The sequence below is a fragment of the Paracoccus halophilus genome (genome assembly GCF_000763905.1).
In the GTDB taxonomy this organism is placed as follows: Bacteria; Pseudomonadota; Alphaproteobacteria; order Rhodobacterales; family Rhodobacteraceae; genus Paracoccus; species Paracoccus halophilus.
The window spans coordinates 111,514-167,510 of the sequence record NZ_JRKN01000003.1 but is presented as its reverse complement, the minus strand read 5'-3'; the positions used below and the strand labels follow the sequence as shown (position 1 = coordinate 167,510).

General features: G+C 65.8%; 54 protein-coding genes, 1 tRNA gene and 1 pseudogene (2 of these 56 only partly in view). 38 read left to right on the top strand and 18 right to left on the bottom strand.

Going from position 1 to position 55,997, the window contains the following annotated elements; genetic code table 11:
* Positions 1-92, bottom strand: the 5' end (the start) of a protein-coding gene (proS, locus tag IT41_RS03320; protein WP_036738845.1) for a proline--tRNA ligase. The gene continues 1,261 nt to the left of window position 1, outside the view; 92 of the gene's 1,353 nt are visible here — the first part of the coding sequence; it begins with the start codon at positions 90-92; its stop codon lies off the left edge, out of view.
* Positions 93-215: 123 nt separating this feature from the next.
* Here proS and IT41_RS03315 point away from each other — a divergent pair, with 123 nt between their 5' ends.
* The 4 genes from IT41_RS03315 (at position 216) to IT41_RS03300 (ending at position 6,010) form a co-directional block, all read left to right on the top strand.
* Positions 216-1,520 carry an AI-2E family transporter gene (locus IT41_RS03315; protein WP_036738754.1) on the top strand — a complete coding sequence of 435 codons (1,305 nt, stop codon included), beginning with the start codon at positions 216-218 and terminating at the stop codon, positions 1,518-1,520.
* A gap of 3 nt (positions 1,521-1,523) precedes the next feature.
* A complete protein-coding gene (locus IT41_RS03310; protein ID WP_081967446.1) occupies positions 1,524-2,213 on the top strand; it encodes a P-loop NTPase family protein in 690 nt (229 codons plus the stop codon).
* A gap of 28 nt (positions 2,214-2,241) precedes the next feature.
* The gene (locus tag IT41_RS03305) at positions 2,242-4,407 is read left to right on the top strand and encodes an RNA degradosome polyphosphate kinase (RefSeq protein WP_036738752.1); all 2,166 of its coding nucleotides are present in this window, start codon (positions 2,242-2,244) and stop codon (positions 4,405-4,407) included.
* 64 nt (positions 4,408-4,471) lie between these two features.
* Positions 4,472-6,010, top strand: a complete 1,539-nt coding sequence (locus IT41_RS03300; RefSeq protein WP_036738751.1) for a Ppx/GppA family phosphatase — start codon at positions 4,472-4,474, stop codon at positions 6,008-6,010.
* 436 nt (positions 6,011-6,446) lie between these two features.
* On the opposite strand, the gene IT41_RS03295 is transcribed toward IT41_RS03300, so the two are convergent.
* Positions 6,447-7,496, bottom strand: coding sequence for a dipeptidase (locus IT41_RS03295; RefSeq protein WP_036738750.1), 1,050 nt, complete (start codon positions 7,494-7,496; stop codon positions 6,447-6,449).
* Positions 7,497-7,611: 115 nt separating this feature from the next.
* Here IT41_RS03295 and IT41_RS03290 point away from each other — a divergent pair, with 115 nt between their 5' ends.
* Entirely contained in the window at positions 7,612-7,935 is a 324-nt protein-coding gene (locus tag IT41_RS03290) for an antibiotic biosynthesis monooxygenase family protein (protein ID WP_036738749.1), read from the top strand.
* Between the two features lie 96 nt (positions 7,936-8,031).
* Entirely contained in the window at positions 8,032-8,667 is a 636-nt protein-coding gene (gene parA, locus IT41_RS03285; protein WP_036738748.1) for a ParA family partition ATPase, read from the top strand.
* Positions 8,668-8,759: 92 nt separating this feature from the next.
* Here parA and IT41_RS03280 read toward each other — a convergent pair whose 3' ends face one another.
* Both IT41_RS03280 and uvrB read right to left on the bottom strand, forming a co-directional pair.
* The gene (locus tag IT41_RS03280; RefSeq protein ID WP_036738747.1) at positions 8,760-9,593 is read right to left on the bottom strand and encodes a 2OG-Fe(II) oxygenase; all 834 of its coding nucleotides are present in this window, start codon (positions 9,591-9,593) and stop codon (positions 8,760-8,762) included.
* Positions 9,594-9,709: 116 nt separating this feature from the next.
* Entirely contained in the window at positions 9,710-11,896 is a 2,187-nt protein-coding gene (gene uvrB, locus IT41_RS03275) for an excinuclease ABC subunit UvrB (RefSeq protein ID WP_036738844.1), read from the bottom strand.
* A 132-nt stretch (positions 11,897-12,028) separates the two neighbouring features.
* Here uvrB and IT41_RS03270 point away from each other — a divergent pair, with 132 nt between their 5' ends.
* Entirely contained in the window at positions 12,029-12,340 is a 312-nt protein-coding gene (locus IT41_RS03270; protein WP_036738746.1) for an ETC complex I subunit, read from the top strand.
* Between the two features lie 19 nt (positions 12,341-12,359).
* Here IT41_RS03270 and IT41_RS03265 read toward each other — a convergent pair whose 3' ends face one another.
* A complete protein-coding gene (locus IT41_RS03265) occupies positions 12,360-13,142 on the bottom strand; it encodes a helix-turn-helix transcriptional regulator (RefSeq protein ID WP_231564682.1) in 783 nt (260 codons plus the stop codon).
* Here IT41_RS03265 and IT41_RS21455 point away from each other — a divergent pair, their 5' ends adjacent.
* Positions 13,143-13,523, top strand: coding sequence for a hypothetical protein (locus IT41_RS21455; RefSeq protein WP_231564681.1), 381 nt, complete (start codon positions 13,143-13,145; stop codon positions 13,521-13,523).
* 100 nt (positions 13,524-13,623) lie between these two features.
* Here IT41_RS21455 and miaA read toward each other — a convergent pair whose 3' ends face one another.
* Complete coding sequence (miaA, locus tag IT41_RS03260) at positions 13,624-14,508, bottom strand: tRNA (adenosine(37)-N6)-dimethylallyltransferase MiaA (protein WP_036738842.1); 885 nt, start codon at positions 14,506-14,508, stop codon at positions 13,624-13,626.
* 86 nt (positions 14,509-14,594) lie between these two features.
* Between miaA and pyrH the strand changes: the two genes are divergently transcribed.
* The 8 genes from pyrH (at position 14,595) to IT41_RS03220 (ending at position 23,181) form a co-directional block, all read left to right on the top strand.
* Positions 14,595-15,329: a UMP kinase gene (gene pyrH / locus IT41_RS03255; RefSeq protein ID WP_036738745.1), complete on the top strand. Its 735-nt coding sequence runs from the start codon at positions 14,595-14,597 to the stop codon at positions 15,327-15,329.
* 79 nt (positions 15,330-15,408) lie between these two features.
* Positions 15,409-15,972, top strand: a complete 564-nt coding sequence (gene frr, locus IT41_RS03250) for a ribosome recycling factor (RefSeq protein ID WP_036738744.1) — start codon at positions 15,409-15,411, stop codon at positions 15,970-15,972.
* Positions 15,973-15,977: 5 nt separating this feature from the next.
* Positions 15,978-16,712, top strand: a complete 735-nt coding sequence (gene uppS / locus IT41_RS03245; RefSeq protein ID WP_036738743.1) for a polyprenyl diphosphate synthase — start codon at positions 15,978-15,980, stop codon at positions 16,710-16,712.
* Positions 16,709-17,557 (top strand): phosphatidate cytidylyltransferase, encoded by an 849-nt coding sequence (locus IT41_RS03240; protein ID WP_052081248.1) that lies wholly within the window; start codon positions 16,709-16,711, stop codon positions 17,555-17,557. The genes uppS and IT41_RS03240 overlap by 4 nt, the downstream gene beginning before the upstream one ends.
* A 6-nt stretch (positions 17,558-17,563) precedes the next feature.
* Positions 17,564-18,736 (top strand): 1-deoxy-D-xylulose-5-phosphate reductoisomerase, encoded by a 1,173-nt coding sequence (gene dxr, locus IT41_RS03235; protein WP_036738742.1) that lies wholly within the window; start codon positions 17,564-17,566, stop codon positions 18,734-18,736.
* Positions 18,733-20,061: an RIP metalloprotease RseP gene (gene rseP, locus IT41_RS03230; RefSeq protein WP_036738840.1), complete on the top strand. Its 1,329-nt coding sequence runs from the start codon at positions 18,733-18,735 to the stop codon at positions 20,059-20,061. Before dxr ends, rseP begins: the two co-directional genes overlap by 4 nt.
* 103 nt (positions 20,062-20,164) lie before the next feature.
* Positions 20,165-22,498, top strand: coding sequence for an outer membrane protein assembly factor BamA (gene bamA, locus IT41_RS03225; protein ID WP_081967444.1), 2,334 nt, complete (start codon positions 20,165-20,167; stop codon positions 22,496-22,498).
* A complete protein-coding gene (locus IT41_RS03220; RefSeq protein ID WP_036738741.1) occupies positions 22,498-23,181 on the top strand; it encodes an OmpH/Skp family outer membrane protein in 684 nt (227 codons plus the stop codon). Before bamA ends, IT41_RS03220 begins: the two co-directional genes overlap by 1 nt.
* A gap of 24 nt (positions 23,182-23,205) precedes the next feature.
* On the opposite strand, the gene IT41_RS03215 is transcribed toward IT41_RS03220, so the two are convergent.
* Entirely contained in the window at positions 23,206-24,153 is a 948-nt protein-coding gene (locus IT41_RS03215) for a nucleoside hydrolase (RefSeq protein ID WP_036738740.1), read from the bottom strand.
* Between the two features lie 42 nt (positions 24,154-24,195).
* Entirely contained in the window at positions 24,196-26,649 is a 2,454-nt protein-coding gene (locus IT41_RS03210) for a penicillin acylase family protein (RefSeq protein ID WP_036738739.1), read from the bottom strand.
* A gap of 131 nt (positions 26,650-26,780) precedes the next feature.
* On the opposite strand from IT41_RS03210, the gene IT41_RS03205 reads away from it, so the two are divergent.
* The 5 genes and pseudogenes from IT41_RS03205 (at position 26,781) to IT41_RS03185 (ending at position 29,481) form a co-directional block, all read left to right on the top strand.
* Positions 26,781-27,647 carry an NAD(P)-dependent oxidoreductase gene (locus IT41_RS03205; protein ID WP_036738738.1) on the top strand — a complete coding sequence of 289 codons (867 nt, stop codon included), beginning with the start codon at positions 26,781-26,783 and terminating at the stop codon, positions 27,645-27,647.
* Positions 27,648-27,692: 45 nt separating this feature from the next.
* Positions 27,693-27,768 (top strand) — tRNA-Val (locus IT41_RS03200).
* Between the two features lie 353 nt (positions 27,769-28,121).
* Positions 28,122-28,535, top strand: a pseudogene (gene rplU, locus IT41_RS03195) (50S ribosomal protein L21); the annotation flags it as partial.
* A gap of 15 nt (positions 28,536-28,550) precedes the next feature.
* The gene (gene rpmA / locus IT41_RS03190) at positions 28,551-28,823 is read left to right on the top strand and encodes a 50S ribosomal protein L27 (RefSeq protein ID WP_036738736.1); all 273 of its coding nucleotides are present in this window, start codon (positions 28,551-28,553) and stop codon (positions 28,821-28,823) included.
* A gap of 109 nt (positions 28,824-28,932) precedes the next feature.
* Positions 28,933-29,481: a GNAT family N-acetyltransferase gene (locus IT41_RS03185; protein WP_052081247.1), complete on the top strand. Its 549-nt coding sequence runs from the start codon at positions 28,933-28,935 to the stop codon at positions 29,479-29,481.
* A gap of 51 nt (positions 29,482-29,532) precedes the next feature.
* On the opposite strand, the gene IT41_RS03180 is transcribed toward IT41_RS03185, so the two are convergent.
* Positions 29,533-30,039, bottom strand: a complete 507-nt coding sequence (locus IT41_RS03180) for a hypothetical protein (protein ID WP_036738735.1) — start codon at positions 30,037-30,039, stop codon at positions 29,533-29,535.
* Between the two features lie 138 nt (positions 30,040-30,177).
* Here IT41_RS03180 and IT41_RS03175 point away from each other — a divergent pair, with 138 nt between their 5' ends.
* Positions 30,178-30,585, top strand: a complete 408-nt coding sequence (locus IT41_RS03175) for a SufE family protein (protein ID WP_036738837.1) — start codon at positions 30,178-30,180, stop codon at positions 30,583-30,585.
* 2 nt (positions 30,586-30,587) lie between these two features.
* Here the strand turns inward: IT41_RS03175 and mnmA are convergent, their stop codons facing one another.
* Positions 30,588-31,757 (bottom strand): tRNA 2-thiouridine(34) synthase MnmA, encoded by a 1,170-nt coding sequence (mnmA, locus tag IT41_RS03170; RefSeq protein WP_036738734.1) that lies wholly within the window; start codon positions 31,755-31,757, stop codon positions 30,588-30,590.
* Between the two features lie 161 nt (positions 31,758-31,918).
* Here mnmA and sciP point away from each other — a divergent pair, with 161 nt between their 5' ends.
* From sciP to recG, 4 genes are all read left to right on the top strand, one after another.
* On the top strand, positions 31,919-32,194 hold the full coding sequence (gene sciP, locus IT41_RS03165; protein ID WP_036738836.1) for a CtrA inhibitor SciP: 276 nt from the start codon (positions 31,919-31,921) through the stop codon (positions 32,192-32,194).
* 90 nt (positions 32,195-32,284) lie between these two features.
* On the top strand, positions 32,285-33,001 hold the full coding sequence (gene ctrA / locus IT41_RS03160) for a response regulator transcription factor CtrA (RefSeq protein WP_036738733.1): 717 nt from the start codon (positions 32,285-32,287) through the stop codon (positions 32,999-33,001).
* Between the two features lie 112 nt (positions 33,002-33,113).
* Complete coding sequence (gene ligA, locus IT41_RS03155) at positions 33,114-35,570, top strand: NAD-dependent DNA ligase LigA (RefSeq protein ID WP_081967443.1); 2,457 nt, start codon at positions 33,114-33,116, stop codon at positions 35,568-35,570.
* A complete protein-coding gene (recG, locus tag IT41_RS03150; RefSeq protein ID WP_036738732.1) occupies positions 35,546-37,660 on the top strand; it encodes an ATP-dependent DNA helicase RecG in 2,115 nt (704 codons plus the stop codon). The genes ligA and recG overlap by 25 nt, the downstream gene beginning before the upstream one ends.
* A gap of 295 nt (positions 37,661-37,955) precedes the next feature.
* Here the strand turns inward: recG and IT41_RS03145 are convergent, their stop codons facing one another.
* Positions 37,956-38,393 (bottom strand): iron-sulfur cluster assembly scaffold protein, encoded by a 438-nt coding sequence (locus IT41_RS03145; protein WP_036738731.1) that lies wholly within the window; start codon positions 38,391-38,393, stop codon positions 37,956-37,958.
* Positions 38,394-38,452: 59 nt separating this feature from the next.
* Here IT41_RS03145 and hisI point away from each other — a divergent pair, with 59 nt between their 5' ends.
* The gene (gene hisI, locus IT41_RS03140) at positions 38,453-38,818 is read left to right on the top strand and encodes a phosphoribosyl-AMP cyclohydrolase (protein WP_036738834.1); all 366 of its coding nucleotides are present in this window, start codon (positions 38,453-38,455) and stop codon (positions 38,816-38,818) included.
* On the opposite strand, the gene gluQRS is transcribed toward hisI, so the two are convergent.
* The 3 genes from gluQRS to IT41_RS03125 all read right to left on the bottom strand — a co-directional run bounded on the left by gluQRS (position 38,800) and on the right by IT41_RS03125 (position 41,766).
* Entirely contained in the window at positions 38,800-39,663 is an 864-nt protein-coding gene (gene gluQRS / locus IT41_RS03135; protein WP_036738730.1) for a tRNA glutamyl-Q(34) synthetase GluQRS, read from the bottom strand. The two genes, hisI and gluQRS, sit on opposite strands and share 19 nt — an antisense overlap.
* Positions 39,642-40,985 carry a methylenetetrahydrofolate--tRNA-(uracil(54)-C(5))-methyltransferase (FADH(2)-oxidizing) TrmFO gene (gene trmFO, locus IT41_RS03130; protein WP_036738833.1) on the bottom strand — a complete coding sequence of 448 codons (1,344 nt, stop codon included), beginning with the start codon at positions 40,983-40,985 and terminating at the stop codon, positions 39,642-39,644. Before trmFO ends, gluQRS begins: the two co-directional genes overlap by 22 nt.
* A 139-nt stretch (positions 40,986-41,124) precedes the next feature.
* Entirely contained in the window at positions 41,125-41,766 is a 642-nt protein-coding gene (locus IT41_RS03125; protein ID WP_036738729.1) for a 50S ribosomal protein L25/general stress protein Ctc, read from the bottom strand.
* Positions 41,767-41,943: 177 nt separating this feature from the next.
* Between IT41_RS03125 and IT41_RS03120 the strand changes: the two genes are divergently transcribed.
* Positions 41,944-42,999: an acyltransferase family protein gene (locus IT41_RS03120; protein ID WP_175496386.1), complete on the top strand. Its 1,056-nt coding sequence runs from the start codon at positions 41,944-41,946 to the stop codon at positions 42,997-42,999.
* A 9-nt stretch (positions 43,000-43,008) separates the two neighbouring features.
* On the opposite strand, the gene IT41_RS03115 is transcribed toward IT41_RS03120, so the two are convergent.
* Positions 43,009-44,172, bottom strand: coding sequence for an alpha-hydroxy acid oxidase (locus tag IT41_RS03115; RefSeq protein WP_036738728.1), 1,164 nt, complete (start codon positions 44,170-44,172; stop codon positions 43,009-43,011).
* Positions 44,173-44,187: 15 nt separating this feature from the next.
* Positions 44,188-44,538 carry a hypothetical protein gene (locus tag IT41_RS03110; protein ID WP_036738727.1) on the bottom strand — a complete coding sequence of 117 codons (351 nt, stop codon included), beginning with the start codon at positions 44,536-44,538 and terminating at the stop codon, positions 44,188-44,190.
* Positions 44,539-44,639: 101 nt separating this feature from the next.
* Here IT41_RS03110 and IT41_RS03105 point away from each other — a divergent pair, with 101 nt between their 5' ends.
* From IT41_RS03105 to rpoD, 3 genes are all read left to right on the top strand, one after another.
* Positions 44,640-45,224, top strand: a complete 585-nt coding sequence (locus tag IT41_RS03105; protein ID WP_036738726.1) for a TetR/AcrR family transcriptional regulator — start codon at positions 44,640-44,642, stop codon at positions 45,222-45,224.
* Between the two features lie 42 nt (positions 45,225-45,266).
* On the top strand, positions 45,267-47,207 hold the full coding sequence (gene dnaG, locus IT41_RS03100) for a DNA primase (RefSeq protein ID WP_036738725.1): 1,941 nt from the start codon (positions 45,267-45,269) through the stop codon (positions 47,205-47,207).
* Positions 47,208-47,349: 142 nt separating this feature from the next.
* Positions 47,350-49,362: an RNA polymerase sigma factor RpoD gene (gene rpoD, locus IT41_RS03095; RefSeq protein ID WP_036738724.1), complete on the top strand. Its 2,013-nt coding sequence runs from the start codon at positions 47,350-47,352 to the stop codon at positions 49,360-49,362.
* A gap of 71 nt (positions 49,363-49,433) precedes the next feature.
* On the opposite strand, the gene IT41_RS03090 is transcribed toward rpoD, so the two are convergent.
* A complete protein-coding gene (locus IT41_RS03090) occupies positions 49,434-49,982 on the bottom strand; it encodes an NADPH-dependent FMN reductase (RefSeq protein WP_036738723.1) in 549 nt (182 codons plus the stop codon).
* Positions 49,983-50,112: 130 nt separating this feature from the next.
* Between IT41_RS03090 and IT41_RS03085 the strand changes: the two genes are divergently transcribed.
* From IT41_RS03085 to IT41_RS03060, 6 genes are all read left to right on the top strand, one after another.
* On the top strand, positions 50,113-51,579 hold the full coding sequence (locus tag IT41_RS03085; protein WP_036738831.1) for a DNA recombination protein RmuC: 1,467 nt from the start codon (positions 50,113-50,115) through the stop codon (positions 51,577-51,579).
* A gap of 27 nt (positions 51,580-51,606) precedes the next feature.
* Entirely contained in the window at positions 51,607-52,029 is a 423-nt protein-coding gene (locus IT41_RS03080) for a secondary thiamine-phosphate synthase enzyme YjbQ (protein WP_036738722.1), read from the top strand.
* Positions 52,030-52,126: 97 nt separating this feature from the next.
* A complete protein-coding gene (locus IT41_RS03075) occupies positions 52,127-52,996 on the top strand; it encodes an ABC transporter permease (protein ID WP_036738830.1) in 870 nt (289 codons plus the stop codon).
* Complete coding sequence (locus IT41_RS03070) at positions 52,996-53,802, top strand: ABC transporter permease (RefSeq protein ID WP_036738829.1); 807 nt, start codon at positions 52,996-52,998, stop codon at positions 53,800-53,802. Before IT41_RS03075 ends, IT41_RS03070 begins: the two co-directional genes overlap by 1 nt.
* Positions 53,803-53,840: 38 nt before the next feature.
* Entirely contained in the window at positions 53,841-54,938 is a 1,098-nt protein-coding gene (locus IT41_RS03065; RefSeq protein WP_036738828.1) for an ABC transporter ATP-binding protein, read from the top strand.
* 96 nt (positions 54,939-55,034) lie between these two features.
* Complete coding sequence (locus IT41_RS03060; protein WP_036738721.1) at positions 55,035-55,472, top strand: pore-forming ESAT-6 family protein; 438 nt, start codon at positions 55,035-55,037, stop codon at positions 55,470-55,472.
* Between the two features lie 22 nt (positions 55,473-55,494).
* Here IT41_RS03060 and IT41_RS03055 read toward each other — a convergent pair whose 3' ends face one another.
* Positions 55,495-55,836 carry an MmcQ/YjbR family DNA-binding protein gene (locus IT41_RS03055; protein ID WP_036738720.1) on the bottom strand — a complete coding sequence of 114 codons (342 nt, stop codon included), beginning with the start codon at positions 55,834-55,836 and terminating at the stop codon, positions 55,495-55,497.
* 155 nt (positions 55,837-55,991) lie between these two features.
* Here IT41_RS03055 and cysS point away from each other — a divergent pair, with 155 nt between their 5' ends.
* On the top strand, positions 55,992-55,997 hold the 5' end (the start) of the coding sequence (gene cysS, locus IT41_RS03050; protein WP_036738719.1) for a cysteine--tRNA ligase. The gene runs 1,452 nt beyond the window's last position; the window shows 6 of its 1,458 coding nt (coding positions 1-6); it begins with the start codon at positions 55,992-55,994; its stop codon lies beyond the right edge, outside the window.

The window sequence follows — 55,997 nt, the reverse complement described above, 5'->3', positions numbered from 1 at the left end:
ATGCCCGCGCGCAGCATCAGCCGGTGGCTGACGATCTGGGCCTCTTTCGGGTCTTCCTTGAGGACGGGCATGAAATAGCGCGACAGACGCATGGCGAAATCCTTGTTCTCGACCGGCACGGGTTAGCGCAGAGTGGCCATAGGGGCAACGGCTTCCTTGCAAGTGGCGCGGCAAGCAGCCAAATAGACGCCGAACGCGGACAGGGAGAGCCGGCCATGCGGCTGACGACACAAAAGCAGCTCTGGTACTGGGGCGCGGCGCTGATCGCGCTGATGCTGGCGCTGTGGCTGGTGGGCAATGCCGTCATGCCCTTCATCCTGGGCGCGGCCGTGGCCTATCTCATGGACCCCGTCGCCGACCGGCTCGAAGGGCTGGGCCTGTCGCGCACGCTGTCGGTGGTGGTCATCACGGTGGTGGCGGTGCTGGTCGTGGTGCTGGCATTTCTGGTGCTGGTGCCGGTCCTCGTGCGCCAGACCTCGGCGCTGATCGAGACCGCGCCGCAGATGGCCGAACAGCTCATGCGTTTCCTGCGCACCCGCTTTCCCGAGGTCTTTACCGAGGGCAGCGCGGTCAATTCCGCGCTGACCGACGCGGCCAAGAACCTCAGCACGCGGGGCGGCGAACTGATCAGCACGGTGCTGGGCTCGGTGATGAGCGTGTTCAGCATGCTGGCGCTGGTCGTCATCGTGCCGGTGGTCGCCTTCTACCTGCTGCTGGACTGGGACAATATGGTGGCGCGGCTCGACGATCTGCTGCCGCGCGAACATGCCCCGACGATCCGCGCCCTGGCGCATGAGGTCGACAATGCGCTGTCGGGTTTCGTGCGCGGGCAGGGCCTGGTCATCCTGATCCTGGGCACGTTCTATTCCATCGGGCTGGGGCTCGTGGGCCTGCCATTCGGCGTGGCGATCGGCGTGCTTGCGGCGTCATTGTCCTTTATCCCCTATGTCGGCGTGGTGATCGGCGGCGCGACCGCGATCGGAGTCGCCTTGTTCAGCTTCTGGGGCGATCCGGTCTGGATCGGCGCGGTGATCGCCATCTTTGCCATCGGTCAGGTGGTCGAGGGGAATTACCTGCAACCCAAGATCGTCGGCTCGTCGATCGGGCTGCATCCGGTCTGGCTGATGCTGGCGCTGACTGTGTTCGGCTCGATCTTCGGCTTTGTCGGGCTGCTGGTCGCGGTGCCGATGTCGGCGGCGATCGGCGTGCTGGTGCGCTATGCCGTCGGCCGCTACAAGGACAGCTCGATCTATACCGGGCGCGAGATTCCGGCCGAGCCGGCGCCGCCGACCCGTGTCGAGCTGGTGCCGCGCGGCACCGCCATGCAGGAGCGCCGGCGGGCCGAGATCTCGCATGAGGCGGCGCTGGCGCGGCTGCATCGCGACGAGCGGCTGGCCGATCTGCTCGAGGCCCGGCAGGAGGCGCAGCGCGCCGGCAATATCGAGGATGCCGAGGGGCCGCCCTCGCCGGGCGAATTGCTGGCCGCCGCGGGCACCGATCCGGATCGCGGGACCGCCTGATCCGTGGCGCGACAACTGACACTGGACCTGACGATGCCCCCGGCCTCGTCGCGCGACGACTTTCTGGTCACCCGCGCCAATCGCGACGCGCTGGCGATGCTGGACGCGCCCCAGGGCTGGCCGCAGGGCCGGCTGCTGCTGGTCGGCGGCGCCGGGGCCGGCAAGTCGCATCTGGCCGGGTTCTGGGCGGATGAGCGCGGCGCGCAGATCGTCCAGGCATGGAGCCTGACGCCGCAAGGCGCGGATGCGCTGGTGCCCGCGGACGGCGCGCTGGTGATCGAGGACGGCCATGAGATCGGCGGCAATGCGCAGGCCGAGCAGGGGCTTTTCCATCTGTGGAACCTTGCCGGCGCGCGGCAATGCCTGCTGCTGATCACCGCGCGATCCGTGCCGCGCGACTGGGGCATCGGGCTGGCCGATCTGCGCTCGCGGCTGGATACGGCGGTGCAGGCGCTGCTGGTGCCGCCCGATGACGCGCTGTTGCCGGCGGTGCTGGTCAAGCTGTTCGCCGACCGCCAGATCCAGGTCGCCCCCGAGGTGATCGACTGGCTGGCGCTGCGCATGGATCGCGATCTCGATCTGGCGCGGCGGCTCGTCGCGGCAATGGACCGCGAATCGCTGGCCGACCGGCGCGCCATCTCGCGGCGTCTGGCGGCCGAGCTTCTGGACAAGCTGGCCGCCCCTGACCCATGATCGACACGCCCCTTCGGATTCCGCAAAAATGACCCAAGCCGATTATCTCAAGACCCAGTTCCCCCTGCCGCGCCTGCTGGAGCCCGGCGCGATCGAAGGCCCGGCCCGCTTCTTCAACCGCGAGATAAGCTGGCTGGCCTTCAACTGGCGGGTTCTCGACGAGGCGCGAAATCCCCGCGTGCCGCTGCTTGAGCGGCTGCGCTTCCTGTCGATCTCGGCCGCGAATCTGGACGAGTTCTATACCGTCCGCGTGGCGGGCCTGCGCGAGCTGATGCGCGAGGGGAACACGAATCTTTCCGATGACGGGCTGACCCCGGCCGAGCAGCTGGCGCTGGTCAATGCCGATGCCCGCCGGCTGATGAGCGCGCAGCAGACGGTCTGGAACGGCCTGCGGCGGGAACTGGAACAGGCCGATATCGCGATCCTGTCGCGGACGCGCATCACCCGCGCGGAAGAGGAATTCCTGCAGCGCCATTTCCTTGAGCAGGTGCTGCCGGTGCTGTCGCCGCTGGCCATCGACCCGGCGCATCCCTTTCCCTTCATCCCCAATACCGGCTTCTCGCTGGCGCTGGAACTGGCGCGGGAACGCGACGGGCGGCAGATGCAGGCGCTGCTGCCGATTCCGCAGCAGATTGCGCGCTTCATCCCCTTGCCCGGCGGCAAGCGCTTCCTGCGGCTGGAAGACCTGCTGATGATGCATCTGCGCAGCCTGTTTCCGGGCTATCGCGACATCGGCCATTGCGCGTTCCGGGTTCTGCGCGACAGCGATATCGAGGTCGAGGAAGAGGCCGAGGATCTGGTCCGCGAATTCGAGACGGCGCTGAAACGCCGCCGCCGCGGCTCGGTCATCCGGCTCAAGATCACCTCGGGCGCGCCGGAACGGCTGCGCCGCATGATCATGCACGAGCTGATGGTCAGCGCCGAGGAGGTGGTCGAGATCGAGGGCCTGCTGGGCATGGCCGATCTGAGCGAGCTGGTTCTGGACAGCCGCCGCGACCTGCAATGGCCGGGCTTTACCCCGCGCGTACCGGAACGCGTGCAGGACCATGACGGCGACATGTTCGCGGCCATCCGGCAAAAGGACATGCTGCTGCACCACCCCTACGAGACCTTCGACATGGTGGTGCGTTTCCTGCAACAGGCGGCCCGCGACCCGGATGTGCTGGCGATCAAGCAGACGCTCTATCGCACCTCGCGCGACAGCCCCATCGTCGAGGCGCTGTGCGAGGCCGCCGAATCGGGCAAGTCGGTCACCGCCCTGGTCGAGCTGAAGGCCCGTTTCGACGAGGCCGCGAATATCCGCCAGTCACGGCGGCTGGAACGCGCCGGCGCGCATGTCGTCTATGGCTTCGTGCAGTACAAGACCCATGCCAAGATCAGCGCGGTCGTCCGGCGCGAAGGCGACCGGCTGGTCACCTATACCCATTTCGGGACCGGCAACTACCACCCGATCACGGCGCGCATCTATACCGATCTGTCGCTGTTCACCTGCGATCCGGCACTGGGGCGCGATGCCTCGAAAGTGTTCAACTTCCTGTCGGGCTATGTGCAGCCCGAGGGGCTGGAGAACATCGCGATATCGCCCATCGGGATGAAGGAGCGGCTGCTGGAACTGATCGCGCGCGAGGCGGAATTCGCCCGCCGCGGCCGCCCGGCCGCGATCTGGGCCAAGATGAACAGCCTGATCGAACGCGACGTGATCGAGGCGCTTTATGCCGCCAGCCAGGCCGGCGTGCGCATCAGCCTGTCGATTCGCGGCATCTGCGGGCTGCGGCCGGGAATTTCCGGCCTGTCGGAGAACATTCGCGTGAAATCCATCGTCGGGCGGTTCCTGGAACATTCGCGCATCGTCTGTTTCGGCAATGGATTCGGCCTGCCCTCGAAGAAATCGCGGGTCTTCATCAGTTCGGCCGACTGGATGGGGCGCAACCTCAATCGCCGGGTCGAAACGCTGATCGAATGCCAGAACGAGACCGTCAAGGCGCAGATCACCAGCCAGATCATGGCCGCCAATCTGGCAGACGAGGCGCAAAGCTGGCTGTTGCAGCCCGACGGGCGTTATCTGCGCTATCTGCCCGCCGGGCGCGACGATCTTTTCTCCTGTCACAAGTTTTTCATGGAAAACCCGTCACTCTCGGGACGGGGCAGCGCGGGTGCGCGCGACGTACCGGCACTGACCCACTCGGCGGATTGACCTCAACGGCGAATTGCACCATCCAAACGCCACCCCGGCTGGGCAACGGAACCGAGAGGACCTGATGAACGGTATCATGACCGCAGGCGGTGAAACCATCGAACCCTTTGGACGCTCGTTGTTCGAGCGCCCCTCGGAACGTGCGCTGAGCCGTGTCGGCGTGGTCGATGTCGGCTCGAACTCGATCCGCATGGTGGTGTTCGACGGCGCCGCGCGTTCCCCCGCCTATTTCTACAACGAAAAGGTCATGGCCGGGCTGGGGCAGGGGCTGGCCACCTCGGGGCGGCTGAATCCCGAAGGCGTCGAACGCGGGATGGCGGCCTTGCGGCGCTTTGCCGCGCTGGCCGAGGGCATGGGCATCAAGCCGCTGACCTGCGTCGCCACCGCCGCCGTGCGCGAGGCCGAGGACGGCCCCGCCTTTCGCAAGGCGGTCGAAAGGGAAACCGGCCTGAAGCTGTGGGTGATCGACGGCGAGGAAGAAGCGCGCCTGTCGGCGCAGGGTGTCCTTTTGGGCTGGCCCGATGCCAAGGGGCTGGTCTGCGATATCGGCGGCAGTTCGATGGAACTGGCCGAGGTCAGGGGCGGCAAGGTCGGCAAATGCATCACCACGCCGCTGGGTCCGTTCCGCCTGCAGCAGGTCAAGGGCGGCGAATCGGGCATCCGCGAACACATTCGCAAGATCATGGCCGATGTGGCCGACCGGCTGAACCGCAATCACGGCCAGATCTATCTGGTCGGCGGCTCCTGGCGGGCAATCGCGCGGCTGGACATGCTGCGCTGCGATTACCCGATGACGGTCCTGCACGAATATCGCATGTCCCCCGCCGCGGCGCTTGATACGGTCGAATGGATCGCCGGCAAGTCCATCTCCGAGATGCGCTCGGCCACCGGCATTTCGCAAAGCCGGATGGAGCTGGTGCCGCTGGCCAGCCAGGTCCTGCGACAGTTGGTCGAGACGCTGAAGCCGAAATCCCTGGCGGTTTCTTCTTATGGGATCCGCGAAGGGCTGCTTTACGAACAGATGCCGCTGGGGCTGCGCTCGCGCGATCCGCTGATCGAGGCCGCGCGCTTTTCCGAGCGGCAGATGGCGCGCATGCCGGGCTTTGGCAAGCGGCTGTATCAGTTTCTGGAACCGCTGTTCAAGGACGCCTCGGCAGCGCGCGAACGGCTGATCCGGGCGGCCTGCCTGATGCACGACACCACCTGGCGCACCCATCCCGATTACCGCGCCGATGCCTGTTTCGACAATGTGACGCGGGCCAACATGGCGGCGCTGTCCCATCCCGAGCGGGTCTTTCTGGGCCTGGCGCTGCTGCATCGCTACAAGAACAACCGCTCGAACTCGCCGATGGCGCCGCTGTTCAGCCTGCTGAGCGACAAAGAGATCCAGGACGCCGAGGTGCTGGGCAAGGCCATGCGCTTCGGGGCCATGTTCTCGGTCAAGGATCCGGCCGAGGCCGGCGCGCTGAAATACCAGCCCGGCAAGGCGCTGGAACTGCGTCTGACCAGAATCGGCGTGGCCCTGATGGGCGAGGTGGCCGAGGCCCGTTTCCGCGCCCTGGCCAATGCGCTGGATGTCGAGCCGGTGGTGACCGAAGGCTGAGCGCGGCGCGGTTCCTGCCGTGTAAACCTGTCCAAACGGACAGTTGGCGATATGGACAGGTTTTCCTGTCGCGCAAGTTGTGGCAAATATTCGCTTACGGAAGCGGTGGCCAGATACTTGGTTCCGGGTTGCATGTTCTGGGTCGCCGTTTCCGTCGATTTTTCCGCTCTCCGATACGCTGCCTCGTCTCTGCCCGCCTGCGGAGTATGTGGATTTTGCTGGGCTTTTAGGTGCTTTCGCCGCGCGCCGTGCTGCCTTGCTATCCGGGCGCGCGGCCGGGGCCCGGAACCGCCCCGGACCTGTCCGAAACGTCAGCTATCCAAACCGACAGGTTCAATTCGCGGGCCGGTTGTGGCAAATATTTGCCTATGGGGTTGGCGATCCCGATAGTCATTACCCGGTTTCTTCGTTCCGGATCGCCGCCCCAGGCCATGCACTATCCGCCCCAGCTGCGTTCCAGCACGCCGAGCCAGTTTCGGAAGGCGATCTTTTCGGTCAGCTCACGGCCATAGCCGTGATCCAGCATGGCCTGTATCAATGCCTGCAGCGCCGATGCATCCGCCAGATCGGCAGGCATCTCGGCCCCGTCGAAATCCGAGCCCAGGGCAACGCCATCCTCGCCCAGTATGCCAAGCAGATGATCCAGATGGCGCAGCATGATCTCGAACCCGTGCATTGGCGCGCGCGAGCCCTGCGGATGCAGGAAGCCGATGGCGTAGTTCAACCCGACCAGCCCGGCCGAATCGGCGATTGCCCGCAACTGCCGGTCGGTCAGGTTGCGCGAACTGGGCGAGACGGCATGGGCGCAACTGTGGCTGGCGACCAGCGGCGCGTCGGACAGGCGCGCGACATCGTCAAAGCCCTTTTCGTTCAGATGCGACAGATCCAGTATGATCCGCAGGCGATTGCATTCGCGCACCAGCGCCTTGCCCGCATCGGTCAGCCCCGGCCCGGTATCGGGCGACGAGGGAAAGGCAAAAGGCACACCATGGCCGTAGCGCGTCGGCCGCGACCAGACCGGCCCCAGCGAGCGCAGGCCCATCGCGTGCCACAGATGCAGCGCGTCCAGATCGGCGATCGGCTCGGCCCCCTCGATATGCAGGATCGCGGCGATGCGGTCGGCGGCCATGGCGGCGCGGATCTCGGCGGCGCTCTTGCAGATCGACAGCGTGCCCGTGCGCTCCATCGCCATCAACTGGCCGGTCAGCGCCAAGGCGTGGGGCAGGGCATCGGCCAGCGGCACCTCGGGCGGCAGGGGCAGGGCAAAGGGCGGGTTCTGCTTCATCAGCGCATGGGTATCGGCCGCCGGATCGGGCGCCGAGGGAATCCAGATGGCGAAGAAGCCGCCGATGAATCCGCCCGCCCGGATGCGGGGCAGGTCCAGACAGCCGGTGCCGTCGCCATCCAGCCAAAGCCGGTCGCGCGCCGGCCCCGCCTCGATCATGCGTTGCAGAAAATCGTTATGGCCGTCGAAAACCGGAATCATCGCGCATCCTTTCCATCTTCTGACGGGCAGGATGACGCGACACGAAAACCGCTGCAACAAGGCCCTGCCTCGCGTAAGGTAAAACTGCAAGCAAGGCGGAAAGGAGGGCCCAGCCATGACCCGCATCACCAAGGATTTCGACGGCCAGACCGTCATCTGCACCTTCGAGGTCACGCCCGGATCGGCGCATGATGTGCTGGACGCGCTGAACGACGCCTATGCGCAGGTCATCAGCCGGCAGCCCGGCTATATCTCGGGGGCGATTCATCTCAATGATGCCCAGACCCGCATCGCCACCTATTCGCAATGGCGCGACCGGCGCGATTATCAGGCCATGCTGAGGACCCCGGAAATGCGCGACAGGAACCGCGTCATCAACGGCATGTGCCGCCATTTCGAGCCGGTGATGTATGAGGTGATCGAGAGCTGGGAGGGCTGAGGCCCGCCCGCATGCCGCAGCCGCGAAAAGCCGTGCATTGCGCGCGCGAACCTCATAACCTGCGAAAAACTGGCAGAGACCGGAACGGAGGGGGTCATGGCGGGACGTGTCATCACGGTAGCGCAGCAAAAGGGCGGTTCGGGCAAGACGACGGTCGCGGTGAATCTGGCGGTCGCGCTGCGCGGCCGGGGCCACAGCGTGGCGCTTCTGGATACCGATCCGCAGGGCAGCCTGGGGCGCTGGTTCCTGGAACGTCTCGAACGGCGGGGCGAGGATGACGATCTGGAATTCGGCACCTCCTCGGCCTGGGGGGCCAGCTACGAATCGGAAAAGCTGAAAAAGCGCTTTGATTTCGTGATCATCGACACGCCGCCCAAGATCGACAGCGATTTGCGGCCGGCCCTGCGCGTGGCCGATCTGGTGCTGGTGCCGGTGGCGACCAGCCAGGTCGATCTGTGGGCGACCGAAGGGGTGCTCGATCTGGCCCGGCGCGAGAAATGCGACACGCTGATCGTGCTGAACCGCACCCGCGCCCATACCCGCCTGACCGGAGAGGTCGCGCAAAGCGCCACCGAACTGGGCGCCGAGGTGGCGGCCTGCCAACTGGCCAATCGCGTGGCCTATGCGGAATCGCTGGGCCAGGGGCTGGGCGCGGGGGAGAACGCGCGCAATGCCACCGCGCGGGCCGAGATCGAGACCCTGACCGACGAGATTCTGGCGCTTCTGGGCTGAGCCATCGCCATCGCGCAGCCTTACCGCCGGATTCGCGATCCTGCGGCTTCGATCCGCGCGACCAGCCGGTTACGCGGATCGGCGTGGCGTAATCAGAAGCCCAGGCGCCGCAACGGGCCCAGAATCCGGCGGAAAACGATCGGCGGTACCAGGTCCTGCAGCAGCTCATGCCGGCGGGATTCGCGGTCGACCTGATCCGCCGTGCCCGGGCGTGGCTTGAACAGGGTCGAATGCGACCTTTTGGTGCCATCCCAGGTCGCGGTGTAATAATACAGGGCCAGCGACATGCGCGGTTCGCCCTGCGGATGGTTCACCGGGGTCGGGTTGCCATGCCAGGTGGTCGAGCCGGTATTGAAACAGACCATGCGATTGAACTCGGGAACAAAGCTTTTGACGATTTCCGTCATGTCGTTATTCCAGATTTCGAAAGAGCCGCCGTATTCCTCTTTCCAGTCCTTGTTCAGATAGATCAGGACATTCAGGCGCCGTTCCAGATTCAGGATCGAATTGTGGTTGAAATCGGCATGAATATCCAGATGCCCACCATTTGCCACGACATGGACGCCGCCACCGGCGAAATAGGGATCGGGAATCAATCCCTTGATCCCGGTCAGGTTTTCAAGGAACTGGACGAAGGGGCGTGAATTCAGGACATAAAACAGGTTTCTGGTATAAAGCGGCAGGCGCTCGGGAACATAGCTGGTCTTCAGCTTTTCCTGCGGCCGGTCAAAACTGGTTTCAGCCTCGGGCAGGGCTTTCAGCTCTTCGCGGACCCGGTCGAGGACTTCCGGCGGAAGAAAATCGTCAAAGCTGCCATAGGGATAGGGTTTCTGGCTGCGATAGGCTTCGGAGGCGGCTTTGCCCGCAGCCTTTGCAACCTCGGCATCCAGCTGAAGCGAATCGGTTTCCATCGCAAGAACAGACATCGTAACCTCTCATAATTAACTTCGGGGCGATGAAATCGAATTCTGCCCGAAATACAAGAAAAACAAAGCGTTTTTTGCCTGTCGGTTTCGGCAGGTGCGGCCGGGGCCGCGGCCTGTCAGCGCCGGCGTTTCGAGCGTTTGTTGCCGCCCCGCTGTCCCGCCCGCCCGGCGGTCGAGCGGCCCGAGGCGTTGACGGCCGCTTCGGCGGCCTCCTCGATCGCGGATTGCCGGGCCAGCGGATCGTCGGCCACCGCCAGTTCGACCGCTTCCAGGCGCCGGACCTCGTCACGCAGGCGCGCGGCCTCCTCGAATTCCAGGTTTTCGGCGGCCTTGCGCATCTGCGCGCGCAGCGCATCCAGATGCGCGGCAAGGTTCGCGCCGACCATCGGCTTGTCGACCCTGGCGGTGATCCGCGACTGGTCGGTGTCGCCTTGCCACAGGCCAGCCAGCACATCCTCGACATTCTTGCGCACGGTCCGGGGGGTGATGCCGTGCTGTTCGTTATAGGCCATCTGCTTGGCGCGGCGGCGTTCGGTTTCGGCCATGGCGCGCTCCATGCTGCCGGTGATCTTGTCGGCATACATGATGACGCGGCCATCCGCGTTGCGCGCGGCCCGGCCGATGGTCTGGATCAGTGAGGTCTCGCTGCGCAGGAACCCCTCCTTGTCGGCATCCAGAATCGCGACAAGCCCGCATTCGGGAATATCCAGCCCCTCGCGCAGCAGGTTGATGCCGATCAGGACGTCGAAGGCGCCCAGCCGCAAGTCGCGCAGGATCTCGATCCGCTCGATCGTGTCGATGTCGCTGTGCATGTAGCGGACCTTGATTCCCTGTTCGTGCAGGTATTCGGTCAGATCCTCGGCCATGCGCTTGGTCAGGGTCGTGACCAGGGTCCGATAACCGGCGGCGGTGACCCGGCGCACCTCGTCCAGCAGGTCGTCTACCTGCATCTCGACCGGCCGGATCTCGACCTGCGGATCCAGCAGGCCGGTGGGGCGGATGATCTGCTCGGTGAAGACGCCGCCGGTCTGATCCAGTTCCCATTGCTTGGGCGTGGCGCTGACAAAGACCGATTGCGGGCGCATCGCGTCCCATTCCTCGAATTTCAGGGGCCGGTTGTCCATGCAACTGGGCAGACGGAAACCATGTTCTGCCAGCGTCGACTTGCGTCGGAAGTCGCCGCGATACATGCCGCCGATCTGCGGCACGCTGACATGGGATTCATCCGCGAAAACAATGGCATTATCCGGTATGAACTCGAAAAGCGTGGGGGGCGGCTCGCCCGGCGCGCGGCCGGTCAGATAGCGCGAGTAATTCTCGATCCCGTTGCAGACGCCGGTGGCCTCCAGCATTTCCAGGTCGAAATTCGTGCGCTGTTCCAGCCGTTGCGCCTCAAGCAGCTTGCCCTGATCGTTGAAAAGCCGGAGCTGTTTCTGAAGTTCCGCGCGTATCCCCTTGATTGCTTGTTGCATTGTTGGCCTTGGGGTCACGTAATGGCTGTTCGCATAGATGCGGATCTGCTTGAAGCTGTCGGTCTTCTGCCCGGTCAGGGGGTCGAATTCCGTAATCGATTCAAGCTCGTTTCCGAAAAAGTCAAAGCGCCAGGCGCGATCTTCCAGGTGGGCCGGCCAGACTTCGATCACATCGCCGCGCACCCGGAAGCCGCCGCGCTGAAAGGCCTGATCCAGCCGCCGGTACTGCTGCGCCACAAGCTCGGCCAGGAACTGCCGCTGCTCGTAGATCTCCCCCACGATCATGTCCTGGGTCATGGCCGAATAGGTCTCGACCGAGCCGATGCCGTAGATGCAGCTGACCGAGGCCACGATGATCACATCGTCACGCTCCAGAAGCGCGCGCGTGGCCGAATGGCGCATCCGGTCGATCGCCTCGTTGATCTGGGATTCTTTCTCGATATAGGTGTCCGAGCGTGGAACATAGGCCTCGGGTTGGTAGTAATCGTAATAGCTGACGAAATATTCCACGGCATTTTCAGGAAAGAACCCCTTGAATTCGCCGTATAACTGCGCCGCAAGGGTCTTGTTCGGTGCCAGGACGATGGCGGGACGCTGGGTTTCCTCGATAACCTTGGCCATGGTGTAGGTCTTGCCGGTGCCGGTGGCGCCCAGGAGCACCTGATCGCGTTCGCCGTCCCGCACACCCTGCGCAAGCTCGGCGATCGCCGTGGGCTGGTCGCCGGCGGGCTGGAACTCGGACTGCATCACGAAGCGCCTGCCGCCCTCGAGCTTGGGGCGGGTGACTTCGGGAAAGCGCGCGACGGGCGCGCCAGTGTTGTTGTGGCCCATGGTTTCGCCTTTGTTCCGCCGTTCCAATCTGGCGTTTTCAGCACGCGATGCAAGCCCCGCAGGACAGGAAAGCTTGATCCCGCGCCGCGCATCGGGGATAAGACCGGCAAGAACGAAGCAAGGGGTCCCGCCATGCCTGTGCGCATCTACAAGCCAGCCCGAAACGCCATGCAGTCCGGCACGGCACGCAGCCGCGAATGGGTTCTGGATTTTCCCGCGTCGGATGCGCGCGAAATCGACCCGCTGATGGGCTGGACCAGCAGCGACGACACCCAAAGCCAGATTCGTCTGCGTTTTCAAACCCGCGAACAGGCCGAGGATTACGCCCGCGAAATGGGCCTGGAGTTCGAGGTCGTCGAGCCGCAATCCCGCGCCACGAATATCCGCCCGCGTGGCTATGGCGAGAATTTCGCCCCTGACCGCAGGGCGCCGTGGACGCATTGATCCGTCGATCGGACCATGGTCATGGATCTGTGCAACGAGGCGCCGTTTCGGGCTGAAGCTGCGCGGCTTCAGACCCTGCAACCTGCAGACCGTCGCGCGTAAACTCCCGATATGCCTGGGGCGAGCGTCCCGTCGCGGCCGAAAAGCTTCGGATGAAATGGCCCGGCCCGGAATAGCCGAGGTCCAGCGCGATTTCGTTTATCGGGCGGGTGGTGCGCCGCAATGCCTCGGCCGCCTGCGCTAGCCGAAGATCATACAACAGTTGCAGCGCGCTGCGGCCACGGCTCTGCCAACAGGCCTGATCGAGCCGCGCCAGCGAATGACCGAGTTTGCGGGCCATATCCGCGATGGTCTGAGGCTCGGCCAATTCTGCCTGCGCCAGTTCCAGAAAACGCTCGGTCAGCAGGCGCGAATCGACTGTGCATGTTGCGGTGTCGGCGCTTCGGCAGGGCGGGGCGTCGAGCCGCGACAGCACCCTTGCAATCAGGGCCACCTGGCGGGTCAGGTCGGTGCCGCAGGTCGTCGGGCGCGCCTGCGCGGTGCCGGGCGTCAGAATGACCGGCTCGATCGGCGGCAGGTCTTCGGCCGCCACTGCACCGCTGCGAAAACCCGGGGGCAGGGGCATCGGACTGCCGCAGCCGAAGCCAGGCGTGATCAGCAGGACGCGCCCCTTGATGTCGTGGCCCGCTTGCAGGGCGAAGGCCGTGCCCGCCGGAATGAAGGCGGCGTGCCCGGCAGGCAGCGGCAGGCGGTGGCGCGGAAATTCGATCGTCAGCGCGCCCTGGCCAAGCAGGATCAGCACATGATCGCCCCGGACGCGGGGGCCGGGCGGCTTGTTCCGGCCGCGCGAGGCCCCACCCTGATGGAATCCGGGCAGGGGAAACTGGCGCACCCCCTCACCCTGGGGAAACGGGGGCGGGCGCGGCGTCGTTCCGGCGCGATTTCCGGGGGGAATGGCCAGATGCAGGGCCAATGGTTGCCGCGGTTCGCGCGCCAGTGCCAGCAGGTCGTCGGCATAGCTCGGCGCCGGATTCATCCGGGGATCTGCGGCGCCCGGTTCCTGTATCGCGGCCGCCGTGATGCCGGCGGCGACAAGGCGCTGCCGGCTCCGGTCCATTCCGGATCCTTCAGGATTTATCAGGGCGCGGACGGTGCCATTCATCGGGCGCAGCTTTCCGTGTGAACAGGCCGGGTTGCGACCTGCGACGAGGTTTTCACCACAGGTCTACGCCGCTTCATGTTGAAAAAAGGTTAACGTGGCACGGTTTGCCGTAAATTTCCCTTCATCCGGGCAGATTTATCCACATCCAGTCCCGCATCCGCCCGCGGAAAAAGCTGCGCTGCGCCTTGGCATATTGCCGGGTCGCGACAATGGCCTGGTCGATGGCCTCGTCAAGCGTTCGGGCGCCCTGCAGATATGACACAAGCTCGGGCGCGCCGATGGCCTTGGCCCATAATGCGGCCGGGTCCCATACCGGCAGGATCGCCCGCACCTCGTCCAATGCCCCCTGATCCATCATCATCCGGAAGCGGCGCGCGATACGCCCGACCAGCCAGTCGCGCTCCGATGACAGGACCAGCAGATGGGCGTCGGCGCGGGAGATGAGCGGCGCCGGCGTCTCGGCCTGCCATGAGGCAATGCCGCGCCCGGTGCTGGTCAGTACCTCCCAGGCGCGCTGGACGCGGATCGGGTTCTGCAGGTCGATGCCGGCGCGGGTCCGCGGATCAAGCGCGCCGATCATCTCGGCCAGGCCCTCGGGCGTCGCGCGCAGGGCATCGGCACGTTCGCGAATGGCGGGCGGGGTCGGCGGGATCTGCGCCAGCCCGCGGGTCAGCGCGTTCAGGTAAAGCCCGGTTCCGCCGACCACGATCAGACGGCCGCGCAGCGCCGCGACCTCGGCCAGCCATGCGCCGACCGAATAGTCGCGACCGATCGGGACATGGCCATAAAGCGCATGTGGCGCGCGGGCCTCGTCCGTGGCGGGCGGGCGGGCGGTCAGGACGCGCCAGCAGGACCAGACCTGCAGCGCATCGGCATTGACCACGGTGCCGCCCTGCGCCTCGGCGATGGCCAGCGCCAGCGCGGATTTGCCGCTGGCCGTCGGCCCCGCGATCACCACATGGCGCTGGCTGTCGATCTGGTTCAGGATCGGATCGCGTCGGGGCATCTGATTATTGGCGGCCGGCTGTTGAACATGGGTGCTGTTTGCGACATTTTGCCCGGCAATGAAACCGCGGCGAAAAAGGGGTCCCCATGTCCGACAGCGCATCCAGAAAAGCCGGGACCTGTTCCCGCGTCATGCTGAAGATCTCGGGCGAGGCATTGATGGGCGATCAGGGCTATGGCCTGCACCCGCCCACCGTCGCCCGCATCGCGCAGGAGGTCAAATCCGTCCATGAGATGGGGGTCGAGATCTGCATGGTCATCGGCGGCGGCAATATCTTTCGCGGCTTGCAGGGCAGCGCCCAGGGGATGGAGCGCGCGACCGCCGATTACATGGGCATGCTGGCCACGGTGATGAATGCGCTTGGCATGCAGGCCGCGCTGGAGGCTTTGGGGATCCATACCCGGGTGATCAGCGCCATCCGCATGGACGAGGTGGCCGAGCCCTATATCCGCCGCCGCGCCGTCCGCCACCTTGAGAAAAAGCGCGTCTGCATCTTTGCCGCCGGCACCGGAAACCCCTATTTCACCACAGATACCGCCGCGACCTTGCGCGCCAACGAGATGAATTGCGAGGCGATCTTCAAGGGCACCAAGGTGGACGGGGTCTATGACAAGGACCCGGCGAAATTCCCCGATGCCAAGCGCTATGAGAACGTGACCTATGACGAGGTGCTGCAAAAGCATCTTGGCGTCATGGATGCCTCGGCCATCGCGCTGGCGCGTGACAACGACCTGCCGATCATCGTGTTTTCGCTGGACGAGCCCGGCGGTTTCCGGGGCATCCTGGCGGGCAGCGGAACCTATACGCGCGTGCATGGTTAAAATTCCCTGCATAGGCTTTGCCATGACGGCGTGGCTCGGCTAAAAGCGCACAAACCAACAGAAGGGGCCGCGACCGAGCATGTCCGACGAGATCGAGATCGACACCGACGACCTGGAGCGCCGCATGAAGGGCGCGATGGAGGCGCTGCGCCATGAATTCGCCTCGCTGCGCACGGGGAGGGCCTCGGCCAGCATGGTCGAGCCGATCATGGTCGACGCCTATGGCTCGCCCACGCCGATCAACCAGATCGGCACGGTGAACGTGCCCGAGCCGCGCATGGTCACCATCAACATCTGGGACAAGGGCCTGGTCGGCAAGGCGGAAAAGGCGATCCGCGAATCGGGGCTGGGGATCAATCCGCAGCTGAACGGCACCATCATCATGCTGCCGATCCCGGAACTGAACGAGGAACGCCGCCGCGAACTGACTAAGGTCGCCGCGCAATATGCCGAAAGCGCCCGCGTCGCGATTCGCAACGTGCGCCGCGACGGCATGGATCAGGTCAAGAAGGCCAAATCCGCCGGCATGTCCGAGGATGACCAGAAATTCTGGGAGGGCGCGGTGCAGGAACTGACCGACAAGATGATCGCTTCGGTCGATCAGGCGCTTGAGAGCAAGCAAGCCGAAATCATGCAGGTCTGATCCGCATGGCCGAACCAGCAGCCAGCCTGACGAAATCCAACGGACAGGACGGGCGCCCGCGCCATGTCGCCATCATCATGGACGGCAATGGCCGCTGGGCGCAGAACAAGGGCTGGCCCCGCCTTGTCGGCCACCGTCGCGGCGCCGAGCGGGTCAAGCAGATCGTCCGCGCCTGTCCCGATCTGGGCGTGAACTGGCTGACCGTCTATGCCTTCTCGACCGAGAACTGGAAGCGCTCGACCGAGGAAGTCCTGGGCCTGATGAAGATCTTTGCCCGCTATATCGAGCGCGAGGCCGACGGGCTCTCGGCCGAGGGGGTGCGCATGCGCTTCATCGGCGGGCGCGAGCGGCTGGACGCGAAACTGCAGCGCCTGATGGCCGGGATCGAGGCGCGCACCGCCGTCAACAGCCGGCTGAACCTGACCGTGGCGATCAATTACGGCGGCCGGGACGAACTGACCCGCGCCGCCGAGCGGCTGGCCGGACGCATCGCGCGGGGCGAGATCGAAAACCCGACCGAGGCGGATCTGGAAAGCTGTCTCGACACCGCCGGTCATCCCGACCCGGATCTGGTGATTCGCACCAGCGGCGAGACGCGCACCTCGAATTTCCTGCCCTGGCAGGCGGCCTATTCGGAATATGAATTCACCCCGACCCTGTGGCCGGATTTCACGCCCGAACATCTGGCCGAAATCCTTGACCGCTTCGGCCTGCGCGAACGGCGATTCGGCGGCGCATGACCACCGGGCGCGACCCACAGCCCGGCCGCTGGCGCGATGCCCTGCGGGAACGATGGAACGACCTTGGCGCGCGGGTGCTCTCGGGCGCGGTGATTGCGGTCATCGGCCTGGCGCTTCTGCTGTCCTCGGGACTGTGGCTCAGAGCCGGCGTCGCGGTGGTGACCGGATTGCTGATGTGGGAACTGGCGCGCCTGACCGGCTGGCGCCATCCCGAATTCCACCGCCCGCGCCACCCCGTCCTGATCGCTGTCCTGTCCGGGCTGATCATGCTGGCCATGCTGATCCTGCAAGGCGGCTGGCCGCTGCTTCTGGCGCTGGTCCCGGTGATCGCCGGCTGGGCGGGCACGCATAGCCACGAACGCCCGGCCTTCGCCTTGTTCACGCTGGCGATTCTCGGCGCCGGTTACGCATTGGTGATGATCCGCGAGAGCATGGGCCTGCCGACCCTGTTCTGGATCGTGGGCACCGTCGTTCTGTCCGACATTCTGGGCTATTTCGTTGGCCGCAGGCTGGGGGGCGCGCGTTTCTGGCCCTCGATCAGCCCGAAAAAGACCTGGAGCGGCACCATCGCGGGCTGGGTCGGGGCGCTGGTTCTGGCGGTGCTGCTGTGGCTCGGCGGCGCGGCCGGTGCAAGCGTGATCGTGATCGGCCCGCTTCTGGCCTTTTGCGGCCAGTTGGGCGATATCGCGGAAAGCTGGCTCAAGCGGCGGGTCGGCGCCAAGGACAGCTCGGCGATCATTCCGGGCCATGGCGGCACGATGGATCGTTTCGATGCGATGTCCGGGGCGCTGCTGCTGGCGCTGATCCTGCTGTTTGCCGACCTGTTGCCAGCGATCGGAGGCTAGAGAGGCATGCGCAGCATTTCCGTGCTGGGGGCGACCGGATCCGTCGGGGAAAGCGCCTTCGATCTGCTGACGCGGGCGGGCGGCGCGGATGCCTGGCGCACCGTCGCGCTGACCGGCGGTACCAATGTCGCGCGGCTGGCAGAGATGGCGCGCGCCCTGCGCGCCGAGATCGCGGTGACCGCCTGGCCCGAAAAGCTGCCCGAACTGCGGGCGGCGCTGGCCGGCAGCGGGGTCGAGGCCGCCGCCGGTGCCGCGGCGATCGCCGAGGCCGCCGCGCGTCCCGCCGACTGGACGCTGTCGGCGATTGTCGGCGCGGCCGGTCTGCCGCCGGGGCTCGAGGTTCTGGCGCGGGGCGGCGTCCTCGCGCTGGCCAACAAGGAGACACTGGTCGCGGCCGGGCCGCTGGTCATGTCGATGGCGCGCAGGACAGGCGCCACCATCCTGCCGGTGGATTCGGAACATTCCGCTGTTTTTCAGGCTCTTAACGGTGAAAGCCTCGATTCCGTCAAGCATGTGACCATCACCGCCTCGGGCGGCGCCTTTCGGGACTGGCCGCTGGAACGCCTGGCCCGGGCGACGGTGGCAGAGGCCTCGTGCCATCCCAACTGGGATATGGGCCAGCGCATCACCATCGACAGCGCGAGCATGTTCAACAAGGCGCTGGAAGTCATTGAGGCGCATGAATTCTTTGGCATAGATGCCGGCCGCCTGCGGGTGCTGGTCCATCCGCAATCCATCGTCCATGCCATGGTCACGCATTGCGATGGCGGCTGTATCGCGCATCTGGGCGCGCCGGATATGCGCCATGCCATCGGCTATGCGCTGAACTGGCCGGAACGCGCCGCGCTGCCGGTGCCGGCGCTGGATCTGGCGGCGCTTGGCAGTCTGACATTCGCCGAACCCGATGAGATGCGCTGGCCCGCGCTGCGTCTGGCGCGCGAGGTGATCGCGGCGGGCGGTGCGGCGGGGGCGGTCTTCAACGCCGCCAAGGAACAGGCGCTGGACGATTTCATCGCCGGGCGCATCCGCTTTACCGATATGGCCCCGGCGGTCGAGCACGCGCTGCAGCGCGCGGCGGGGCAAGCCGGCTTCGCGCAAAGCCCGGCCGATCTTGAGCAGGTCCTGGCATGGGACGGGCTGGCGCGGCATGCGGCGGCGCAATGGCGGGGTGCGGCATGACCGTGTTGCTGGACAGTCTGGGCGGGGTTCTGTGGACGGTGGCGGCCTTTGTCGTGGCGCTGTCGATCATCGTCACCGTGCATGAATACGGCCATTACATCGTCGGCCGCTGGTCGGGCATCAAGGCCGAGGTGTTTTCGCTGGGCTTCGGGCCCAGGCTTTTCTCGCGCCGCGACCGGCATGGCACGGTCTGGCAGGTGGCGGCGATTCCGCTGGGCGGCTATGTCCGCTTTCTGGGCGACAGCAATGCCGCCAGTGCCGGCTCGGGCGCGGCGGTCGATCCCCGGCGGGCGCGGCAAAGCCTGAACGGGGCGCCGCTCTGGGCGCGCTTCGCCACGGTTTCGGCGGGGCCGGTCTTCAATTTCATCCTGTCGGTGCTGGTCTTTGGCGGCATGGCGCTGTGGCAGGGGATGCCGCAGGATCAGGTGCGGGTCGGTCGCCTGCAGGCCACCCCGCCCGGCGTGGCGATGGAGTTGCAGCCGGGCGATCTGGTCGTGGCGCTGGACGGCCGGCGCATCGCGGACTGGGCCGATCTGGCCCGCGTAGCCGGAGAGATCCCGCCGCGCGACGCGCATGACTGGACGGTGATCCGCGACGGCGCGGAAATCACCGTCGCCGGTCCCGACCCGATGCCGCCGCTGATCACCGGCATCGCGCCGCGCAGCCCGGCGGCGGCCTCGGGCCTGCAGCCGGGCGATGTCATCCTGGCCATCGATGGCCGTCGCGTCTCGCGCTTCGAGGAATTGCGCGACCATGTGGCGGCGGCCGAGGGGCGGCCGGTGTTGCTGTCGGTCTGGCGCGCGGGCGCGGGCGTGGCCGATTATTCGCTGGCCGCGCGCGAGCAGGATCTGCCCACCGCCGAGGGCTTCGAGCGGCGCTGGCTGATCGGCGTGACCGGCGGCGGCACCTTCTTTGAGGCCGCGACCCGCCGCACCGGGCTGGCCGAGGCGGCGCAGATCGGCGCCCTGCGCACCTGGGACATCATCGCGTCATCGGTCACCGGGCTCTGGGCGATGATCACCGGCCAGATCGGCACCTGCAATCTGGGCGGCGCCATCTCGATCGCCGAGACCACGGGGCAGGCCGCCTCGGCCGGCGGGCAGAATTTCATCTGGTGGATCGCGGTGCTCTCGGCGGCGATCGGTTTTCTGAACCTGCTGCCGGTGCCGGTGCTGGATGGCGGCCACCTGATGTTCTATTTCTACGAGGCGGTGACGCGCCGCCCGCCGCCGGCGCGGGTGGTCGATATCCTTTCGGCGCTTGGGCTGGCGGCGGTGCTGTCGCTGATGGTCCTGGGTCTCACCAACGACATTTTCTGCCCATGACAGGGCGTTGCCTTTTGACACTGCCGCCCGCTTCGCTGTATCCATCGGGTCAAATCGGGCGGGCCCAACCGCCCAGTTAACGCATTTTTCGCAAGGGGCGGCGATGAAGGACACGAAACTCGGCAAGGGCGCGCTGGCGCTGATCTCGGCGCTGGCAGTGGCCGTGCCTGTCGCCATGACGGCAGTTCCCGCCTCGGCCTATGTGTTCAACAATGTGCGCATCGAGGGCAATCAGCGGATCGAGCCAGAGACGATCCTGGCCTATCTGGACCTGCCGCGCGGTCAGGACGTGTCGGACGGGGCGCTGAACGACGCCTATCAGAGGCTGCAGAATTCCGGCCTGTTCGAGACGGTGGAACTGGTGCCCTCGGGCGGGACGCTGATCGTGCGGCTGCGCGAATATCCGACCATCAGCGTCATCAGCTTCGAGGGCAACAAGCGGATCAAGGACGAAAGCCTGACCGAGATCGTCAAGTCGCAGTCGCGCCGCGTCTATTCCCCCGCCCAGGTCGAGGCGGATGCCGCCGCCATCAGCCAGGCCTATGCCGGCGAGGGGCGGCTGGCCGCGCGGGTCGATCCGCGCGTCATCCGGCGCAGCGACAACCGGGTCGATGTGGTCTTCGAGATTCTGGAAGGCGAGCTGACCGAGATCGAGCGAATCGGCTTTGTCGGCAACCGCGCCTTTTCCGACAAGCGCCTGCGCAACGTGCTGGAAACCAAGCAGGCCGGTATCCTGCGCCGCTTTATCCGGCGCGACATTTTCGCGCCCGAGCGTCTGTCGGTCGATGAAAACCTGCTGACCGATTTCTATCGCTCGCGCGGCTATGCCGATTTCAAGGTGCAGGCCGTCTCCCCCGAGGTGGCGCGCGAACGCGATGCCTTCTACATCACCTTCCAGATCCAGGAAGGTCCGCGCTATACCTTTGGCAATGTCGACACGATCAGCGAGATCCCGGGCGTCGATGCCGGCGAGTTCGCCGAGCAGAACCGGGTCAGATCCGGCGCCGTCTACAATCCGACCGATATCGACACCACCATCCGCCGGATGGAGGCCTTGGCGATCCGCAAGGGGCTGAATTTCGTCAATATCGAGCCGCGCATCAGCCGCAATCAGCGCGACCAGACGCTGGACCTGACCTTCGCGCTGACCCGCGGCCAGCGGGTCTTTGTCGAGCGCATCGATATCGAGGGCAACACAACCACCCTCGACGAAGTGATCCGCCGCCAGTTCACCACGGTCGAAGGCGATCCCTTCAACCCGCGCGAGATCCGCAACTCGGCCGAGCGGCTGCGCGCGCTTGGCTATTTCGCCGATGTGCAGGCCGAAAGCCGCCCGGGCTCCACGCCCGAGCAGGTCGTGGTCGATGTGAACGTCGAGGAGCAGCCCACCGGCAGCCTCAGCTTCGGGGCCAGCTACGGCGTTTCGTCGGGCGTGGGTTTCAACCTGTCGCTGTCGGAACAGAACTTCCTGGGCCGCGGTCAGCAGGTCAACCTGTCCTTTGCCACCGGATCGGACACGCAATCCTCGGGGCTGACCTTTGTCGAGCCCTATTTCCTGGGGCGCGATCTCAGGGCGCGGATGCAGATCTGGTACAACACCACCGACCGGCTGAATTCGGATTACAACACCCGCTCGGTCGGTTTCCTGACCGGCATCGAATTCCCGGTATCGCAAAACGGCCGGCTGGAACTGCGCTACAAGCTCAGCAAGGATACGCTGTTCGATGTGGACCCGATCGAGCCGGATTCCGAAACCGGCATCATCGACGGCTCCTCGCCCATTCTCTATTACGAACAGGGCGGCTATTTCACCTCGGCGCTTGGCTACAGCTATATCTATGACAGCCGCATCTCGGGGCTGGACCCGCTGACCAGCTACCGGTTGCGCTTCAGCCAGGATTTCGCCGGTCTGGGCGGCGATGTGGAATCGATCACCACCGCGATCTATGCCGGCGTGGAAAGCCGCGCCTGGCGCGAGAACGTGACCATGCTGGCCGAGTTCGAGGCCGGCGCCGTGCATATGCTGGGCGACGATGACAGCCGTTTCCTTGACCGCTATACCGGCAATGGCAAGATCCGCGGCTTCGAGCCGAACGGCATCGGACCGCGCGATCTCGACGCCCCGAACGAGGATGCGCTTGGCGGCAACTATTTCTGGGCTCTGCGCACGGAATTGCAGTTCCCGCTGGGCCTGCCCGAGGAATACGGCATCACCGGCGGCCTGTTCGCCGATGCCGGCTCGGTCTGGGGGCTGGACAACACCGCCGGCTTCGGCAACGAGGTCGACGACGACATGAGCATCCGTGCCGCGGTCGGCGCCTCGCTGTTCTGGACCACGCCGATCGGCCCGCTGCGCTTCAACTTCTCGAAGGCGCTCAAGAGCGAGGATTACGACGATGAGCAGAATTTCGACCTGACCATCTCGACCCAGTTCTGATGCTGGCTTGCCTGCGCAATCCGGCCCTGGCGCTGGCGGCGGTTCTGCTGGTCGCCCAGCCGCTGGCGGCGCAGGAGGGGGCAGGCGCGCCGCTCGCGCTGCCCGATGCCCCGCCCGCGGTCGGGGCCACGGCAGAGCCCGGTCCCAGCCTGCCGGTGATGACGCTGGACCAGGAGGGGCTTTATCGCGGCTCGGCCTGGGGCCAGCGGGTGCAGGCCGAGCTTGAGCGGCGCGGCCGCGAGATTGCGGATGAAAACGACCGCCTTGCCGATCAGTTCGCCGCCGAGGAGCAGGAGCTGACCGCGCTGCGCCCGACGCTGCCCGCCGAAGAGTTCCGCCGGCGCGCGGATGAGTTCGACCAGCGCGTGGTCGAGATCCGGCGCGAACGCGACGAGGCGCTGCGCGATCTGCAGGCCCAGGCGGATGAAGGGCGCAATGCCTTTTTCCGGGCGGCGCTGCCGGTTCTGGCCGATCTGATGGCCGAGCGCGGCGTCGTCGCGGTTCTGGACCGGCGCTCGATCTTTGTCGCGGCAGAAAGCATCGACGTGACCGATGAGCTGATCGCGCGGGTCGATGCCGAGATCGGGGCCGGTTCCCTGACCCCGCCCGTTCCGGAAGATACGCCCGAAGCCGGTCAGGTTTCGCCCCCGCCGCCGGCCGAGGTCCCGCCGGGACAGGACTGACCGGTTAGGAGCCGGGAAACGGCGCTAGGCTGCTGCACCGTCGAAACTGCCGATCCTGCGCCTGAGGAGTTCGAAGAACCCCTTTGCGTCCAGATCGCGAATGAAGGTCGCGTTGGGTTTCCGGCCGCTGACCCGCCACCAGTCCGCCACGGTCATGCCCAGCGTGAACTCGCCCCGCGTCTCGATCTCGACATTGATATGGCGGCCGCTGAACAGTTCGGGCCGCAACAGCCATGCGATGGTGCAGGGGTCGTGCAGGGGCGCGCCCTCGCTGCCGTATTTCTCGCGGTCATGACGCTCGTAGAAATCGGTCCAGCTTGCGACGGCGCGGCCGACAGGGCCGAGGGCGCGCATCTCCTCGACCCAGGCGCGGCTGGTCAGCGCCTTGTGGGTGACGTCGAGCGGCATCACGGTCAGCGGCACGCCGCTGGCAAAGACCAGCCGGGCGGCCTCGGGATCGACATGGATGTTGAACTCGGCGGCGGGGGTGATGTTTCCGACCTCGAAATAGGCGCCGCCCATCAGCACGATTTCCTGCACCCGGGCGACAATGTCGGGGGCGCGCTGAAAGGCGGTGGCGATATTGGTCAGCGGCCCGATCGGCACCAGCGTGACGGTGCCCGGCGCTTTGCGGCGCAGCGTCTCGATCAGGAAATCGACGGCATGGCCGGGGGCCAGCGGCATCGAGGGCGCGGGCAGGGAGATCCCGTCCAGCCCGGTGCGGCCGTGGACATGTTCGGCGGTGATCAGCGCCCGCGCCATGGGCGCGTCGCAACCGGCATGGACCGGCAGATCCGGGCGCCCGGCCAGTTCGCAGATCATGCGCGCGTTGCGTTCGGTATGGTGCAGGGGCACATTGCCGGCAACGACGCTGAGGCCCAGCACCTCGAGTTCGGGGCTGGCCAGCGCCAGCAGGATGGCCACGGCATCGTCCTGCCCGGGATCGGTGTCGATGATGATCTTGCGGGGCATGTCGCCTCCTCCTTGTTGGATGCGCCGGGGCCGGGGGACGGGTCAGTCCTCGCCCGCGGGTTCCAGCCGGGTGATGCCGGTGGCGGCGGCGCGCGCCAGCGCCGGGTCCAGCGACATGCCGACATATTCTCCGCGCCGCCACAGATCGGCCATGTCATCGTAATGGCGCGACAGCGGGTGACCCGATTGCCCGGTCGAGACGATAAAGACCGAACTGTCGGGATCGGCCAGATCGTAGACCCCGCGATAGGCGGCGCCGCGCGTGCTGAGCCAGGGGTTGCGGTCATATCCCAGGAAACCGGCCCGCGCGACGGTCGATTCCCCGCCCGAGACCGGTTGCAGCAGGTTCACGACATAGGAAATGACGCGCATGTCGCCCAATGCCGGATGCACCTGCCGGGCATAATGCAGATCGCCCCAACGCCAGCTGGCGAGGTCTGGCCCGAAACGGCCCGAAAGCTCCAGCAGCGCCGCGTCCAGCGCCTGCCGGGCAATCTGCATGCAGGTCTCGACCGGAGCCGACTGGCGGATGTCGCACCAGGCCGAGGCGCCGTCCGTGCCGCGAAACACCCTTTCGATGAAACCCGGGTAAAGCTGGTCGAGATCGTCGGCCAGCGGCCCCAGCTGATCGCGCACCAGCCGGTCCTGCAGCGCGCGCATCCAGGCGGCATAGATCATCGGCTCGGGCAGGTGCTCGCTCATCGCGCCGTCCCAATTGGCCAGAAGCGCCAGCGCGTCCTGGCGCAGGCGCTCGGGCGTACCGCGCGCGGCAGGCTCGTCGGTGAACCACAGATCGGCCCCGACCAGCGGCAGCAGCGCGCGGGCCACCGGGCTGACGATATCGTTCTGCGCGGCGATGAAACTGTCGCGGGAATGGATCTCGCGGCTGTCGATCAGATAGCGCAGGCGGTCCAGCCGGTAACGGCTGTCGCCATCATATCCCGGCCCGGCGTCGGCGATTGCCCCGGTGGCGGCCACGGTACCGCCTTGCGGTGACATCCGGCTCAGCGATGCCGGTGCCGGGACGGTGCCCTGCCAGCGGTTCCGGGCAAGCCAGCCGGGCGCGGGCATGCGGCCCGCCGTCTGGTGATCGGCGGCGCGTTCGGGCAGCCTGCCCGCCAGCACCTGCGCGACGCCGCCGTCATCGGCCAGCGTCACCAGCAGCGCCGGCGCGACCATCTGGCTCAGCGCCTGCGCGGCCGTCTGCCGGTCCCGGGCGCGCATCAGCCCGATCAGGGCGGTCATGCTGCGATCGTCCGGCGCGCTGCCGGTCCATGCCAGCGCGGCGACATGCCCGGCCGGCAGGATGGCCGACAGGCCCAGATGCACGCCCGGCAGGATCGGCCCGTTTTCGGTTTCGCGCAGGGTGATGGTCAGTTCGGAGCCGTCGCGCACCCGCAGCGTCTCGCGCCGGGTGGCGAACTCGGTCCAGCCCTCCGGGCCGCGATAGCGATTGGCATCGCCTGGCTGGACCTCTTCGACAAACAGGTCCTGATCGTCGATCTGCGCCGGGGTGATGCCCCAGGCGAGCTGGCTGTTGCGCCCCGACAGGATGGCCGGGATGCCGGGGATGGTGCCGCCGATCACGCCGCCCGAGGACAGCTCGATCCGGGTCAGGTACCACAGCCCCGGCGCGGTCAGCGCGAATTGCGGATCATTGGCCAGCAGCGCGCCGCCGGCCGCCGTGCGCTCGGCGCTGACCGCAAAGCCATTGGCGGATGCCCCGAGCGCGGGCGCAAGAAAGCCGGCGAGCGTTTCGGTCCAGGCGGGATTGCCTTCGCCACGCTCGGGCGCGGCCAGCTGCGCGCCGGGAAACAGCGTGGCATAGCCCGGCATCGCCGGCTCGCCCGGGGCCGAGACAAGCTCTTGCCCGCGCTCGGGCGCCACCATGGACAGGCGCGCGCGCAGCACCTCGCGGCGCATCTGCACGGTTGCCGAGGCCGCCAGCAGCTTGAGGATGGCCAGCGAATCCGCAGGCTCCCAATAGGCGATTTCGTCCGGGTACAGAAAGAACTCGGGCGCGCCGCGCCCGCGCGCGCCCAGATTGACCTGCTCGACCCAGGCATTCACCCCCTCGGCATAGGCCTCGAGCGCCTCGATCACCCCGGGCTCCTGCGCCCCGAGCGAGGCGCGGGCATTGCGGTAAAGCCCCATCCGCCGCGCCAGCCCGTCGGCCGGCAGTGCGCCGGGGCCATAGATCTCGGCCAGCCGGCCCTGCGCGGCGCGGCGCAGCACGGTCATCTGGAACAGCCGGTCCTGCGCATGGGCAAGGCCAAGCGCGAAGAACACGTCGCGGTCCGAGCCGCCGAAGATATGCGGCACATCCTCGGTCGTGCGGATGATCTCGACCGGCCCGGAAATGCCGGCGATGCGGTAGCTTGCATCATAATCGGGCAATGAGCGGATGGCGAAATACCAGACGAGCACGACCAGCGCCACGCCAAGAAGGATAAGCCCGACCGTCAGGCGCACAAGCCAGCGGAAAAATGTCACCATGAAATGAGGCGCGGTCCCGATGCTTGGCGCAGAGGCGGTTGACCCCTGCGACCGGTGGTGAAATTCATTGAGTTGATAGGGCACGGCGCGGGCGGGATCAACGCGCCTTTCAACAATGAGGAGAGATTGTGATGGCACGCGTCGCATTTCTGGGGCTTGGTGTGATGGGTTTCCCGATGGCGGGTCATCTGGCCGCCGCCGGGCATGAGGTCACGGTCTGGAATCGCAGCGCCGCCAAGGCGCGGGCCTGGTCCGAAAAGCACAAGGGCCGCATCGCGGCCACCGCGCGCGAGGCGGCGTCCGGTGCCGAACTGGTCATGGCCTGCGTCGGCAATGACGACGATCTGCGCCAGGTGTGCCTGGGTGACGAGGGCGCTTTCGCCGGCATGGGCAAGGGCGCGGTCTTTGTCGATCACACCACGGTTTCCGCGACGGTGACGCGCGAGCTTTCGGCGATCGCCGCGGGTCGGGGTTTCGGCTTCGTCGATGCGCCGGTATCGGGCGGGCAGGCGGGGGCCGAGAATGGCCAGCTTTCCGTCATGTGCGGCGGCGAATCGGACGATTACGCCCGCGCCGAGCCGGTGATCGCGGCCTATGCCAGGATCTGCAGGCTGATGGGCCCTTCGGGCGCGGGGCAACTGACCAAGATGTGCAACCAGATCGCCATTGCCGGGCTGGTGCAGGGATTGTCGGAATCGCTGCATTTCGCCGAAAAGGCCGGGCTTTCCATCCCCGAGGTGGTCGAAGTCATCAGCCAGGGCGCGGCGGCAAGCTGGCAGATGCAGAACCGCTATCAGACGATGGCGAAAAACCGTTTCGATTTCGGCTTTGCCGTGGACTGGATGCGCAAGGATCTGGGCATCTGCCTTGGCGCCGCCGATGAGAACGGCGCGAGCCTGCCGGTCACGGCGCTGGTCGATCAGTTCTACAAGGATGTGCAGCAGATGGGCGGCGGCCGCTGGGACACCTCGTCGCTGATTGCCCGGCTGCGCAGGTAAGCGCGCTTGCCAAGCCCCCCTGCAACGCGCTATCAGCCGGCGCGGGGGCGGTTAGCTCAGTTGGTAGAGCGTCTCGTTTACACCGAGAATGTCGGGGGTTCGAGTCCCTCACCGCCCACCATGTTCCCCCCGAAACCACGATGAAGCCTGTGCATCTCCGGGTGGCTCGGCAATATCCGACCCGGAAATGGCAAGGCGGGGCGATGGCGGGAGAGATTAGGTAGTTTCACGACAGGCGCGGTCGATCATCTGCGCGGCGCAATGCGCGCGGGGGCCGTGCGGATTTGCCGGCATGGCGGTTGACTTCGGGCGTCGAATCCGCGATATACCGGCATCCGGCCGGGCATTGCCCGTTGCCGGCATGTTATTTTGAACCTCACCCATATCAAGGGGTGCGCTGTCCGCAGGCGGGTCCAACCCAGCAACACCTGAGTCTCAGGGGCCGAAGGACGCGGCAGAACAAGGAAAGACGGAATGTTCGCAGTTCTCAAGACGGGCGGCAAGCAGTACCGGGTTCAGCCCGGTGACGTGCTGCGCGTCGAAAAGCTGAACGCCGAAGCCGGCGACAAGGTGCAGTTCAACGACGTGCTGATGATCGGCGCGACGGTCGGCGCGCCGCTGGTGGCCGGTGCCGCCGTGCAGGCCGAGGTGATCGACACGATCAAGGCCGACAAGGTGATCACCTATGTCAAGCGCCGCCGCAAGCACAGCTCGCAGCGCACCCGCGGGCATCGCCAGCAACTGACCCTGGTCCGCATCACGGATCTGCTGGAAAAGGGCGGCGACAAGACCGATGTGAAGGCAGCCGTCGGCGCCCGCACCCGGGTCGAGACCCCCGCGAAGCCGGCGAAAGCCACGAAAGCCGCGGCCGAAGCCGCCCCTGAGGCATAAGGAGACTGACCCATGGCACATAAGAAAGCAGGCGGTTCCTCCCGCAACGGTCGCGATTCGGCCGGCCGCCGTCTTGGCGTGAAACTGTTCGGCGGCCAGCAGGCCGTGGCGGGCAATATCATCGTGCGTCAGCGCGGCACCACCTGGTGGCCGGGCCAGAACGTCGGCATGGGCCGCGACCACACGCTGTTCGCTCTGACCGACGGTCAGGTCAGTTTCCGCAAGGGGCTCAAGGGCCGCACCTATATTTCCGTGCTGCCCGCAAATCTCGAGGCTGCCGAGTAAGCCGTTTTTTACCTTCGGGTGTTAAAAGGGGATCGGCGCAGGCCGGTCCCCTTCGCGTTTTCAATGATCATACCCATATCAACATATGCGATATGGGAGGAGGATAGGTATGAACGAATTGATCGAACCGGATTTGCATACGCAGCCGACCATTCCGACGGAACGCCTTGTGCTGCGGCCCCTGCGGCTGTCGGATGCCGGCATGATCGCCCATTATACCGAAGATCGCCGCGTGGCCGAGGGGACCCGTTCGATTCCGCATCCACTGCCGCCCGGCGCGGCCGAGGCCTATGTCCGCCGCGCCATGTCCGCCGATCGCGACGAGGATGTCTGGGCGATCGACGGCTCCTCCAACCGGCTTGCCGAAATCCTGGGCGTGGTTTCCCTGACCCGGATCGAATCCGAGCAGTCCGAGCTTGGTTTCTGGATCGGTGCCGGCTTCTGGAACACCGGCTTCGCGACCGAGGCGGTCGCCGCGCTGGTCCAGACGAACCCCCATGGCTCGCGCACCCTTTTCGCCGAGGCGTTTCAGGACAATCCCGGCTCGGCCCGTGTCCTGACCAATTGCGGCTTTGAATATCTGGGCGATGCCGAAAGCTGGTCGGTGGCGCGAAACGCCCGCGTGCCCACCTGGACCTATCTGCGCAAGATGGGCTGAGACAGGAAAAGGGGCGCCCTCAAGGCGCCCCTGGCCGTTCCCGGCTTCGGTCTATTTGTTCAGCGTGATCGAGTTGTTTGCCCCCGATATCACCACCTGGCGCAGGCTGGCCAGGGCGGAAGAGGACAGGGTCAGCCCGACGGTGATCGTGTCGCGGGCCGGGTCAGAAGGGTTCGCCGCCGCGAAAGTATCGGGTTGCGGCGGATGGCCCACCAGGCGCAGGCGCAGGACGCCGTTCGCATCGGGCCGGATCCGGCCGCGCGGCATGGCCTGCTCGGTGATCAGCGCATTGTCCCACCAGCCTTTGGTCGCGCCGAGGCCGGTGACGACGAGCAGCCGGCCTTCGTAAAGCGGTTCCCATTTCGCGCTGGCGACATGCGCGAGCGGCAGGCGCGCATCCTGCTGCGCGGTCGGATAGCCGCCCTCGGGGGCCAGGGTCTGCGGCTGCGAGCCGCCGCCGAACCAGCCCAGCGGGTTCCAGCGGCTTTCCGGGCCCCGGCCGCAGCCGGCCACTACCAGCATGGCGCAGGCGAGAGAGGCCATTGTTCTTGTCCGCATGGGTACTGTCCCTGTTTCTTGCTTGCTGCGGCAGTGATAGGCCAAGTCGCGCGGGCGTGAAAGCCTCTTTGACCTCGGCCCCGCGCCGCGCTATGCCCAAGCCCGCCCAAGGGGCCGCAAGGATGCGAAAGGATGGCCATGGCTACGCCCGCTTTTGAAGAGATCGCCGAAACCTTTGAATTTCTCGATGACTGGGAGGATCGCTATCGCCATGTCATCGAACTGGGCAAGGAGATGGCGGCAATGGATCCGGCGCTGCAGGTGCCGGCGACCAAGGTCGAGGGCTGCGCGAGCCAGGTCTGGATCATGCCGACCATCTCGGGCGGGCGCTTCGATTTTCAGGGCGACAGCGATGCGCTGATCGTGCGCGGTCTGATCGCCATTCTGCATGCGCTCTATTCCGGCGTGCCGGTGGCCGAGGTAACCGCGATCGACGCGCCGGCCGAACTGGGCCGGCTCGGGCTTGAGGAGCATCTTTCGGCGCAGCGGTCGAACGGCTTGCGCGCCATGGTCGAACGCATCCGGCTGCTGGCCGCCGCGGCGTGATCTCAGCCGCCGCGCCGGTGCGAGATCCAGCCGCCGCCCAGCACGCGCGTGCCCTCGCTTGCGTAGAAGACGCAGGCCTGGCCGGGGCTGACGCCCTGTTCGGGGTCCAGTAGTTCGACCTCGGCCCGGCGCTCGCCGGTGGCGCGCAGGATCGCCGGGCGCGGCGGCCGGGTCGAGCGGATCCGGGCATTGATCGCGATTTCGCCCTCGAAGGGTTCACTGCCCAGCCAGTTCACCTCGGTGACCGGCACGATCTTCGTGGCCAGCGCCTCTTTCGGGCCGACGATGACCTGCCGCTTTTCCGGGTCCAGGCGGGTGACGTAAAGCGGCTCGCCCAGGCCGCCGATGCCCAGCCCGCGCCGCTGGCCGATCGTGTAATGGATCACGCCGCGGTGCCGGCCCAGGACATTGCCGTCCCGGTCGACGATATCGCCCGGATCGGCGGCGCCCGGGCGCAGCTTTTCGATGACGCTGGCGTAATCGCCGTTCGGGACGAAACAGATGTCCTGGCTGTCGGGCTTGTCGGCGACGGCCAGCCCGTATTGCGCGGCCAGGGCCCGGGTTTCGGCCTTGCTTTCCAGCCCGCCCAGCGGGAAGCGCAGGAAATCGAGCTGCTCCTGCGTGGTCGAGAACAGGAAATAGCTTTGATCGCGATTGGCGTCGGCGGCCATGTGCAGCTCGGCGCCGCCAATGCCGTCGCGGCGGCGGATATAATGTCCGGTCGCCATGCAATCGGCGTCCAGCTCGCGCGCGGTTTGCAGCAGGTCGCGGAATTTCACCCGCTCATTGCAGCGGATGCAGGGCACCGGGGTCGCGCCGGCCAGATAGGCATCGGCGAATTCCTCGATGACGGATTCCCGGAACTTGTTTTCATAATCAAGGACATAATGCGGAAATCCGATCCGCTCGGCGACGCGGCGGGCATCGTGGATGTCCTGACCGGCGCAGCAGGCGCCCTTTTTCGCCAGCGCCGCGCCGTGATCGTAAAGTTGCAGCGTAACGCCAATCACGTCATAGCCCTGCGCGGCCAGCATGGCGGCGACGACGGAGCTGTCCACGCCCCCCGACATGGCCACGACGACGCGCGTCTGCGCCGGAGATTTGCGAAATCCCAGCGAGTTCACGGGCATGTCACGCGCGGCCTCGCGCAGGTCTGGTGCTGGCATTGTCATGGATCGTCCTTTCGCGGCGCCGGGCAGGACGCTGCATCGATAAATATTTATAGGAAAGTTCGGCATTTTCTCAAGGGGCAGGGCGCAGGAACCATACGGCGCTTCACCCCGGCTTAAGGAGTTTGTGGCACAAGATCCGAAAGGAAGACGGGAATATGCCGATGTTTTTGAAGAAAACTCCGGGGCCTCGGACGGTCATGTTGTCGGATGGCAGCGTCCTCAGCCTGGCCGATCTGCCGGATCCGGGAACGCGTTGGGTCGCCAGTCGCAAGGCTCTGGTTGTCGAAGCGGTCAATCACGGGCTGATCGGGCGCGACGACGCGATTCGTCGCTACGGGCTGACGGACGAGGAGCTGGATGCCTGGGTTCGCGCGGTGCGCCGGCATGGGCGCCATGCCCTGAAGGTGACGCAACTGCAGAAATTTAGACAACTTTAACGAGTGTTTATTTATTTGTTTCTCGGGTAACGTGATATTAACCTTTTGCTGGGAAGAATTTGATATCACGGGATAGCAAGGGGAAATGAAATGCGAATCCTTCTTGTGGAGGATGATCCTACCACGGCGCGCAGCATCGAGATGATGCTGACCCATGCCAGTTACAACGTTTACCGGACCGACATGGGCGAAGAGGGGATCGACCTTGCCAAGCTCTATGACTACGATCTGATCCTGCTCGATCTGGACCTGCCGGACATGCACGGGATGGAGGTGTTGCGCCAGATCCGCATGTCGCGGGTCGATACGCCGATCCTGATCCTGACCGGCTCGGACGATACCGAAAGCAAGCTGCGCGGCTTCGGCTTCGGCGCCGATGACTATATGACCAAGCCCTTCAACCGCGATGAGCTGATCGCCCGGATCCAGGCGATCATCCGGCGCTCCAAAGGGCACAGCCAGTCGGTGATCCGCACCGGCGACATGGTGGTCAATCTGGATGCGCGCACGGTCGAGGTGGATGGCCGCCTGGTCAACCTGACGGGCAAGGAATACCAGATCCTGGAACTGCTCAGCCTGCGCAAGGGCACGACGCTGACCAAGGAAATGTTCCTCAACCATCTTTATGGCGGCATGGACGAGCCGGAGCTGAAGATCATCGATGTCTTCGTCTGCAAGCTGCGCAAGAAGCTCGCGGCGGTGCTGAATGGCGAAAGCCATATCGAAACCGTCTGGGGCCGCGGCTATGTCCTGCGCGATCCGGTTCGTGAAGACCAGAACGTCGAGCGCATGGCATTGCGCGCCTGACCTTGCGTGCCTGAACTTGGGCTACGGGCGGTGCTGGACAATCCGGCACCGACCTCGGTATCACGTTCCTGCTGAAACCGGCCCCGAGGGGCGTACCGATGGCAGAGGGGCGATGAACGGAAAGCAAGGGGGGGCTCCCTCGGAGATCGGGACCGACAGATCGCAAGCCCCGCTGCCACCCGTGGAGGAACTGGATCCGGTCGCCGCCGCAGGCGAGGCAAGACGCCTCGCCGAGGAAATCGGCCGCGCGAATCTGGCTTACCACAATGAAGACGCGCCTTTTCTCAGCGATGCCGAATATGATGCGCGGAAGCGGCGGCTTGAGGCGATCGAGGCACGCTTTCCCGAACTGGTGCAGAAGCACAGCCCCACGCAGCAGGTCGGCGCCGCCCCGGACGGGCGATTCGCCAAGGTTGCGCATGCACTGCCCATGCTGTCGCTCGAGAACGGCTTTTCCGAGGCCGATGTCGAGGCATTCGTCCAGCGCGTCCGGTCGTTTCTGAATCTTGATGCTGCCGATCCTCTGGCATTCACGGCCGAGCCCAAAATCGACGGTCTTTCACTGTCGCTGCGCTATGAAGCGGGGGAACTGGTCCAGGCCGCGACCCGTGGAGATGGCGCCGTGGGGGAAAATGTCACCGCGAACGCGCGCACGATCGCAGATATCCCGCAGCGGCTCTCGGGCGCCGAGTATCCCGACATTCTGGAAATCCGTGGCGAAGTCTATATGTCGCATGAGGATTTCGAGCAACTGAACCGGTCCGATAGCGGCCGGGTCTTTGCCAATCCGCGCAATGCGGCGGCGGGATCCTTGCGTCAGCAGGACCCGGCAGTCACGGCATCGAGGCCATTGCGCTTTTTCGCCTATGCTTGGGGTGAGACCTCTGCACCGCTGGCCGATAGCCAGATGCGGGCCGTCGAGCGGATGCGGGCCTGGGGCTTTCAGATCAACCCGCTGACCCGGGTCTGCAATTCCGTCCCCGAGATGATCGCGGCCTGGTCCCAGATCGAACAGATGCGCGCGACACTGGGCTATGACATCGATGGCGTGGTCTACAAGGTCGATGATCTGGGCTATCAGGCGCGGCTGGGCATGCGCTCGACCACGCCACGTTGGGCGCTGGCGCATAAATTCCCGGCCGAGCGTGCCTGGACCCGGCTTGAGGCGATCGATATCCAGGTCGGCCGCACCGGCGCGCTCAGCCCGGTGGCGCGGCTGCTGCCGGTGACGGTGGGCGGGGTCGTGGTTTCGAACGCGACGCTGCACAACGAAGATTACATCGCCGGTCGCAGCGCCGACGGGCAGGACATTCGCGGCGGCAAGGACATTCGCGCCGGCGACTGGGTCGAGGTCTATCGCGCCGGTGATGTCATCCCCAAGATTTCCGATGTCGACCTGTCCAGGCGGAGCGCCGAAGCAGGACCGCCCTATGAGTTTCCGCGCAACTGCCCGGAATGCGGATCCCCCGCCATCCGCGAAGAGGGGGATTCCGTGCGCCGCTGCACCGGCGGCCTGATATGTCCGGCCCAAGCGGTCGAGAAACTGCGTCATTTCGTGTCGCGCGCCGCTTTCGATATAGAGGGGCTGGGCGCCCGTCAGGTCGAGTTCCTCTATGCGACCTGCAGGCTGGCCGAGCCCGCCGATATCTTTACCCTGGCCGCGCGCGACGCAAGCGGCGACCGGCTGGTCCGTGACCCGCAAGAGATCGTCGCCCGCGCCGCCCATGACCCGCAACGGCGCGCCGAATTGCTGTCCGGCATTGCCGAGATGCTGCGCGCCGCCGGCGTTCCGGTCGATGAGGCCGACGCCGATCACGTCATCCGCGCGATCCGCCATCTTGGCGGCAAGGCGCTGGCGCAGATCAAGGGCTGGGGCAGCAAATCCTCGGAAAATCTGTTCGCTGCCATTGAGGAGCGCCGCCGGATCGAACTCAACCGCGCGCTTTTTGCGCTTGGCATCCGCCATGTGGGCGAGGTCGTGGCGATGGATCTGGCGCGGCATTTCGGCATCTGGACGCGGTTGACGGAATGTCTCGACCGCGCGCGTCCCGCGCAGGAGCGCCATTTGCGGGCCGAGGCCGCCGAGGCCGAAGAGCGCATCCTGGCCCGCAGCGAAGGGCGGCGGGCCAATCTCAAGGCGGTGCGGGATGCCGTCTGGAACGAGGCCCCGGCGATCGACCGTTCGGATTGGGACGAATTGACCGGCATCGACGGGATCGGCGTCAAGGTCGCGACCTCGCTGATCGCGGCCTTTTCGCCCCAGGCGGAACGGCCATCCATCGACCGTCTGGCGGATCAACTCACCATTGTCGATGTCGCGGCGCCCGGCGATACCGGCAGCGCCATTGCTGGCAAGACGCTGGTCTTTACCGGCACGCTGGAAAAGATGACCCGCGCCGAGGCCAAGGCGCGCGCCGAGGCCCTGGGGGCCAAGGTCGCCGGCTCGGTCTCGGCCCGGACCGATCTGCTGATCGCCGGGCCGGGCGCGGGTTCCAAGGCGAAAAAGGCCGCGGAACTGGGCGTCGAGGTCATTGACGAGGACGCATGGCTGGCTCTGGCGCAGGGGTGACGCCGGGCCGCCCGCCGGCACTGTTTCCGCTGTTCGCCGGCGTCGAGACCCTGCCCGGAATCGGTCCGCGCGCCGCCGAGTCCCTTGCCCAGATGGGGGTGACGCGGCTGCGCGATCTGATCCTGACGCTTCCGCATTCGGGTATCCGCCGGCGTCCGGTCGCGCGGCTCGCCGATGCCCGCCCGCCCGAGACCGTGACCGTGACGATCACCGTTCAGAGCCACAGCCCGCCCGCCGCGAAGAACAGGCCGTGGCGGGTGCAGTGCTCGGACGGGGTGTCGGATCTGCAGATCGTGTTCTTCCATCCCCGGCGCGACTGGATCGAAAAGCAATTGCCGCCCGGTCAGCGCCGGGTGATCTCGGGCAGGATCGAGCTGTTCGACGGCATGGCGCAGATGGTGCATCCCGATCACATCGGACCCGAAGGCGCAACGCCGCCGCCCGAGTTCGAGCCGGTCTATCCGCTTTCCGGGCGGCTGACGCAGGGCGTGCTGCAAAAGGCGGTGGCGGGTGCGATGGCGCAGCTGCCCGAGGCCGGCGAATGGATCGATGCCGCGGTCCTTGCGCGCGAGGGATGGCCGGACTGGGCCGGCGCGCTGGCCCGCGCCCATGCACCGACCGGCCCGCAGGCGCTGTCGCCAAGCGATCCGGCGCGCGCGCGGCTGGCCTATGACGAATTGCTGGCCCATCAGATGACGCTGGCATTGTTGCGGCGCGACCGCCGCCGGCTGCGGGGGGTGCAGACCCGGGGGGACGGCCGTCTCCGTGCCCGCGTGCAGTCCGGCCTGCCCTGGCCGCTGACCGGCGCGCAAAGCCGCGCGATCGAGGAAATTTCCGCCGATATGGCCGCGCCACGGCGGATGAACCGGCTGCTGCAGGGCGATGTCGGGGCGGGCAAGACGCTGGTCGCCTTTCTGGCGCTCCTGGTCGCGGTCGAGGCGGGCGGGCAGGGCGTGCTGATGGCTCCGACCGAGATCCTCGCCCGCCAGCATTTCCGCGCGCTTGAGCCGCTGGCGCGGCTGGCCGGTATCCGGCTCGAGGCGCTGACCGGCCGTGACAAGGGCGATGCGCGTGACAATATCCTGACCGATCTGGCCGAGGGGCGGATCGACATTCTGGTCGGCACCCATGCGGTGATTCAGAAAACCGTCGCGTTTCAGGATCTGCGGCTGGCGATCATCGACGAACAGCACCGTTTCGGCGTCAACCAGCGGATGGAACTGGGCAGCAAGGGCGCAGGTCTGCCGCCCGACATGCTGGTGATGACCGCAACGCCGATCCCCCGCTCGCTGGCTCTGGCACAGTTCGGCGATATGGACCTGTCGGTTCTGGACGAAAAGCCGCCCGGGCGGCAGCCGGTCAGGACCACCGTGGTTTCCGATTCGCGCATGCGCGAGGTCGTCGATCACCTTGCCAATGCACTGCAGGAGGGCGCGCGGGCCTATTGGGTCTGTCCCCTGGTCGGGGAAAGTGAGGCCGTCGATCTGACCGCCGCCGAGGCGCGGTTTCAGGAACTGCGCGCCCGTTTCGGCGATCAGACGCGGCTGGTTCATGGCCAGATGCCGGCGGATGAGCGTGATGCCGCCATGGCCGATTTCGCATCGGGCCGGGCGCGTATCCTGGTCGCGACAACGGTGATCGAGGTCGGCGTCGACGTGCCCGAGGCCACGATCATGGTGATCGAACGGGCCGAGAACTTTGGTCTGGCGCAGCTGCATCAGCTGCGCGGCCGCGTCGGGCGCGGCAGCGGCGCCTCAAGCTGCCTGCTGATGTATCACGAGCCGCTCTCGGAAACCGGCCGCCGCCGCCTTGGCATCCTGCGCGAGACCGAGGACGGTTTCCGCATCGCCGAGGAAGATCTGGTCATGCGCGGCGCCGGCGATGTCATCGGCACCGCGCAATCCGGCCTGCCGCGATTCCGCATCGCCGATCTGGAGCGCCAGGCCGGGCTGATGGCCATGGCGCGCAAGGATGCGCAAGCCTTTCTGGAACGCGACCCCGGCATGGAAAGCGAACGCGGCCGCGCCGTGCGGCTGCTTTTATGGCTGATGGAACAGGATCGGGCGATCCGGCTGATCTCGGCCGGTTAGGGTTTCGTCAAATGTTCCTAAAAAGTTCTTTACTCCGCATCCGCAATATGAGAACAAAGTATAAACAAACTGTGGAGAACGCCCATGACCCGCGAATCCCTGTCCGACCTTCTGGCCACCGTCGCAATCTCGGTGACCGCGATCATCCTGTTCTCGCTGCCGTCGATCGTGGCGGCCTGAAGCCTGCTCTTTACTGCCCCGCGCTATGAGCGCCCGCGTTCTCGCCTGGACGTGGGCAACCCCTTCCCCCGGACGATCAAGCGCGTAACTGCCGGCCCCGAAAGGGCCGGCCTTTTCATGCGGGCGAGGCGTCGATGGCGCCCAGAAGCGCCTCCCATGCCAGCAGGATCGAGGCGTGACGGTTGGGAAATTCGCGCGCCGGCAGCAGGGCCTCCAGTTCATCGAAGGGGGCTGGGGGGGCGGGGCCGTCCGATTTCAGCATGGCCTGCAAGGCATCGCGCGCATGCGCGATCTCGTCGCGCCGACGGCCAAGCGCCACCCGTCCCAGCACGCCGGCCGAAGCCTGCCCCAGGGCGCAGGCCCGTACCTCTTGCGCGAAATCCTGGACCCGCCCGTCCCGCATCACCACATGCGCGGTCACCGATGAGCCGCATTGCGGCGAACGCTTATGTGCGCTGCCGGTGGCGTTTTCCAGCTTGCCCAGATGCGGGATATCCGCGGCCAAGGCCAGGATGCGCCGGGAATAAAGCTGCATCAGATCGGTGTCGGACATGGGTTTTCCCTCGGCTGCACCGGGATTAGATAGGCATGGCCAAGCCGAAAGGAAACCCGATGTTCGACCCAGCCAGCCTTAAATATGACGCGAACGGGCTGATTCCCGCCATCGCGCAGGACTACGGCAGCGGCGAGGTGCTGATGATGGCCTGGATGAATGCCGAGGCCGTCGCCCGTACGCTGGAGAGCGGCAGGGTGACCTATTGGTCCCGCTCGCGTCAGGCGTTCTGGATCAAGGGGGAAAGCTCGGGTCATGTGCAGCGCCTGATCGAGCTGCGCCTGGATTGCGACCGCGACTGCCTGCTGGTTCTGGTCGACCAGACCGGCCCGGCCTGTCACACCAACCGGCGCAGCTGTTTCCATACCGCGATCCGCGACGGGCAGGAGATCATCCTGACCGAGCCTCAGAACCCCAGCGAGTGAAGCAGATCCCCGGGGCTGACGCCTTCGGCCCGATAAAGGCGCAGCGCCCGGGCGTCGTCGCGTTTGGCCAAACGCTTGCCGGCGGCGTCCCGGATCAGGCGGTGATGGTGATAGCGCGGCGTCGGGAGTCCGAGAATTTTTTGAAGAATAAGGTGGATATATGTTGATTCGAAAAGGTCTTTTCCTCGCGTTACAAGGGTAATCCCTTGTGCGGCATCGTCCAGTACGACGGCCAGGTGATAGCTGGTGCCCATGCCGCGCCGTGCCAGAACCACGTCTCCGACGCCGCCGATCAGGTCCGCGGCACTCATCCGGTGCGGTTGGCCGGGCGTGACGATCTCGTCCAGAAAGGCGATTTCATGCGCCTGGATATGGTCCAGCGCGCGTTCGATATTCAGGCGGATCGCGTCATCGGGCCGGGCATCCTGCATGCGCCGATGCCGGCAGGTGCCGGGATAGACCGGGCCGTCCGGGCCCGTCACCGGCGTTACGCCCTCTTGTGGCGCTGACAGGGCGGCGCGGATATCGGCGCGGCGGCATTGGCAGGGGTAAACCAGCCCAAGCCGTGCCAGTCGTTCCAGCGCCGTGCGATAGACGGGCAGCCGTTCGGACTGGCGCATGACCGGCTGTGGCCAGTCAAGGCCCAGCCAATGCAGGTCCGTGGCGATCAGGTCCTCGTATTCCGGGCGGCAGCGGCTGCGGTCGATATCCTCGATCCGCAGCAGGAATTCGCCGGGATCGGCAAGCCGCGCTGCGGTCACGGCCGCGAAGGCATGGCCCAGATGCAGGGGGCCGGTGGGCGAGGGCGCGAACCGCGTCCGGTTCACATCTGCCCCGCAAGCCATTCATTGAAATCGGATTTCGCGCGATCCGTATAGGCCGGATAGCGATCCTTGCGGCCCTTGCGGCCGCCGCGCGTTTCCGGCAGCGGTGGGTAGAGGCCGAAATTCACGTTCATCGGCTGGAACGTCCTGGCATCCGCGCCGCCGGTGATGTGATTGACCAGCGCCCCCATCGAGGTGGTGGCGGGCGGCGGCGGCAGGTCGCGGCCCAGGGCCTCGGCCGCCGCCATCCGGCCCGCCAGCAGACCCATGGCGGCGCTTTCCACATAGCCCTCGACGCCGGTGACCTGACCGGCAAAGCGCAGGTTCGGGCGCGCCCGCAGCCGCAGCCGGTCGTCGATCAGCAGGGGCGAGTTCAGGAAACTGTTCCGGTGAATGCCGCCCAGGCGCGCGAAGCTGGCATTTTGCAGCCCGGGAATGCGCCTGAAAACATCGGTTTGCGAGCCATATTTCATCTTGGTCTGAAAGCCGACGATATTGTAGAGCGTGCCCAAGGCGTTATCGCGGCGCAGTTGTACGACGGCATAGGGCTTTTCGCCCGGGTCATGGGCGTTGGTCAGACCGACCGGCTTCATCGGGCCGTGGCGCAGGGTCTCGCGGCCGCGTTCGGCCATCACCTCGATGGGCAGGCAGCCGTCGAAATATCCGGCGGTTTCGCCTTCGCGGAACTCGGTCTTGTCGGCGGCCAGCAGCGCGTCGATGAAACCCTCGTAATCCGCGCGGGTCATCGGACAGTTGATATAGGCGGTGCGCTCTTCCTCGGTCTCGCCCTTGTCATAGCGGCTCTGGCGCCAGCAGATCGACATGTCGATCGTCTCCGCATGCACGATGGGGGCGATGGCGTCGAAGAATGCCAGGGCGCCCTCGCCGGTCAGGGAACGGATCGAGGCGCCAAGCGCCTCGGAGGTCAGCGGGCCGGTGGCGACGATCCAGCGGCCCTCGGCGGGCAGGTCGCGGATCTCGCCGGGGGCGAAACTGACCAGCGGTTCGTTTTGCAGCGCCTGCGTGACGGCCTGCGAAAAGGCGTCACGATCCACCGCCAGCGCGCCGCCGGCGGGCAGGCGGTGGCGCGCGGCCATCTCCATGATCAGCCCGTTCGCCGCGCGCATTTCCCAATGCAGCTGGCCGACCGCGTTCATCCGGTCGTCATCCGAGCGGAAACTGTTCGAGCAGACCATCTCGGCGCAATCGCCGGTGCGATGGGCGAATGTCGCGACCTGCGGCCGCATCTCGTGCAGCACCACCGGCAGGCCGGCGCGGGCGATCTGCCAGGCGGCCTCGGACCCGGCAAGGCCGGCGCCGATGATATGGATCGGTTCGGTCATCTGTTTCGCCTGTTCGTCAGCGGATCGGTGCAGGGGCCGGGCATAGCAATCGCGGCGCCTGACGGCAAGCCGGCGGCCCGGAAACGAAAAGGGCGGCGCCCGTCGGGTGCCGCCCAGATCCTGTACCGGCGAAAGCCGGTTATTCCACGGCGGTTTCCTCGGCCGCGGCCTCTTCGCCGGCGCCGCCATCTTCGTTATCGGACGAACGCAGGCCCGAGGGTGCGGCGATATTGGCGATCACGAAGTTGCGGTCGATGGTCGGCTTCACGCCCTTGGGCAGCGTGATGTCGTTGATATGGATCGAATCGCCGATCTCGCGGCCAGTCAGGTCGACGGTGATCTGCTCGGGGATGTCCGAGGCGGTCACGACCAGTTCGACCTCGGGGCGCACCACGACCAGCGTTCCGCCACGCTTCAGGCCGGGAGCCTGCTCATGGTTTTCAAAGTTCACATGGATGAACAGGTTGACGCGGGTATTGCGGTGCAGGCGCATGAAGTCGATATGCGTCGGCAGATCCTTGACCACGTCGCGCTGCACGCCGCGGCAGATGACGCGGACATCGTCCTGGCCATCCACCTTCAGGTTCCACAGCGTGGACATGAAGCGGCCGGCGCGCAGTTTCGTCAGCAGCGAGTTGAATTCGATCTGGATGGGCGCCGGCTCCTTGCCGTCGCCATATACGATGCCGGGCACCTTGCCTTCGCGGCGAGCTTGGCGGGCGGCCCCCTTGCCTGTCCCCGCGCGTGCCTCGGCCACCAGATCCGGGATCTCTTTGGCCATTTTGGTAATCCTGTGCTATTTGGTTCGCGGCCATCCTCCAAGGGTGCATGGCCGAAGCCGGGCCTATAGCGCGCTAAATTTGGGATGTGAAGAGAAAAAAGCGAATAGCGGGCACAAAGTCATTGCAGGACTGCGACGGAGGTTGCAAACCTTGCACGTGCAGGAAGAGGTACTTCATTGCAACGTATTCATTCGCTTGATTACTTGAAGCTGTTCATGGCCGTGTTGGTGGCGTTCGGCCATACCTACTGGCTGCAAAGCAACATGACGCCGGTGGTTTTTGTGATCGGCAACGGTCTGATGCGCATGATCGTGCCGATATTTTCAATCATTGCGGGGTATTTCCTGTATTGGGTGACGCGACGGGGCGACGGCATGCGCTGGCTGATCCGCGTGCTAGGCCTCTATGTGTTCTGGATGGTGGTCTATGTGCCGTTCTGGCTGGACCAGTTGCATGGACCCGTGTCGCTGATCAAGATGCTGCTTCTGGGGTATTTCCACCTCTGGTTCATGGCCGGGATATTGTTCGCGGGCTTCCTGATCCTGGCGCTGCGCCGGCTCATGCATATCATCGCGTTCAGTCTCGAACTGCCGGTGCTGATCGGGTTTGCGACATTATGCGCGCTGATCGGGATTGCCATGCAATATGCCAACCTGGCGGGCCTGGCGCCTATTGGCGTGCGGCAATATCTGAACGGGCTGTTCTTCTGCTTTCCCTTCGTGACCATCGGCTATGTGCTCGGCCGCCGGGCCTCTCTGATGGGCCGGGATGGCTGGCCGCCGCGCGGGCTGGTGTTGACGCTGCTGGCTTTTGGCTGCGCGGCGCTGATGCTCGAGGCATGGCTGGTGCAGGCCCGCTGGGGCGATACGGTGATGCTCGACATTCCGATTGGCACCTATATCGCGGCGCCGGCGCTGTTCCTGGCCACCATGGAAGCCACCATGCCGGCGCCCCCGCTGCGGCTGGATCCGATTTCCGCCGCCGTCTATTTCATGCATGTGCTGGCGCTGCACCTGGCCTGGAATCTGGGCGTGACCGGGCTGGCCGGGCTGATGCTCTTCGCGGTCGGCGGGCCGGCCCTGATCGCGATGATGATGGGCCTGTTTCCGGTTCCCGGGCTGAGCCGCAGGGCGCGGTCCGATTCCCGCGAGACGCCGCATGACGCGGAAAGTCGCGAGGTCGCCCCGGTCCGGCAGCCTGCCCGCGAGCCGCGCGCCAAAGCGGACCGCTAGCCGGCCGGTTCAGGCGTAGGGTTCAAGAAACTCCCTGGGGATCAGCAGATTGTGACGCCCCAGATCCGCGACATTGCGTTCGCCGCACAGCGCCATTGTGATGTCCAGCTCCTTGCGGATCACCTCGAGCGCGGTGCTGACGCCTTCTTCTCCCATGGCGCCGAGGCCGTAGATATAGGCGCGGCCGATCATCGTCCCATGGGCGCCGAGCGCCAGCGCCTTGAGCACGTCCTGACCAGACCGGATGCCGCTGTCGAGATGGATCTCCACCTGATCGCCCACCGCCTTGACGATCTCGGGCAGCATGCGGATCGAGCTGACGGCGCCGTCCAGCTGCCGGCCGCCATGGTTGCTGACCACGATGGCATCGGCGCCGAAATCCGCCGCGATACGGGCATCCTCGGGATCGTTGATCCCCTTGAGGATCAGCTTGCCGCCCCAGAGATCGCGGATGCGCGCGATCTTGTCCCAGTCGAGCTGCGGATCGAACTGCTCGGCCGTCCAGCTCATCAGCGAGCGGGTGTCGCCCACGCCCTTGGCATGGCCGACGATATTGCCGAAACTGCGCCGCCGGGTCTGCAGCATCTCGATCCCCCAACGCCATTTCGTCGCCAGATCCAGCATCACCGGCAGGGTCAGCTTGGGCGGCGCGGACAGGCCGTTCTTCAGATCCTTGTGGCGCTGGCCGAGGATCTGAAGATCCAGCGTCAGCACCAGCGCCGAGCAATTCGCGCGCTTCGCCCGCTCGATGATCGCCTCCAGGAACTCCTGGTCGCGCATGACGTAAAGCTGGAACCAGAACGGGTGGCGCGTCGCCTCGGCCACATCCTCGATCGAGCAGATGGACATGGTCGACAGCGTATAGGGGATGCCGAATTTCCGGGCGGCATTGGCGGCCTTGATCTCGCCATCGGCGGATTGCATGCCGGTCATGCCGACCGGCGCCAGCGCCACCGGCATCGCCACCCTGCCGCCGATCATCGTGCTTTCGGTGCTGCGGCCGGTCATGTCCACCGCAACCTTCTGGCGCAGCCTGATGCGCGCGAAATCGTCGGTATTGGCGCGAAAGGTGCTCTCGGTATAGCTGCCGCTCTCGGTATAGTCATAGAACATGCGCGGTGTGCGGCGGCGATAGATCCGTTTCAGATCCTCGATACAGGTGATCACGGGCATGGGGATTCTCCTTGGTCAGTCCTGTCCGGAGGGGCTGGCGCAATCGGGCCGGTCCTCGGGGCAGGGCGATCCGTCCGGCGACCGCTCGGACAGGGTTTTCGCGCGGCTGCGCAGCGCCTGGGCACGGCGTTGCAGATCGCCCGTGCCGGCGGCGGTTCCCGGGGCGCGGGCGCGAAGGCTGCGGTTGCGCGCCTCCAGCGCCGCGCCGGCGGTATCGAGCTGCGCGGCATCGGCGGCATGGCCCGCAATGGCGGGTTCGGCCAGCACCTGCTCGGTCGGCAACAGGGCGGGATAGTCAGAGGTATTGTCGCCACAGGCCGCCAGCCCGATCAGCGCCGTCGCGCCCAAGATCTGCCGCAAGCCCATGCCGTCCCCCCGATCATTGTCATCGCGATAGATAGAACCAGCCGGCGGGTGGGGGCAAGATGCGCTCTTCCTTCGGGCGGGTTTCGTCCCTAGAAGGCGGCATGGCACGCACCCAGGGTTCACGCGCAGAGATCACCGGGCCCGCGATCCGCGAGGCGGCGCGCAGGCTGTTCGCGCGCCATGGCTTTGCCGCCGTCTCGATGCGCCAGATCGCGGCCGAGGTGGGCGTGCAGGCCGGCGCGCTTTACGCCTATACGCCGGACAAGCAGGCGCTGCTGGCCGATCTTCTGCGCGGCCATATGGAGGAATTGCTGGGCGCCTGGCAGGACGACCCCGCCCGCCCGCCGCTGGACCGGCTGCAGAGTTTCCTGCGCTTTCACATCCGCACCAGCCTCGAACACCCCGAGGCGGTGTTCCTGTCCTATATGGAACTGCGCAGCCTGACCCCGGAAAACCATCGCCAGATCGCGGATCTGCGCCGCCGCTACGAGGACGCGCTGGAGGCGATCCTGATCGCCGGGCAGGCGCAGGGCAGCATGTCGGTGCCCGACACGCGGCTGACCGCCATGGCGCTGATTTCCATGCTGACCGGCGTGACGAACTGGTATCGCGAGGGCGGGCGGCTGGACCGGGACAAGGTGGTCGCGGTCTATTGGGATCTGGTGCGCGGCGCGGTCGGCGCGTGAAGCCCCTTTTCAATCGCCGCCGGCGATCCGATATAGAACAGCATGAGTCTGCCGCCCCAGTTCCTTGACGAGATCCGTGCCCGTGTGCCCCTGTCCCGCGTGATCGGGCGCAAGGTGGTCTGGGATCTGCGGCGCTCGAATCAGGCCAAGGGCGACTGGTGGGCGCCTTGCCCGTTTCACGGCGAAAAGACCGCCTCGTTCCATGTCGATGACCAGAAGGGCTTCTATTACTGCTTTGGCTGCCACGCCAAGGGCGACGCGCTGACCTTCCTGCGCGAGGCCGAGGGGCTGGGCTTCATCGAGGCGGTCCAGATGCTGGCCTCCGAGGCGGGCTTGCAGATGCCCGAACGCGACCCGCGCGAGGTCCAGCGGGCCGACCGCCGCAGCGAACTGGTCGCGGTGATGGAGCAGGCCGCGCGCTGGTTCCGCCTGCAATTGCAGACCGGCGCGGCGCAGGCGGCGCGCGACTATCTGGCGCGGCGGGGCCTGGACGAGGCCGCCGGCGAGGCCTTCGGCATCGGCTTCGCGCCGGATCAGCGGCAGGGCCTGTTCAATGCCCTGCGCAGCAAGGGCGTGGATCAGGCGCTGATCGTCGATGCCGGGCTGGCGGCAAAGCCCGACGATGGCGGCGCACCCTTTGACCGGTTCCGCGGCCGCATCATCTTCCCGATTCGCGACGGGCGCGGGCGCTGCATCGCCTTTGGCGGCCGCGCGATGGATCCGAATGCGCGGGCGAAATACCTCAACAGCCCGGAAACCGTCCTCTTTGACAAGGGGCGCAACCTCTACAATGTCGGACCCGCGCGGGCGGCGGTGGCCAGGGGTAAGCCGCTGATCGTGGCCGAGGGCTATATGGATGTGATCGCCCTCGTTCGCGCCGGGTTCGAGGGTGCCGTGGCGCCGCTGGGCACGGCGATCACCGAGGATCAGCTGCGGCTGATGTGGCGCATCTCGCCCGAGCCGGTGATCGCGCTGGATGGCGACGAGGCCGGGCTGCGCGCGGCCATGCGCCTGATCGATCTGGCGCTGCCGATGACCGGGCCGGGGCAGGCGCTGCGCTTTGCCTTCATGCCGCAGGGGCAGGACCCCGACGACCTGATCCGGGCCAGCGGCGCGGCGGCCATGGCCGGCGTTCTGGACGAGGCGCGGCCGCTGGTCGATCTGCTCTGGCGGCGCGAGACCGAGGGGCGCGTCTTTGACAGCCCCGAACGCCGCGCCGCGCTGGACAAGGCGCTTGGCGATGCCATCGCGAAAATCCCCGACAAGGATACGCGCGACCATTATTCCGCCGCGCTGAAGAACCTGAAATGGGAACTGTTCGGGCCGCGCCGCCGCGATGGCGCGACGAACCGCCCGCCCCCGCGCGAGGGCTGGCAGGGGCGCAAGGGGCAGGGCCGCGATGCGCGCCATCTGCCGGTCCAGCCCAGCGAGCCGGCGCGCGCCTCGCGCCTGTCCTCGCCCCAGGCCGGCGAGCATGAGGCCGAGGCGCTGATCGAGGCGATGGTGCTGGCGATATGTGCCGTTTACCCCGAGCTGATTTCCTCGGTCGAGGGGCATTTAGAACGGTTGGAGCCTCAAGACGAAGAACGCGCTGCCTTGGTTCACGACCTTCTATCTGGTTCTCAGTCCGGCAAGGGGCAGCGCGCTCTTGAAAAGATTATGGCGCTACCACAAGTCATAGCCACGCCATTCATCTGGAAATCCGTTCCGCTTTCCGAAGCAGAATTGCGGCTCGTGAACACTCTCGAACAATTGTCGGCTCGTCGTGCAGTCAAGCGAGAAATCGAGCGTGCAGAGGCCGAGATAGTAGGGCTGGCAGATGAGGGTCTGACTTGGCGTGTAACCGAATCGGGACGCGCACGCCAACAGGCCGACCATCCTTCGCTGGCTAACCTCTCCGATCTGGGCGAGGACAGCGATTCTCGTCGCGCTTTTCTGGAGGCCGCGCTGAAAAACGAGATATGGCGCAAGCCGCGCCGATGAAACCGGGCGCGAATCATTCGCACCGAATCACCACGGTTCGTTAACCTCCATGGGCTATGAAAGGGCCCGTGATTCGGTTAGAACCGGTCGAACGCCGATCCCGATTCGCCCATTTGCGAATCACCGCTTCAAGGGAGCCAGCATGGCAGCCAACGACGACGACCAGAAGCCCGACACCAAGGACGATGCCCATACGCTGGACATGAGTCAGGCCGCGGTCAAGCGCATGATCGCCGAGGGGCGCGATCGCGGCTATATCACCTATGACCAGCTCAACGCCGTCCTGCCGCCCGAACAGGTCAGTTCCGACCAGATCGAGGACGTGATGTCGATGCTGTCCGAAATGGACATCCGCGTCGTCGAGAACGATGAAGAGGCGGAAGAGGGCGAACAGGGCGGCGGCGAGGTCGCGACCACCGGCTCGGGTTCGCGCGAGGTCGCGATCGCCACGACCGAAACCGAAAAGCTGGATCGCACCGATGACCCGGTGCGCATGTATCTGCGCGAGATGGGCAGCGTCGAGCTACTCTCGCGCGAGGGCGAGATCGCCATCGCCAAGCGTATCGAGGCCGGTCGCAACACGATGATCGCCGGGCTGTGCGAAAGCCCGCTGACCTTCAAGGCCATCACCATGTGGCGGCAGGAGCTTCTGGACGAGGATATCCTGCTGCGCGACGTGATCGATCTGGAAACCACCTTCGGGCGCGCCATGGACGATGGCGAGGATGAGGAAGAGCTTGCGCCGCCGGCGCCGGTTTCGCCCGCCGGCTCGGCCCCGGCCGCCTCGTCCGGAAATCCGCGCGAAGAGCAAGAACTGGATGCCGACGGCAACCCGATCCCCTCGGCTCAGGACGATGACGAGGATGACGAGGACGACGGCCAGAACCTGTCGCTTGCCGCGATGGAAGCCGCGATGAAGCCCAAGGTCCTTGAGACGCTGGAGGCCATCGCGCGGGGCTATGAGGAACTGGCCCATATGCAGGACAACCGGATGTCCGCGACGCTGAACGAGGATGATACCTTCTCGGCCTCGGACGAGCTGGCCTATCAGAAGCTGCGCTCGCGTATCGTGGCGCTGGTCAACGAGCTGCACCTGCACAACAACCGGATCGAGGCGCTGGTCGATCAGATCTATGGCATCAACCGGCGCATCGTCAGCATCGATTCCGGGATGGTGAAACTGGCCGATGCCGCGCGCATCAACCGGCGCGAATTCATCGACGTCTATCGCGGCGCCGAACTGGATCCGACCTGGGTCGAGCGGATGATGGAAAACAAGGGGCGCGGCTGGCAGGCGCTGTTCGACAAATCGCGCGCGCAGGTGGAAAACCTGCGTTCGGACATGGCCATGGTCGGCCAGCATGTCGGCGTCGATATCGAGGAGTTCCGCCGCATCGTGAACCAGGTCCAGCGCGGCGAAAAGGAATCGCGCCAGGCCAAGAAGGAAATGGTCGAGGCAAACCTGCGGCTGGTCATCTCGATCGCCAAGAAATACACGAACCGGGGGCTGCAATTCCTTGATCTTATTCAGGAAGGCAATATCGGGTTGATGAAGGCGGTGGACAAGTTCGAATACCGCCGCGGCTACAAGTTCAGCACTTACGCGACCTGGTGGATCCGGCAGGCGATCACCCGCTCGATCGCCGATCAGGCGCGCACCATCCGCATCCCGGTCCACATGATCGAGACGATCAACAAGCTGGTGCGCACCGGCCGCCAGATGCTGCATGAGATCGGCCGCGAACCGACGCCCGAGGAACTGGCCGACAAGCTGCAGATGCCGCTGGAAAAGGTCCGCAAGGTGATGAAGATCGCCAAGGAGCCGATCAGCCTGGAGACCCCGATCGGCGACGAAGAGGACAGCCAGCTTGGCGATTTCATCGAGGACAAGAATGCCGTCCTGCCGCTGGACAGCGCCATTCAGGAAAACCTCAAGGAAACCACCACGCGGGTTCTGGCCAGCCTGACCCCGCGCGAGGAACGCGTGCTGCGCATGCGTTTCGGCATCGGCATGAATACCGACCACACGCTGGAAGAGGTGGGCCAGCAGTTCAGCGTCACCCGCGAACGCATCCGCCAGATCGAGGCCAAGGCGCTGCGCAAGCTGAAACACCCCTCGCGCTCGCGCAAGCTGCGCAGCTTTCTCGATCAGTGATCGCCCCGCGCATTGGAAAAAGCAGGGGCCGCGCGATATGCGCGGCCCTTTTCATGCCATGGCGGCTTGCCTCAGCCGTGCTTGTCGATCCAGGTGACAAAGGAATCCATGAATTCGGTCAGGAACTTGCGGATCGAATCGTCGGTTACGCTGCCATCGGCGGCATAGGCTTCGGGCTTGAACTGGATATAGGCCTCGGGGCGGGTCATCACGATCATGCCCATGTTCAGCATGTCGCTTTTCAGATGGGATTGGCCGACCGCCGTGCCGATCACACCGGATGATGTGCCGGTGATCGCCGCCGGTTTGTTGGCCCAGCTGTTCTGGCCGTAAGGGCGGGTGCCCCAGTCCAGCGCATTCTTGATCAGGCCGGGATAGCCGCGATTGTATTCCGGCGTGACGGCCAGCACGGCGTCGGAATGGTCCATCCGGTCCTTGAAACGGGCGACCGACTCGGGGAGATTGTCCCACAGATCGTCATTGTAATGGGGCAGCTCGCCGATATGCAGCTCATGGAACTGCAACCGGCCGTCGGCCAGCTTTTCCAGCGCTCGGGCAAGTCTGCGGTTGATCGAATCCCTGCGCAGTGATCCGACCATGACGGCGACGCTTTTGACCATTTCGGGTCTCCTGTCTTGCTTGATATGGCAGGAAGCTAGGGCGAGACGTGGCGATAGGAAAGGGGGCGGGTTGCAATCCCGGGGCAAAAGGTGAACACTCGCCCGCGAATTCATGGATCGGGGGCGGCAGATGGTCGATGCGCAATTCCTTGGGACCTTGCTGAGCGATCCGGAGAGGCTTCAGATCCTGCTGGCCGTTGCGGTGCTTTTGTCGCTGGTTCTGACCCTCGTGCTGTGGCGCGTGCGCGGCGCCCTTCGCGCTGCGCAGGGCGCCGCGATGGCCCGCGCCGAACAGGATCGCACGCGCCTTGAGCAGGAGCGCGAGGCCCTGCGCGAGCAGCAGCTGCGAACCGGCCGGCTTGAAACGCGCGCCGAATCGCAGAACCTGCGGCTGCAGGAATTGGGCGAAGAGCGCGACAACCTGACCGATGTGCTGCATCGCGAAAGGCAGGCGGTCTCGCGGCTCGAGCGGGAACTGGCAGAGGCGCGGTTGGCCGCGCAGAAGGACCGCGAGGCGGCGGAACGCGATATCGCCACGCTGCGCGAGCTGCGCGAGGAAATGACCGGCCAGTTCCGGCTGATGGCCAATGAGACGCTGAAGACGCAGGGCGTCGAGATGCAAAAGACCCATGGCGAGCAGCTGAGCGCCCTGCTGACCCCGTTCCGCGATCAGGTGCATCGTTTCCAGACCGAATTGCAGGCCCGCAACAAGGTGCTGGACGAAGAGGGCGCGCGGCTGCGCGAGCAGATCGAGGGGCTGCACCGCCGCTCCGAGGAAATCAGCCGCGAGGCGGTGGAACTGACCCGCGCGCTCAAGGGCGAAAAGCAGCGGCAGGGCGCCTGGGGCGAGATGATCCTGCAGCGAATCCTTGAGGAATCGGGCCTGACCGAGGGCACGCATTACGATCTGCAGAGCAGTTTCCGCGACGAGGCTGGCGCGCTGTGGCGTCCCGATGTCATCGTGCGCATGCCGCGCGGCAAGGTGCTGGTGATCGACAGCAAGGTGTCGCTGAACGCCTATGAGCAATCGGTGAATGCCGAGGATCCGGCCGAGCGCGACGCCGCCCTGCGCCGCCATGTCGCCGCGATCCGCGCCCATGTCACCGCGCTGTCGGATAAGGGCTATGACGCGATGGACGATGCCTCGGTCGATTACGTGCTGATGTTCATCCCGATCGAGGGCGCTTTTTCCGAGGCGCTGCGCCATGACCCCGAACTGGCCAGTTTCGCGCTGGACCGGCGCGTCGGGCTGGCCACGCCGACCACGCTGATGCTGACCCTGCGCACGGTCGAACATATCTGGATGGTCGAGCGGCGCGAGACGAATGCGCTGGAAATCGCCCGCCGCGCCGGGGCGATCTATGACAAGGTGGCGGGTTTCGTGGACAGCATGGAGGCGGTCGGCAAGGCGCTGGATCAGGCCGGCCGCGCGCATGGTCAGGCCATGGACCGGCTGACCCGCGGCCAGGGCAATGTCATCCGTCAGGTCGAGATGCTGCGCGAACTGGGCGCGCGTGCGCAGAAGCGGATCTCGCTGGACCATGACGGCGGCGAGGCGCTGCCCGGGCCGGACGCGGGGCGCGACGCGGCGGAATAGAGGCGGAACAAGGCTCGGGGGAAACGGATGAACCACATCTTTACCATCGCGACCGACGGTCCCGCCTGTCATGATTTCACCCGCGATGTCGTCTCATGGCTGCATCGGATCGGTGCAGGCGATGGCATCCTGACGCTGCTGGTCCGCCATACCTCGGCCAGCCTGCTGATTCAGGAAAACGCCGATCCCGATGTGCGGCGCGACCTGCTGGGCTGGCTGGACCGGATCGCGCCGCAGGCGGATCATCCCTCGATGGGCTGGCTGAGTCACAGGCTCGAGGGGCCCGACGACATGCCCGCGCATCTGAAAGCCGCGATCCTGCCGGTCAGCCTGCAGATCCCGGTGACGGCCGGGCGGATGGAGCTGGGGACCTGGCAGGGCATCTATCTGGTCGAGCATCGCCGGGCGCCGCATCGCCGCCAGATCGCGGCGCGGTTCCAGCCGGGCTGAGGGCGCGGGCGGCCAGGCTGCGAAAACATCTTTCCCTTGGCCCCGGGATATGAAAACCTGCAATGGAAACATGCGGATCAAGGCGCAGGAACGAAGAATGGCTTCAGCAAACCGATCGCAAGCCGCGCAGGGCCTCAGCCTGATCGCGCCGCCACTCGGCTATGCGCTGCTGATCATGGCCGCGCCGCTGCTGACCATCCTGGCCTATTCCTTTTTCAAGGACGGCTACCTGACAGTCATCCGCGAATTCACGCTGGAAAACTATGCTTCGGTCTGGGCCGATCCGATCTTTCACAAGATCATGCTGCGCTCGCTTGGGGTGGCGGCGCTGGTGACGCTGGTGACGGTGCTTCTGGCCTTTCCGGTGGCCTATTTCCTCAGCTTCGCGGTGCCGGCGCACAAGAAATCCATGTGGCTGTTTCTGATCACCATTCCGTTCTGGACCAGCTACCTGATCCGGGTTTTCCTGTGGAAGGTGATCCTGGGCTATAACGGCGTGATCAATTCCGGGCTGACCTCGGTCGGGCTGATCGAGGAACCGCTGACCTTCCTGCTTTATAATGTGAACTCGATCGTCATCACCCTGGCCCATGCCTATGCCCCCTTTGCGATCCTGCCGATCTTCATCGCACTGGAAAAGATCGACCGCTCGCTGCTGGAGGCGGGGCGCGATCTGGGCGAAAGCCGGGCGATGACCTTCTGGCGGGTGACGCTGCCACTGGCCATGCCCGGCGTGGTCGCGGCCTCGCTGATCGTCTTTATCCCGGTGATCGGCGACTACGTCACGCCCACGGTGATCGGCGGCGGCAAGATCCCGATGATCGCCAACATGATCCAGGCGCAGATGCTGGATCTGGACAATAGGCCGCTGGGCTCGGCCCTGGCGGTGACGGCGATGCTGATCGTGGCGGTGTTCAGCCTGATCTTCGTCGCCCTGAACCGACGTTTCCTGAAGGTGCGGCAATGATGAAAGGGTCCGGCCTGCGCGCCTATGCGCTGCTCTATCTGCTGTTTCTCTATGCGCCGATCCTGCTTTTGCCGATCTTCGCCTTCAACTCGGGCACGGTGATCTCGTTTCCGCTGAAGAGCTTTACCACCGAATGGTTCGGCCAGATGTTCGGCAATGCCACGCTGCGCCGGGCGCTGACGAATTCGCTGATCATCGCGGTCTCGTCCTCGGTGCTGGCGACCTGCCTGGGGATATTCGCCGCCCGCGCCTCGACCCGGTTCGCCTTTCCGGGCAAGGGGCCGATCATGGGGCTGATCATGCTGCCGCTGGTGCTGCCGGAAATCATCGTCGCGATCGCGCTTCTGGTGGTGCTCCTGTCGCTGGGCATGACGCTGAACGTCTTTACCGTCATCCTGGGCCATACGCTGATCTGCATGCCCTATGCGGCGGTGATCCTGTCCACGGCCTTCAACTCGCTGGACCGCTCGCTGGAAGAGGCCGCCTATGATCTGGGCGAAACGAAATGGAGCGCGTTCCGGCTGGTCATCCTGCCGCTGGTCATGCCGGGCATCATCTCGTCCCTGCTGATGAGCTTTACCATCAGCCTAGATGAGTTCATCATCGCCTTCTTCCTGGCCGGGAACGAGCCGACCCTGCCCACCTATATCTTCAGCCAGCTGCGTTTCCCCAAGCAGATCCCGATGATCATGGCCCTGGGCACGGTGCTGGTCGTGCTGTCGATCGTCCTGCTGACCATCGCCGAATATTTCCGCCGCCGGGGCGTCGCCCGGACCGGCGCCAAGGATACCGGAGGCTTCCTGTGACCGAGACCCGCGACAACCGGCCGGAGGCCGTCACGCCGATGATCGAATGCCGCGGCGTGCATAAATATTACGGCGATTACCATGCGCTGCGCGGCATCGACCTGACCATCCGGGCGGGCGAGTTCTTTTCGCTGCTGGGCCCGTCCGGCTGCGGCAAGACCACGCTTCTGCGCACCATCGCCGGGTTCGAGGATATCAGCTCGGGCGTGGTTCTGGTCGATGGCAAGGACATGGCGGGGGTGGCGGCGAACCACCGGCCCACGAACATGGTCTTTCAGTCCTATGCCATATTCCCGCATCTGACCGTGGCGGAAAATGTCGGCTTCGGTCTGCGCCGCGATCCGCGCGGCAAGGCCGAAAAGGCCGCGGCGGTCGAGGAGGCGCTGGCCATGGTCGGGCTGAAAGGCTATGGCGCCCGCGCCAGCCATGCGCTTTCGGGCGGCCAGCGGCAGCGCGTGGCGCTGGCCCGGGCGCTGATCCTGAAACCCAAGGTGCTGCTCCTTGATGAGCCCCTGTCCGCGCTGGACCGCAAGATGCGCGAGCAGATGCAGGTCGAACTGATCAAGCTGCAGCGCCAGGTCGGCATCACCTTCGTCCTCGTGACCCATGACCAGGAAGAGGCGCTGGTCATGTCCGACCGCATCGCCGTCATGTTCGAGGGCGGCATCGCCCAGCTTGACGGCCCCGAGGCGCTTTATGCCCGCCCCGCCAGCCGCCGGGTCGCGGATTTCATCGGCGTGATGAATTTTCTGCCGACGCGGGTCGTGGGCGATACGCCCAGCGGCACGGAAATCGAGGTGCCGGGCTTTGGCCGCGTCGAAATTCCGGCCAGCAATGTCAGCCGCGCCAATCCCGACGATGACGGCCCCAGCATCGGCTTCCGCCCCGAGGCGGTTTCGCTGGTGGCCCCGGGCGCGGCCGGCCATTCCCATGTGGCCGAGGGCGTGATCGACGAGGTCGTCTATTACGGCGACATGACCTATTACGACATCCGGCTGGACGGCTCGGACGGGTTCGGCGACAAGGTGCGGCCGGTCCGCATCGCCATGCGCAATGTCTTTGGCCGCGAGGTGCAGGATGTCGGCGCTCGCGCGAATGTCAGCTGGTCGCCCGGCTCGCTGGTGCTTTTCCGCTGATCCCGGCTTGCCTGACGCGGCATTTCGCCGAGCCGGTTTGCGGCCTGCGGCGACCCGTGCCAGAGTCGCCCCAATCTGCAACTGACGGAGATCGAGATGATCGCACGTTCCGCAATCCTGACCGCGCTGGCCGTCGCCGGTCTGACCGCCGGCGCCACCATGGCGCAAGAGGCCGCACCGCAAGCGGCGCCCGAAACCACGCAGGCGCCCGCCGCCGCCGCCCCGGCGCAGGATCTTGGCGCGGTCTATGAAAGCGCGCGCAACCAGCTGGGCGTCCTGACCTATTGCCAGGACAATGGCCATATCGACGGCTCTGCGGTCGAGACCCAGACCCGGCTGCTGACGATGATCCCGCCCGGTGACGCCGCCAAGGGCGACGCGGCCGAGGCCAAGGGCAAGGCGGGCACCGTCTCCGCCATGGGGGTCGAGCGTTCGCTGGCCGAAGCCGCCAGCGAGCAAAGCACCACCGAGGCGGCGCTGTGCCAGCAGATGGACGCGCTGCTCAAGCAGCTTGCCTCGCAGATGCCGACCTGAGGTCGACGGGCCGGGCGGGCTGCTATAGCGGCGGCAGTTCGGCCCGGACCCTGGTGGTCAGCCCGGCGCGGATGATGCGATAGGAATGGCGGACGCGATGCGCCAGTTCGTCCGGCGCGGAATCCAGCGGCAGGGCGACCCAGCTGCGATGCATGTAGGGCGCGCGTTCCGCCACGCCGGTCTCGATCAGGAAGGCAGCCGTCTCGGTGCTGTCGGTCTTGACCGAGACATGGCTGCCCTCCATGCCGATCAGGGCGAATATCTTGCCGCCGACCTTCCAGCAATCATGGCCGCCGCCCCAGGGGTCGGACCATTCCGCCCCGGGCTGCGCGGCGCACATTTCATTGACCAGTTCGCGGCTCATGACATAAGTTATGCCGCCTCTCTTGGCAGAGGCAAGACAATGCGTTAAGCGATGCGCATGAAGGTGAAAACCGCCGCCAACCGTTGCATCATTACCGGCTGAAATTTCAGGCGGGCGGTTCACTGTGACCTGATGACGCCCGCAAAGGGGAAGTCATGGTC

Coding starts and splice junctions, on each gene's coding strand:
- IT41_RS03315 (WP_036738754.1), top strand. CDS start 216: ATGCGGCTGACGACACAAAAGCAGCTCTGGTACTGGGGCGCGGCGCTG.
- IT41_RS03305 (WP_036738752.1), top strand. CDS start 2,242: ATGACCCAAGCCGATTATCTCAAGACCCAGTTCCCCCTGCCGCGCCTG.
- IT41_RS03300 (WP_036738751.1), top strand. CDS start 4,472: ATGAACGGTATCATGACCGCAGGCGGTGAAACCATCGAACCCTTTGGA.
- IT41_RS03295 (WP_036738750.1), bottom strand. CDS start 7,496: ATGATTCCGGTTTTCGACGGCCATAACGATTTTCTGCAACGCATGATC.
- IT41_RS03290 (WP_036738749.1), top strand. CDS start 7,612: ATGACCCGCATCACCAAGGATTTCGACGGCCAGACCGTCATCTGCACC.
- parA (WP_036738748.1), top strand. CDS start 8,032: ATGGCGGGACGTGTCATCACGGTAGCGCAGCAAAAGGGCGGTTCGGGC.
- IT41_RS03280 (WP_036738747.1), bottom strand. CDS start 9,593: ATGTCTGTTCTTGCGATGGAAACCGATTCGCTTCAGCTGGATGCCGAG.
- uvrB (WP_036738844.1), bottom strand. CDS start 11,896: ATGGGCCACAACAACACTGGCGCGCCCGTCGCGCGCTTTCCCGAAGTC.
- IT41_RS03270 (WP_036738746.1), top strand. CDS start 12,029: ATGCCTGTGCGCATCTACAAGCCAGCCCGAAACGCCATGCAGTCCGGC.
- IT41_RS21455 (WP_231564681.1), top strand. CDS start 13,143: ATGATCGCCCCGGACGCGGGGGCCGGGCGGCTTGTTCCGGCCGCGCGA.
- miaA (WP_036738842.1), bottom strand. CDS start 14,508: ATGCCCCGACGCGATCCGATCCTGAACCAGATCGACAGCCAGCGCCAT.
- pyrH (WP_036738745.1), top strand. CDS start 14,595: ATGTCCGACAGCGCATCCAGAAAAGCCGGGACCTGTTCCCGCGTCATG.
- frr (WP_036738744.1), top strand. CDS start 15,409: ATGTCCGACGAGATCGAGATCGACACCGACGACCTGGAGCGCCGCATG.
- uppS (WP_036738743.1), top strand. CDS start 15,978: ATGGCCGAACCAGCAGCCAGCCTGACGAAATCCAACGGACAGGACGGG.
- IT41_RS03240 (WP_052081248.1), top strand. CDS start 16,709: ATGACCACCGGGCGCGACCCACAGCCCGGCCGCTGGCGCGATGCCCTG.
- dxr (WP_036738742.1), top strand. CDS start 17,564: ATGCGCAGCATTTCCGTGCTGGGGGCGACCGGATCCGTCGGGGAAAGC.
- rseP (WP_036738840.1), top strand. CDS start 18,733: ATGACCGTGTTGCTGGACAGTCTGGGCGGGGTTCTGTGGACGGTGGCG.
- bamA (WP_081967444.1), top strand. CDS start 20,165: ATGAAGGACACGAAACTCGGCAAGGGCGCGCTGGCGCTGATCTCGGCG.
- IT41_RS03220 (WP_036738741.1), top strand. CDS start 22,498: ATGCTGGCTTGCCTGCGCAATCCGGCCCTGGCGCTGGCGGCGGTTCTG.
- IT41_RS03215 (WP_036738740.1), bottom strand. CDS start 24,153: ATGCCCCGCAAGATCATCATCGACACCGATCCCGGGCAGGACGATGCC.
- IT41_RS03210 (WP_036738739.1), bottom strand. CDS start 26,649: ATGGTGACATTTTTCCGCTGGCTTGTGCGCCTGACGGTCGGGCTTATC.
- IT41_RS03205 (WP_036738738.1), top strand. CDS start 26,781: ATGGCACGCGTCGCATTTCTGGGGCTTGGTGTGATGGGTTTCCCGATG.
- rpmA (WP_036738736.1), top strand. CDS start 28,551: ATGGCACATAAGAAAGCAGGCGGTTCCTCCCGCAACGGTCGCGATTCG.
- IT41_RS03185 (WP_052081247.1), top strand. CDS start 28,933: ATGAACGAATTGATCGAACCGGATTTGCATACGCAGCCGACCATTCCG.
- IT41_RS03180 (WP_036738735.1), bottom strand. CDS start 30,039: ATGCGGACAAGAACAATGGCCTCTCTCGCCTGCGCCATGCTGGTAGTG.
- IT41_RS03175 (WP_036738837.1), top strand. CDS start 30,178: ATGGCTACGCCCGCTTTTGAAGAGATCGCCGAAACCTTTGAATTTCTC.
- mnmA (WP_036738734.1), bottom strand. CDS start 31,757: ATGACAATGCCAGCACCAGACCTGCGCGAGGCCGCGCGTGACATGCCC.
- sciP (WP_036738836.1), top strand. CDS start 31,919: ATGTTTTTGAAGAAAACTCCGGGGCCTCGGACGGTCATGTTGTCGGAT.
- ctrA (WP_036738733.1), top strand. CDS start 32,285: ATGCGAATCCTTCTTGTGGAGGATGATCCTACCACGGCGCGCAGCATC.
- ligA (WP_081967443.1), top strand. CDS start 33,114: ATGAACGGAAAGCAAGGGGGGGCTCCCTCGGAGATCGGGACCGACAGA.
- recG (WP_036738732.1), top strand. CDS start 35,546: ATGGCTGGCTCTGGCGCAGGGGTGACGCCGGGCCGCCCGCCGGCACTG.
- IT41_RS03145 (WP_036738731.1), bottom strand. CDS start 38,393: ATGTCCGACACCGATCTGATGCAGCTTTATTCCCGGCGCATCCTGGCC.
- hisI (WP_036738834.1), top strand. CDS start 38,453: ATGTTCGACCCAGCCAGCCTTAAATATGACGCGAACGGGCTGATTCCC.
- gluQRS (WP_036738730.1), bottom strand. CDS start 39,663: ATGGCTTGCGGGGCAGATGTGAACCGGACGCGGTTCGCGCCCTCGCCC.
- trmFO (WP_036738833.1), bottom strand. CDS start 40,985: ATGACCGAACCGATCCATATCATCGGCGCCGGCCTTGCCGGGTCCGAG.
- IT41_RS03125 (WP_036738729.1), bottom strand. CDS start 41,766: ATGGCCAAAGAGATCCCGGATCTGGTGGCCGAGGCACGCGCGGGGACA.
- IT41_RS03115 (WP_036738728.1), bottom strand. CDS start 44,172: ATGCCCGTGATCACCTGTATCGAGGATCTGAAACGGATCTATCGCCGC.
- IT41_RS03110 (WP_036738727.1), bottom strand. CDS start 44,538: ATGGGCTTGCGGCAGATCTTGGGCGCGACGGCGCTGATCGGGCTGGCG.
- IT41_RS03105 (WP_036738726.1), top strand. CDS start 44,640: ATGGCACGCACCCAGGGTTCACGCGCAGAGATCACCGGGCCCGCGATC.
- dnaG (WP_036738725.1), top strand. CDS start 45,267: ATGAGTCTGCCGCCCCAGTTCCTTGACGAGATCCGTGCCCGTGTGCCC.
- rpoD (WP_036738724.1), top strand. CDS start 47,350: ATGGCAGCCAACGACGACGACCAGAAGCCCGACACCAAGGACGATGCC.
- IT41_RS03090 (WP_036738723.1), bottom strand. CDS start 49,982: ATGGTCAAAAGCGTCGCCGTCATGGTCGGATCACTGCGCAGGGATTCG.
- IT41_RS03085 (WP_036738831.1), top strand. CDS start 50,113: ATGGTCGATGCGCAATTCCTTGGGACCTTGCTGAGCGATCCGGAGAGG.
- IT41_RS03080 (WP_036738722.1), top strand. CDS start 51,607: ATGAACCACATCTTTACCATCGCGACCGACGGTCCCGCCTGTCATGAT.
- IT41_RS03075 (WP_036738830.1), top strand. CDS start 52,127: ATGGCTTCAGCAAACCGATCGCAAGCCGCGCAGGGCCTCAGCCTGATC.
- IT41_RS03070 (WP_036738829.1), top strand. CDS start 52,996: ATGAAAGGGTCCGGCCTGCGCGCCTATGCGCTGCTCTATCTGCTGTTT.
- IT41_RS03065 (WP_036738828.1), top strand. CDS start 53,841: ATGATCGAATGCCGCGGCGTGCATAAATATTACGGCGATTACCATGCG.
- IT41_RS03060 (WP_036738721.1), top strand. CDS start 55,035: ATGATCGCACGTTCCGCAATCCTGACCGCGCTGGCCGTCGCCGGTCTG.
- IT41_RS03055 (WP_036738720.1), bottom strand. CDS start 55,836: ATGAGCCGCGAACTGGTCAATGAAATGTGCGCCGCGCAGCCCGGGGCG.